Raw genomic sequence first — 56,315 nt, forward strand, 5'->3', positions numbered from 1 at the left:
CGTGCAAGAAGAGGAGCACGGGCGCATCGCGCGGGCCCGTGTCGACCGTGTCGAGTTCGATGCCGTTGGCGAGGCGGATGCGCGTTTGCTCCATCATTCGGCCTGCATCTTCTCCATATAGCCCTTGGCGACCATGCCCGCGACCTGGTCTAGCAGCTGGTCGGGCGTGCGGCGCAGTTCGCCCATGGCTTCCTCCATGCCCTCGGCCACGATGATTTCGCGCTGGTTCAGTTCAATGGCTTCGACAATGCGCTTGGCCGCGTCATCGGGAGCGATGCCGTTGTCGATGGCCTTGTCGCTCTTGCCGCGCACGCTTCCGTCGCCGTTGAGCGCATTGCGGCTGACATCGGTGGCGACCGAGCCGGGGCAGATGACATGCACGTCAACACCGCTCTGCGACAATTCGCCGCGCAAGGCGTCGGCATAGCCGATGAGGCCATGCTTGGCCGCGCAATAGGCGGTGCGCATCGGCACTCCGACCTTGCCCGCTATGGAGGAAATGAAAGCGAGCTTGCCACTCCCGCGTCCGGTCATGTGGGGTAGGAGCGCCTGGCTGGCGGCAATCTGTGAGGTCAAGTCGATGTCGATAATGTCGCGATAGACCTGCATGTCGGTATCGACCGCAGGACTGCGCTGTGAAATGCCGGCATTGGCTACGAAGATGTCGACGGCTCCTTTCCAGCCGATAGCTTTCTCGGTAGCCTCGCGCATCGCATCCTCGTCGCGCACGTCGAAGGGGAGGGTGAGCGTCTCGGTATCGAGGCCGCCCGCAACTTCGCCCAGCCGCGCCTCGTCGCGTCCCGAGAGGATGATATTGGCGCCGCGCCCGGCCCATTCGCGCGCCAATGCAGCGCCGATGCCCGAGGATGCGCCGGTAATCCAGACGGTCTGGCCTTCGAAACTCATGGGTTCTCCTTAGTCAGGGGTAAGTGACGGTTTTGGGCTGGCCGTCGGGCAGTGGGATGCGCTCTTCGCTATCGCCGGGGACTTGCGCGAAGCGGCGATTGCGCCAATCCTCTTTTGCCTGCTGGATGCGCTCGCGGCTGGAGCTGACGAAGTTCCACCATGCATGGCGTTCGGTCTGGAACGCCTCGCCGCCCAGCAGCATGACCCGCGCGCCGGTCTTGCTCTCCAGCGTCATGTCGCGCCCCGGCTGGAGCACGGCGAGTTCGTAAAGCTTGAGCGGATGCCCATCGACGCTCGCTTCGCCGCCGACCAGCATGACGGCGCGTTCGTCGGCACCCTCTTCGAGCGGGATCGCGCCGCCTGCGCCCAGCACGATCTCGGCGTAGATGGTGTCGGCATAGGTAGTGACGGGTGCGCGCTCTCCCCAAAGCTCGCCCATGATGACGATGGCCTTGGCGCGTCCGTCCTCGACCACGGGGAGGTCGGACACCGCCTCGAAGGCCGGGTCGATTTCCTCCCTGCCGTCGGGCAGCGCGAGCCATGTCTGCATGCCGTAGAGCTTCGGTCCGGCCTTGCGCTCGGTCTCGGGCGAGCGCTCGGAATGCACGATACCCTTGCCGGCCGTCATCAAATTCACCTGCCCGGGCCGGATGGTCGAGAAGCTGCCAAGGCTGTCGCGGTGGTCGATGGCGCCTTCGAACAGCCAGGTGACGGTGGCGAGATTGATATGCGGATGCGGGCGCACATCCATGCCGGTACCGAGGTCGAGCTGCGCCGGGCCGAACTGGTCGACGAAGATGAAGGGCCCGACCATGGTCCGCTTCTTGCTGGGCAGCACCCGTCGGACCTCGAACTGGCCGAGGTCATGCGTCGTCGGCGTCAGCGTGAGGTCTATCTGGCTCATGGTATGCCCCTTCTTATGGTGTCGGTGCGGAAGCCTGGATGGCGAGGGCGTGGACACGCTCTCCGGGAATGTCGCCCAGCGCCTTGTTGACCATGCGTTGCCGGTCGAGCCGCGACTTGTCGGCAAAGGCGGGGGCTTCGATGATGACGGTAAAATGAGATTCCCCGCTGCCGTCGTCGCCCGAATGGCCTGCATGGCTGGCGCTATCATTGATAACTTCGAGGCGTGTGGGCTGGAAAGCCTGCGTGAGCAGTCGTTCCATTTCCTGTTGGACCGGTCCTGTCATTCGGCGAAATCTCCTCTTGCGGGGTTTGCATAGCGCAATTCGCTCACCATTCTAGAACGAATGCGCCAGTCAAAGTTTCACGGAAGATATGAAGACACCGGCAGGGTGTGCGACCACCCGGCCTGCAACGAGCCGGGCGAGTTCCGCGCGCCGGGTGGTTCAGGGCACGGTTTCGACGGGCCGGGAAGCTGGCGCTGGATGTGCCTCGAGCACGTGCGCGAGTTCAACGCGGGCTACGACTGGTTCGAGGGCATGAGCGCGGAAGAAATCTTCGACGCGCAAAGCCCCGCGAGCGGCTGGCGCACCGAAAGCCCGACCTTCCGGCCCACCGCAGGCGTCGATGGGATGCCGCGCTGGGCGGACTACGACGACCCGCTCGACGCGATTTCCGCGCGCGCCAGCGGCATCAAGAGCCGTGCGCGGCGCGAGGCCGAACTGGCGATGGACGGCCGCTTCAGCCGCGAAGAGGCCGAGGCGCTGGAAGTCATGGGGCTGGGCAGCGACATCGATCGGCGCAGGCTGCGGCGGCGTTATTCGGAACTCGTGCGCCGCTACCACCCCGATCGGAACGGCGGCGACCGGCAATACGAGACGCGGCTGAATCGCGTGGTGGAGGCCTACCAGACCCTCAGGCGTTGCAGGGCGATCTCCTAGCCGCCCAGCGCCGACATGGCTGCGGCTAGCTTTTCGCGGATGTCGCGGGCAGCCTCGTGCAGGTCGGGATTTTCTACCGCCTGCATCGATGCGACCGGATCGATTGCGGCCACCTCTACCAGCCCGTTGTGGACCTGCTGGACGATCACGTTGCACGGCAGCATCGTGCCGACCTTGTCCTCCAGCTGCAGCGCTTCGTGCGCGGCCTTCGGGTTGCAGGCGCCAAGGATCGTGTAAGGCCGGAAGTCCGCGCCGATCTTTTTCTTCAACGTTTCCTGCATGTCGATCCGGGTGACGATGCCGAACCCCTGTTCGGACAAGGCCTGTTCCACCATCGGGATCGCATCGTCGAAGCCTTTGTGAAGGTGGGTGGAAATATAATAGGACATGGTGCCTCCTCGCCTCATACAATCGAGCTTGGTCATGGCAGTTCCGATCCCGGCTGTGTGTTCGGCCGGCACGGCGACGGGATCGTACGGCCTACCCCTGTGCCTCCGCGATCAACTGCATGTCGATCGCCTTGGCTTCCCTGTAGGCCGGCCGTTCGCGAAGACGTTCCGCATAGTCCTCGAACACCTGCCGCTTGGGGATGGAGCCGAAATTCAGGCCCCAGTCGACCTGGCTGCCGACATAGACGTCGGCCATGGTGAAGCGCTCGCCGCAGACATAGTCGCTGTCGGCGATGAGCGTCTCGAAAGCCTCCATCGCCCGCTCGTAACTGCCGAAGCCGAGCATGCCCTGTTTCTGCGGGTCATCCACGCTCCAACCCATCGCGCGGCTCGTGGTGGCCTGTTCGACCGGACCTGCGGCGAAGAACAGCAGTCGGAAATAATCGGCCTTCTCGTGCGCTCCGGGCAGCAGGCCCGCATCGGGATTCATCTCGGCAAGGTAATGGCAAATGGCCGCACATTCGGTGACGACATGGATGTGGTCGCCATCGTGATGGACGAGGGTGGGGACCTTGCCGAGCGGATTGGCCTTGGTCAGCCCCTCGGGCTTGGCCTGCCAGTCGACCAGTTCGGTCTCGTAATCCGCGCCGACTTCGTGGAGCGCCCAGCGGACAATTTGCCCGCGGCTCATCGGATTGGTGAAAAAGGTGTATTCGGCCATCTCAGCTCTCCGCGCTGAAGATGGTTTCGAAGCCGCCGAAAATCATGCGCTTGCCGTCGAAAGGCATGTCGAGCTGCTGCCAGCGCTCGTCTGTTTCCATGGTGGCATAGCAGGCATCGGCGGTGGCCTTGTCGGGCCAGACTATCCAGCTGAAGACCGTGGTCTCGCCCTCTTCCAGAGCAACCGCACGGCGCAGGTCGGTCTGCTTGCCCTCGGGCACGTCATCACCCCAGTTTTCCATCATCGAGAGGGCGCCGTACTCCTTGAACAAGGGCCAGCCAGCCTTCGCCGAAGCGATATACGCTTCCTTGTTTGCATTTGGGACGGGCTGCACGAAGCCGCTGACATACATGGTCGTTCTCCTCTTCCTGCGAGCGGCCTACACGAGTCTTGCGGCAAGTATGATGGCAAATTCGTCGGAAGCCTCCGTACACGCGCTCGAATGAAGTTCGCCGACCCAGCCTGTCGTTTGCAGAGCGCAGGTCTTTGCAAGCAGCCCGATTGCGCTAGAGTGCCGCCAAGGACTCGGGGAGGGGATTTTCCATGAAGAATGTGCTGCGCTCGCTTGTGAGCGGTTTCGTCGTGATTGGTCTCGGCACTGCCGCGCTGGCGAAGGATGACGACAAGAAGGGCGACGACAGCGCGCTCTCGAGCAAGACGTTCGACGCCTTCAAGCTGCGCAATATCGGGCCTGCCTTCATGTCGGGCCGCATCGCCGACATCGTCATCGTGCCCGACGACCCCGCCACATGGTACGTCGCGGTCGGTTCGGGCGGTGTGTGGAAGACCGAGAATGCCGGCACCACGTGGAAGAGCATTTTCGACGGGCAGGGCGCCTATTCCATCGGCACCGTCGCGCTCGACCCTAATGACAATTCGCGAGTCTGGGTCGGCACGGGCGAGAACAACGGCGGACGCCACATCGGCTTTGGTGACGGCATCTACCTGTCCGAAAACGGCGGGCAGAGCTGGGAGAATATGGGGCTGAAGAAGTCCGAGCATATCTCGCGCGTCATCGTCCATCCCGAAGACCCGGACACCGTCTGGGTCGCCGCCCAAGGCCCGCTGTGGTCGCCCGGCGGCGAGCGCGGCGTCTTCAAGACGACCGACGGCGGCAAGACATGGGAAAACGTCCTCAAGTCCGGCCCCTATACCGGCGCGACCGACCTCCTCATCGACCCGCGCAATCCCGACCGGCTCTATGCCGCGCTGTGGCAGCGCCATCGCACGGTGGCTGCTTATAACGGCACGGGCAAGGAAAGCGGTCTCTGGCGCTCCGAGGACGGCGGCGAGACATGGACCGAGTTGAAAACGGGCCTGCCTTCGGGCGCGAAGGGCAAAACCGGTCTCGCCATTTCGCCCATGCAGCCCGACGTGGTCTATGCCGCCATCGAGCTCGACCTGCGCGAAGGCGGTGTCTGGCGTTCCGATGACCGCGGCTCGAGCTGGACCAAGATGTCCGATGCCGTGGGCGGCGGCACCGGCCCGCATTACTACCAGGAACTCTACGCCAGCCCGCATGTGTTCGACCGCATCTACATGGTCTCGAACACCAGCCAGATATCGAACGATGGCGGCAAGACCTGGTCCGACCTCAACAATTCGACCAAGCATGTCGACGACCACGCGGTCGCCTTCCGGCCCGACGACCCCGATTACATCATCTGGGGCAGCGACGGCGGCATTTACGAAAGCTACGACCACACCAAGACCTGGCGCTTCATCGACAACCTGCCGATTACCCAGTTCTACAAGGTCGCGGTCGACGATGCCGAGCCGTTCTACACCGTCTATGGCGGGACGCAGGACAACAACTCGCAAGGCGGCCCCTCGCGCACCGACAATTCCAACGGCATCCGCAACTCCGACTGGTTCGTCACCATGGGCGGCGACGGACACCAGTCGGCCGTCGAGCCGGGCAATCCCGACATCATGTATGCCCAGTGGCAGCAGGGTAACCTCAACCGCGTCGACCGCATCACCGGCGAGACGGTCTATATCCAGCCCAAGGCCCGCCCCGGCGAGCCTATCGAGCGGTGGAACTGGGACGCACCCATCCTCGTCAGCCAGCACCAGCCGACGCGGCTCTATTTCGCCTCGCAGCGCGTGTGGCGTTCGGACGACCGCGGCGACAGCTGGACGCCTATTTCCGGCGATTTGACCCGCGACGAAAACCGGCTCCAGCTGCCCATCCAGGGCCGCCAGTACAGCTGGGAAGCGGGTTGGGACCTGCTCGCCATGTCGCAGTACAACACGATTACCTCGCTCGGCGAATCCCCGCTCGACCCGGACATCCTCTATGCCGGGACCGACGACGGCCTCATCCAGGTGAGCAGCGATGGCGGGCAGAACTGGCGGCGGATGGAGGTCGGCTCGCTTCCCGGTGTGCCGAAGACCGCGTTCGTCAACGATATCCGCGCCGACTTGTTCGATGCCGATACGGTCTATGTCGCGCTCGATAACCACAAGTATGGCGACTACAAGCCGTACCTCCTCAAGAGCACCGACCGCGGTCGGACGTGGCGCAGCATCGTCGGCGACATTCCCGACCGCCACCTGATGTGGCGCATCGTGCAGGACCATGAGAACCCGAACCTGCTCTTCAGCGCGACCGAATTCGGCCTGTTCTTCACGCTCGACGGCGGGCGCGACTGGACCAAGCTGACGGGCGATGCGCCGACCATTAGCTTCCGCGATGTCACCATCCAGCGGCGCGAGGACGACCTCGTCGGCGCGAGTTTCGGGCGCGGTTTCTTCATCGTCGACGATATTTCGCCGCTGCGTCAGCTGACCGAGGCGAGCCTGCAGAACGAGGCGATGCTGTTCCCGGGCCGCGACGCGCTGTGGTACCTGCCCCAAAACCCGCTCGGCCGCGATGGAAAGGCCACGCAGGGCGATGGCTATTTCACCGCGCCCAACCCGCCGTTCGGGGCGAACTTCACCTATTACCTGAAAGACGATCTGCCGACCCGTGCAGGTGCTCGCAAGAAAGCGGAGGCCCCGCTCATCAAGGAAAGCGCGGATACGCCCATTCCTTCTTTCGAAAGCATGACCTCGGAACTGCAGGAACTGGAGCCGGGCATCTGGCTGACGGTTCGCGACACGGATGGCAATGTGGTCCGCCGCATCCAGGGGCCGGGCAAGAAGGGCTTCCACCGGGTCAATTGGGACCTGCGCTATCCCAACAATATCAGCCTGTCCTTCGGCAATCCGAGCGGCTTTCTCGCGCCTCCGGGCCAGTACACCGTCTCGCTGTCGAAGATGGTCGATGGCCGGACCACCGAACTGGTCGGGCCCAAGCCCTTCACGGTGAAACCGCTGCGCCAGCAGGGCGCGCTGCCCAACCAGCCCGACACGCAAGAGTTCTGGCAGGATATCTCCGAATTCTCGCGCCGGGTGATTGCTGCCGATGTCACCATCGACAATCTCGGCGAGCGGGTGGAGAAGCTGGGTACGGCCATGCGCAATGCGCGCGGCGGCGATATCCAGCAGCTCGAGAACGATTGGCTCGCCATCCGTAACGAGTATCTCGCGCTCGATGCGATGGTGCACGGCAACGCCGCACGCCGGAAAATCAACGAGCGTATGGTGCCGAGCTTCCTCGCGCGGCTGCAAATGGTCATGTTCGCCATGTCGAACAACACCTATGGCCCGACGGAGACGCAGCGTAACGAGGTCGCCTATGCCCGCGAGGAATTCGAGCAGTTCCGCGCCCGCGTTAAGGTGCTGGTCGAGCAGACCATCCCTGCCTTCGAGCGCAAGCTGGTGGCTGCCGATGCGCCCTGGGTGCCCGGTAGCGTGATACCCTGATACGAAAGACAGCCAGTATGAATCCGAGGAAATTCTTCCGCCAGGTTCATTACTGGCTGTCTCTTGCCGTCTTCGTGCCGGCAGGCATCATCATCGCCGCCGGCCTGTTCCTGATGCTGAAAAAAGAAGTGGACTGGATACAGCCGCCCACTGCGCGCGGGAGTGTGGAGGCGCAGATACCCGGTGCATCCTTCGATGAGATGGTCGAAGCTGCGCGCGCGCATCCCGAAGCCGGTATCGAGGACTGGTCGGACATCGACCGCATCGATTTGCGCGTCGACCGCGGCATCGCCAAGCTCCGCGCCAAATCGGGCTGGGAAGTGCAGGTCGACACCGCCACCGCCGAGGTACTGCAGGTCGCCTATCGCCGCTCCGACCTTATCGAGACCATTCATGACGGCTCGTTTTTCTCGGACGGGATGAAATACTGGATTTTCCTGCCGACAGGCGTGCTGCTGCTGGTGATGTGGGGGACGGGCATCTACCTCTTCCTCATCCCGCGCATGGCGAAGCGCAGGAAGGCGAAACGCTAGAAGGTCAGGTGCAGGCCTGCTGTGACATGGCGACCCGGCTCGTTATTGCCTGACCCATGTGGACGCCATGCTTCGTCGAGCAGGTTTTCGAGCGCGAGGTTCAGTTCCAGACCTTCCGCAATCTGTGTCCCGCCTCTCAGACCGAGCAGGACGTAGCCGGGCGTTCCTTCGGGAGGGATGCGCTCGCGGTCGAGCAAGTCGCCGCTGCTGAGTTCATCCGCCTTGTCGGCCCATTGCATATCCGCGCGTAGCCAGTGCTCGCCGCGCTCCCATGCCAGCGCGAGGTTCGCGGTCAGCGGCTGAATGCGGCTGATGGGTTCGCGGACAGGACCGTCGGCGGTCGGTGAAGTCAGCCGCCCGCGTAGCCAGCTGAGATTGCCTTCCAGCGAAAAGTTCGCGGCGAGTGCGGCACGTCCGAAAAGTTCGAGGCCCGAAATGCGGCCCGAGGCGGCGTTTTTCTTTGCCACCTCGACCAATCCCTCGCGCATACGGCCAGTCGGGACGGTCTCGATATAGTCGATTAGAGCGGTCGTATGAGCGCTCGCTCCCAGTTCCAACATTTCGGTTTCGTAGCGATAGGCTAATTCGAATGTGTCGAACTTCTCCGGTTCGAGGCCCAAGCTGGCGACTTCGATTTCGCTCGACCGGCTGGCCCCGAAGCGGCTTATGTCGGCGACATTGGGCGCGCGGAAGGAGCGGCTGTAGGCGGCCCATACGCGGTGCTCCCGTGCGGTGTATTGGCCGCGAAAGGAGCCGGAGAGGTCAGACCAGCTTCCGCTCAACGAGCGCGCCTCTCCGGTCACTGGTTCGGCGAATGTGCCGATATCGGTGGCGACGTGCGAGAAGCGCATTCCCGCCTCGATGAGGACCTGCTCGGAGAGCGAGAAGTCTGCGCGCACGAACGTCCCCACCTGCTCGTAATCGGCATCGTCACCCACCGGCCCCTGCAACCGTGTGCGGACTTCGCCGGTGGCCGGATTGAAATCCTCGCGCTCGCTGTCGATGGTCTCGTGGCTGGCATCCAGCCCGTAGGTCATCGAGACCGAGCCGAGGTCGGCCGTTGCAACACCGCTCAGCGCCCAGATGGCGGAATCGAAACCTTGCTCGATGGAGCGGCCATCGTTGCGGGTACGGTCCTCGATTTCCGATCGTCTCTGGAAGGACAGGGTGAGGTCAAGGGTATCGACCCATCTGCTGTCCGTCCCGCCGCGTAGCTTGGCGTAGGTGAGCGAGCGGCGGTGGTCCTTCTCGCGAACCAAGTCGTCGCCCACGACCGTGCCTTCGAACGGTACGGCGTACACAGTCGAATGGGTGCGCGGCACGTCGTCCTGCCACAGCGACTGGTGCGCGAGAGTGGCGGTCCAGCCGGGCGATAGCGCGATGTCGAAGCGGCCATCGAAGGCCTTTTCGGTGAAGCCGGTGTAGGGCAGGCGCCCGAGTTCAGCGGCGCGGATGTCGTTGTAGTCGCGCGCCGTGAAGCCGCCGCGAAAGCCCCATGTGCCGCCTTCGCCGAAGCCGAGACCCGTGCGCGAGGTGAGCGAGCCATCACCGCTCGACCAGCGCAGGAATTGCTCGCCTTCGAAGAAATCCCCGTCCTTCTCCAGCATCGCCGAGGGGCGGGTGGTCAGTACGATGGTCCCGCCCACGGCCTCGCTGCCGTAGAGCGCGCTGGCCGGGCCGGAGACCAGCTCTATCTGCGCCAGCGTGAACTGGTCGACCTGCGCGAAATACTCGTTCGCGCCGTCGCGATAGGTGGCGTTGTTGTAGCGGATGCCGTCTACGACCAGCAGCGTGCGATTGCCGGTAAAGCCGCGGATATAGGGCGAGCCGTGGCCCGAAGCGGTCTTCTGCACCAGCACGCCGGGAAGGCTGCGCAAGGCTTCTGGCACGGTGCGCGGCAGTTCGCGCTGGAGGTCCTCAAGCGTGACGACCTCGACCGGATAGGGCTCTTCATCGAGCGACCGATCGGCGCGCGTGCCGGTGATGATGATGGTCTTTTCATCATCCTGCTCGTCCATGGCGAACGCCACCTGCGGAATGCCGCAAGCCGCTGCCGCCAAGGGCAGGAACCCAAACCTTCCAACCGTCCTCATCGCGACCCTGAGCCTTGGCTCAGCCTCCGGTAGGCCAGTCGGGCACACCGCTGCCCGGCGTATAGGGCGCACCCTGCGCCTGCAGCCGGTCCTCCAGCGCGGTGATGGCCGCCTCGGTCTGGCGCAGCTGGCCGAGCAATTGCTGGAACTCGCGCTCGGCAATTTCGAGCGCCGCCTTTTCCGACCCGGTGACCGGTGACTGGTGCGACCAGCTTCCGAAGCGGATGGAATAGAGGCGGTTCATGATGGAGAACGGCACCGCTTCGTTGCGGCTGCTGACCGTGCTGTCGCCGAAAAGTTCCTGCGCCGCCTTGTCGAGCTGCGTCTCGATGCGCTGGATTTCGGCGCGCTCGGCCGCATTGGGTGCATCGAGCGTGTCGACCGCGACCTTGAGGTGCGAGAGCCGGTTGCGCATTTCGCCCAGCGCATTCGCCGTGCCCGCGGCCACGCGCACTACATCTGCCGTGCGCTGCTGGAAGGCGAGAACGCCGGCGCGGTCCTCGGCTGCTTCGGGTGAGCGTTCGAGCGGTTTCAGCGTGAAGCTTTGCGGACCGGCAAGCTCGGTGTCCACGCCATTGATACGCTTCGACAAGGTGACGGTGTAGGTGCCGGGCAGGGCCAGCGGTCCGGTCGCGGGAGAGGAGAAGGGACCAGAAGCACTGCCGCCCAGCGACACCGGCTCGGGTGCGGTGAGACGCATGTCCCACGCCACGCGGTGCAGGCCCTTGCCGCTGGGGCCGGTCATCCGGCGTACGATGGCGCCCGCGCTGTCGCGGATGGTGAAGACGATGGCCGGCGCGTCCTCGCGGTCCTCGGCGCGCAGTTCTTCCCAGCTGGGATAGGGCGTGTCGCCGCCGGTCTTGGCGATGGTCGCTTCCGCCTCGCGCCGCGCATCGGCGAGCGATTTCAGCCCGTCGCGCAAATGGTAGGTGAAGACCGCGCCATAGGGCGGGTTCTCGGCATACCAGAAATCGGCCCCGTTGAAGGCCTGCGGTCCGCCGTAGCCGCCCCAGAGGTCGCCTTCGATGTAAAGCCAAGGGTCGCGCACGGGGAACAGCGTCGCTTCGTTCTCGCGCACGGTGGCAGGGGAAGTGCGCAGCGGGGTGTAGTCGTCGAGAATGAAGACCCCGCGCCCAAAGGTGCCGACGACGAGGTCGTTCTCGCGCCTCTGGATTTCGAGGTCGCGCACCGCGATGACGGGGAAATTGCCCTTCATCTGGTGCCAGCTTCCGCCCCGGTCCTGTGAGTAGAACAGGCCGAACTCGGTGCCGACGAAGAGCAGGTTGGGGTCGCGGTGGTCTTCGGCGATGGTGTGCGCCGTGCCGCGCCCGGGCAGGTTGCCGGTGATGGAGGTCCACGTCCGCCCGCGGTCGGCAGTGCGGTAGACATAGGGCTTGTGGTCGCCCTTCTTGTGGTTGTCGAACACGGCATAGGCGACATCGCTGTCGTGGTTGGAAGCGATGATGTCCTCCACCAGCGCCATGTCGGGCACGCCCTTGAACTTTGTCATGTTGCGCCAGTTCGCGCCGTCATCCTCGGTGACCGAAATCTGCCCGTCGTCGGTTCCGACATAGATGAGGCCGCGTGTCACCGGACTTTCGGACAGCGCGATGGCCGCGCCATACATCGAGGTGGAATTGTTTTTGGCAATCGTGTCGACACCCCAGACGCGGCCCATGACCTTGAGCGTGTTGCGGTCGATTTGCCGGGTGAGGTCGGGGCTCATCTTGCGCCAGTTGTTGCCGCGGTCGTCCGAGACGAAGAGGTATTCGGCGGCGTAATAAATGCGGTCCGGATTGTGCGGGCTGATGAGGACCGGCGTGTTCCAGTTCCACTTATAGGCCGGTTCGCCCGGTTCGGGCTGCGGGGTCAGCGGCACGCGCTCCTGCGTGCGCTTGTCGTAGCGGGTGAGGCCGCCATACTGGTATTGCGCATAGACGATATTCGGGTCGCGCGGGTCGATTTGCGGCTTGTAGCCATCGCCGCCCAGCACGATGTGCCAGTCCGAATTGGTGATGCCATGCTTGTTCGTGGTGCGTGAGGGTCCGCAGAGCGAGTTGTTGTCCTGCGTGCCGCCGCAGACATTGTAGAAGGGCGCGGCATTGTCGGGCTGGATGCGGTAGAACTGGACGATGGGGAGGTTGTCGACATGGCTCCACAGCGTGCCGCCGTCCCATGTTTCATAAATGCCGCCGTCACCGCCGATGACCATGTGCTTGGTATTCTCGGGGTCGATCCACAGCGCGTGGTCGTCGACATGGCGGTGGTCTGCGGACAGGTCGGTGAAGGTCTTGCCGCCGTCACTCGAGCGCTTGGTGAAAGTCTCCAGCGAATAGAGCGTGTTCTCGTCCTTCGGGTCGACCACCAGCTCCTGGTAATATTGCGGGCTGCTGGATTCGTGGTTCGAGCGCTTTTCCCAGCTCTGGCCGAAGTCGCTCGAACGGTAGAGGCCCTGGTCCTTGTCCGAGCCTTCGACGATGGCATAGACCGTGCCGGGATTGCTCGGCGCATTGGCGATGCCGATACGGCCCAGCTCGCCGCCGGGGATGCCGGCCGAGACCTTGTTCCAGCTTTCCCCGCCATCGGTGGTGCGGTGGATGCCCGAGGACGGCCCGCCGTTGATGAGCACCCAGACATGCCGCCTGCGCTGGTAAGATGATGCGACGATGAGGTCGTGATTGTCGGGATGGACGACGAATTCGTTGATGCCGGTGTTCTCGTCGATTTCGAGGATGCGCTTCCAGCTCTTGCCGCCATCGGTGGTCTTGTAGAGCCCGCGGTCGCCGCCCGGGCTCCACAGCGGGCCCTGCGCCGCGACGAGGACGGTGTCGGCATCCTCGGGATCGATCCAGATTTGGCTGATGTGGCCTGAATCCTTCAGCCCCATATTGGTCCAGCTCTTGCCGCCATCGGTCGATTTGTAGACCCCGTCGCCGAAGCCGACCGAGCGCTGGGCATTGTTCTCGCCCGTGCCGACCCAGATGGTGTTCGAATTGGAAGGCGCGACTTCGACGACGCCGAGGGCGTAGGAGCCTTCGCGGTCGAAAATCGGCTTCCAGGTGGTGCCGCCGTTTTCGGTCAGCCACAGCCCGCCCGATGCGGTGGCGACGAGATAGTGATGGTCCCCGGTCAGGAAAGCGAAGTCCGAGATGCGCCCGCTAGGGTAGGAGGGGCCGATTCCACGCAATGGGAGCGAGGCAAGCGGGTTGGCTTCCGCCTTGTCCTTGTCCTGCGCTCCGGCCGATGCAGGCAGGGCTAGGCACAGCGCCATGGCCGTGCAGGCGTTGAGCAAATTCCCGGCGTGACGGCGTGCAATCATGGTTCCGATACCTCCCCTGTCCGAACCCTCGGGCGAAAGGTTTAATCGAGTGGTACCACTGCGCAAGGGGCTTCGCATCGTTAAGAAGGGGTAATCTGAACCCCCAAAATCCACGAAAAATCCAGAACTCTCCACGAGTGGTTTATCGCGCGGTAAGTCTATGCCGTCTAGGAAGGGATGACTGGACGAAGGCTCGCACCACGGGATCGCTATGGTGCCGGGCCTCTGGGGTCGCAAGATTGCAAAGCGTGCATTGTCGCGCGTCGTCGCTTCGCGTCGGCTGCAGGCTGATTCCGCCTCACGTCCTGTAAGAATTCTGATCTACGGGACCTATTACACCGGCACGATCACCTACTACCTGTCGGATGACGAGACGGTGCTCGACGCCTACGACAATCCGACCGTCGGCGGGTGGGCGTCCACCAACTCCGATGTCATGTTCCGGCAGGCGCTTTCGGAATGGAGTGCGGTCGCAAACCTGACCTTCGAGGAGGTAACCGCCCCCGAGGCCGATGCGACCTGGACCGAATATATCGTCAGCGGCGAGAATTACGGCTACGGCGCCTATCACTACACGCCCAACAATTCCGGTCTTGGCGGGGCTTACAACGCCTTCTACGTGAATGCGGAAACCAATGTCGAAGGCGGCTACGGGCTCTACACCTTCCTCCACGAAATCGGCCACGCGCTGGGCCTGAACCACACCTTCGAGACGACAGGGGATGGACCGTTTCCCGGCGTCACGGGCCAGAACGACCCGGGCGACAACAATCTTTCGACCGGCCTTTACTCGGTCATGGCCTATGTCTTCCAGCATCCCGATTTCGACAGCGGCTATTCGAATATCGGCTATGCCGCCACGCCGATGGCCTTCGACATCGCGGCCATCAAGGCCATCTACGGCGCCAACATGTCGCCCGCTACCGGCGACGATATCTACTACATGCCCGGCACCGGCGATACGCAGGCTTGGCGCTGCATCTGGGACGCCGGCGGCACCGACACCATCAGCGCCGAACTGTGCGATGGCGGCGTGACGCTCGACCTGCGCGAGGCGACCCTGCAGAACGAAGCCGGCGGTGGCGGTTATGCCTCTTACCAGGACGGCAGCAGCGGCGCTGGCATGGTTTATGGCGGCTACACCATCGCAAACGGTGCCGAAATCGAGAACGCGACCGGCAGCACCTATGCCGACACGATCACTGGCAATGCGCTGGCCAACGAGATCGCGGGCGGCGACGGTGATGACGTGTTGGTCGGAGGCGACGGCGACGACACGCTCAACGGGGGTCTCGGCGCGGACAGCATGACCGGTGGCCTGGGCGACGATACCTATTACGTCGACGACGCTGGCGATAGCGTTGTCGAACGCGATGGCGAGGGCACCGACCGCGTCATCACCACGCTCTCTGCCTACACGCTGACCGATTATGTCGAGGACCTTGAAGGGTTCAACTCGACCGTACTCAACGGCAATCTCGGCGATAACGTCATCACGGTCACGCTGGACGACGATGGCGGCGATGCCGTCTCGCTCGAAGTCTATGCGAACAGCGGCAGCGACACCTTGAGCGTCGTGGATGGCGGTAGCGCCAGCACGGTCGACGTGCTGCTCAACGGCAATCGCGGTGCGGATAGCATTACCGGCCTCTCGAATGACGGCACGCATACCACCGTCACCAACACCCTCAATGGCGGCAATGGCAGCGACGTCATCACGGGCGGCAGCGGGGCCGGCGTCACGAACTACATCAGCGGCGGCAATTCGAGCGATAGCCTCTACGAAGGCCTCGACGGCGCAATCAATATCATGGATGGCGGCGACGGCGAGGACATCTTTTATGTGACCCAGGCCAGCACGGTCATTCTCCAGGGTACGAACCTGTTCGACGACACGGTCGATCTGAGCGGGCTCGATAGTTACACCTTGCCGGACCTCATCAAGAACTTCCTCATCACCTATGATGGCGATTGGGGCGAGTTCACCGCCAACGCCGAAGATAACGCGATCACGCTGACGCTGAACGCCACCGCGAATTACGGGTATGCCGATCTCTACGGCGGTGCCGGCAACGACACCATCACGGTCGTCAACGCGACGACGCTCGACGAGAACTATGTCTATGTCGACGGCGGCGAGGGCGGCGATGTCGTAAACGGCATGGATGTCCTTGCAGACCAGTTCTATGTCGAGAATGTCATCGACGGCGGCGATGGCAATGACACGCTTCACGGCGGTTCCGGCGCAGCAACCGGCGATTTCGATACCATGGGTAATTTGCTGTGGGGCGGCGCGGACGACGACGCACTGCACGGCGGCGACTACGCCACCAATGTGCTCGACGGCGCAACCGGCACCGATATTCTCTATGGCGGCGACAACGCGGAAAACTTCTACGTTCTGGAAGATGATGCGTCCGACACTATCGTATTCGGCGTGGATTCCGCCGAGAACCTGCGGGTCGGCCTGAGCAGCTACACTCTGGACAATGATTTCGACTGGGTTCGTCTCGATGGAACGAACCAGACCATTACCGGCAACGCGGCAGACACCCTGTTCACCGGCATCGACAGCGGCGACACGGTCCATGGCGGGGCGGGCGACGACAGCTACGAAATCAAAGATACCGATGTCAGCATCGTCGAGCTCGAAGGCGAAGGCATCGACAGCGCTATCTGGCAAATCTTCAACGGCGACATCAACCTGTTCGATAATGTCGAAATCAACGAAATCTGGAATCTCTATACCGGAGACATCTTCGGGACCGACGGCGACGACACGGTAACTGCTTATAGCGGCGCGACTGTCCGCGGCGGCCTCGGCAACGACACCTATTACGACACCGGTGCCAGCTTTGTCGAAAATGCCGGTGAGGGCACAGACACCATCATCACCGGGGAGACGGCCTATACGCTGGCCGCCAATTTCGAAAACCTTTCGTGGGATGGCACCTCGCAGGCCTATAACTTCATCGGTAACTCCAGCGACAATGTGATTACTGCCGGTGACCAGGCGGATTCGCTGGACGGTTTCGAGGGCGACGACACGCTTGACGGCGGGGACAATTACGACCTTGCGTCCTACAGCCTCGCTGCGGCGGGCGTGACCGTGGACCTCAATTTGCAGGGCGCGGCGCAGGATACCGGCGGCGGCGGTTTCGACACGCTTGTCGGCATCGAGGCCATCGAGGGATCGATCTTCGCCGATACGCTCATCGGAGATGACGAAACGACGTACATCTACGCCGGTGACAGCGCTGATGCCCTTTACGGCAATGGCGGAACGGACACGCTCAACGGCGAAGGCGGCAACGACATCATCGAAGGCGGCGCCGGTAATGATGACCTCTTGGGCGAGGCCGGCTGGGACACTCTCGACGGCGGCGAAGGTGACGACACCATCGACGGCGGCAACGGCACCGATACGGCCAGCTACGCCTCGGCAGCGGCTGGCGTGACTGTCAGCCTCGCACTTGCAGGTGGCGCGCAAGACACCGTGGGGGCTGGCAGCGACACGCTCGTTTCGATCGAGAACCTTGCCGGCTCGTCCTTCGCCGATACGCTGACGGGGGACGAGAACAGCAACACCCTGTCCGGCGGCGCGGATATCGACACGCTTTACGGCGAAGGCAGCGGTGACGCGCTCGATGGCGGCGAAGGCAACGATATCCTCTTCGGCGGCGCTGGCTGGGACAACATGCTCGGCGGCGCAGGCGATGATACGCTCTGGGGCGGCAATGGCGGCGACCTGATGAAGGGCAGCGCCGGGACCGACACCTTCCATGGCGAGGCAGGCTACGACCGTATCTACGGCGGCAATGATGCCGACCTAGCCTATGGCGGCGAGGACACCGACGACATCTTCGGCCAGGCCGGTGATGACGAGCTCTACGGCGATGCGGGCGATGACCGCCTGCTCGGCTCGAACGGCCGCGACACGCTCGACGGCGGGGACGACAATGACACGCTCGATGGCGGTGCGCAGAGCGATATCCTCATCGGCGGCGCGGGCGACGATGTCCTCACCGGCAGCTGGGCGCGCGACGAACTCACCGGCGGCACGGGTATGGACACCTTCGTGTTCGACGACGGCCATTCGGGCAAGTGGAAGGGCAATGCCGATGTCCTGACCGACTTCAGCCAAGCCGAGGGCGATATCATCGACCTCAGGGCCATCGATGCCATCACCGGCGGCGATGACGATGCCTTTGCCTTCATCGGTGAGGCCGAGTTCACCGGCACGGCGGGCGAGCTACGCTTCTATGTCGATGGCGAGGACACTTTCGTCGCGGGCGATGTCGATGGCGACGGCGTGGCCGACTTCCAGATCAGGCTGGAAGGCGTGCACGATTTCACCATGGGTGATTTCGTGCTTTAGCGGACGAAAGACCCGCTCGGTTGTCAAACCCCTGAACATGTGTTTGAAGTTCGCGCAATGGGGCCGACAATCGAACAATTGGGGCAGCGATGCAGGGATGCTGCAGTGGGCGTGTACCAATGGGACGCGCTGCTGCAGGACCTTGCCGAATGGGTCGGTGGATCCAAGGCGATGCTGCTAGGGGCGGAGGAGGCCGGGCCATACCGCCATTCCGCCACCTGGAATCTCGCGCCAGAGCCGCTCGCCAGCTACAATAACTATTACAACCGGTTCGACCCTCGCAGAAAATTCGCCCTTTTCACGCCTGTCCACCATTGCCAGCTTGGACAGCAATATGTTGCGAACGACACGATTGAGGGCACCGAGTATTTCGACGCCATCAATGTCAGGGGCGACGTCAAGGATTCGGTCCACGGTGTCATCGCCAGCGACCGCGAAATCGGGCGCCGCACGATAAGCATCCAGCGCGGTTTTCGCGAGGAATTCTTCGGTCAGGCAGAAGCTGCGCGGCTTGCTGCCGTCCTGCCGATGCTCGAAGCGGCGATGCGCGATTCCATCCGTTTCTCGCGCAGCCTCGCGGGGCAGATGAGCGGCGAGGGCTATTGCTATCTCGTGGTGGACCCTGCCCGCCGCGTGGTTTTCAGCGACGCGGACGAGGGCGGCCAGCTATCGGCGGGTAACTCCCTTTCACTGTTAGGAGGTCAGCTCACCAGCGGTGATGAGCGTATAGACATGGCCATCGAGCGGGCTATCCGGTCGGCCATCGGCGGGACCGCGCTGCATCTCGACATCGCTGGGCTCGAACTTTCGTTTTCTCGCGTACCCGGCTCGCTTGGATGGCTGGCAGACGATGACCATTGCTTCCTCGCCATCGTCCCCAAGCCTGACCTTACGCAAACGCGCACCGACCTGTTCGCGATCGCCCACGGTTTTTCCGCGCGCGAGAAGGAAATCCTGTCCGTCCTCCTTGGCGAAGATGATCTGCGCAATGCGGCGGAAAAGGCGGGGCTCACATACGAAACCCTGCGCTGGCATGTGAAGAACATGCAGCAGAAAAGCGGTATCCAGCGACGCGATGCCATGCTGGCCGCCGCGCGCGAGGGCAAGCTGGATTAGCCTCGGCAGAATTCAGGGCAAGACCCACCCAATTGGGTGGTCCAGGAAATTCAACAATAGTTTACCGCTGTAACGGGGCATCGGGGTCGCACCAGCGCGAAATACTTTCGCCGGACGATGCCACCTAGCCCCCGGAATTGCAGCTTCGCGAGAGGCTGAAGGCAGCCGTCCTTTGGTGGATGGATGTATCACAAGGGATATTGGGGGTCGAAATTATGGGCGGTTTTGTCGGTACGGACGGGGACGACGTTATCGAAGGGTCGGAGGACGACTTCGACAACATCGAAGGCGGAGCCGGGAACGACACGCTCAACGGCAACGGTGGCTTCGATTATATCTACGGCGGCGATGGCGACGACACCATCGATGGCGGCGACGGCAACGACAGGCTTGTCGGCGACAATGGCAATGATTCCCTGAGCGGCGGGGAAGGCGACGACGAGTTGTGGAGTCTTTCCTACGCTGGCTCCAACGACACGCTTCTCGATGGCGGCGCGGGGATCGACACCGCCATCATTTCGCGCGTCGACACAACCAGCGCGCTTACGCTCGACATCTCCGACCCATCTGCCGCGTGGAACCTCGGCGGCACTACCGTCGTGAATGTGGAGCGCATCGAATATTGGGGCGGCACCAATGTCGATACCGTCACGGGCGGTGCTCTCGATGATGTCATAACGGGCCGTGAAGGAAACGACATCCTGGCGGGCGGTGCCGGTAATGACGAACTCTTCGGGGAAACTGGCAACGACACGTTGCGTGGGGGCGCTGGGGATGACCAGGTATCGGGCGGTGAGGGGAACGACCTCGTCGAGGGCGGCGAGGGCAATGACACAATTTCCGGCTGGACTGGCGCCGACACCATGCGTGGAGGGGCGGGGGATGACCTCGTAATGGTCTATGTGGAAGCGTCGGGGTCCGCCGATACGCTCGCCGAGGGAGGCGAGGGGCGTGATCGATTGGGAATCGACGCAACCGACTATGCCACTGCCATCACGATAGACCTTAGCGCCGGGGGCGAATTCACCCTCTTCGGCACGAACGTCAGCGGGTTCGAAGACTACACCATCAATGCAGGTTCCGGCTCGGACACGCTGACGGGCGCTGCGATGGATGACGAGCTGCTGGGCTTCGCCGGCGACGATGAACTCAATGGCCTTGCAGGGAACGACATTCTGTACGGCGGCGATGGCGACGACATCATTCGCGGCGGTGACGGAGAGGACAGCCTGAGCGGCGATGGCGGTGCGGATGTGGTCGACGCCGGTTCCGGCAACGACCGCGTCTGGAGCACCTACGAGGTCGGCGTAACTGCCGATGCGAGCCTCGAGGGGGGCGATGGCATCGACTATCTCATTCTCGACGTGTCGCAAAGCACTCTGGCGCAGGTCATCGATATCTCGGCAGCGACCACGCAAACGGCACATGGCACCGCGATTTCCGGCTTCGAGCAGCTCACCTTCACCGGCGGTTCGGCCGACGACGTCGTCACCGGCGACGCTTATGGTGACTGGATGCAAGGCCTCGACGGCGACGACACGCTGACCGGCAATGGCGGCGACGACGAGTTGCACGGCGGGCTTGGCGCGGACACGCTCGCCGGCGGAGTGGGTGCAGACACCCTCTTCGGCGACGAGGGAGCGGACAGCATGTTGGGCGGCGAGGGAGACGATTTCCTTTACGCCCAGCTGGTCGATGGAACGGCCGACACCCTGATCGATGGCGGCGCCGGTCTCGACTTTGCTCTCTTCGACAAGACGTCCAGCACGGCATCCCTCGTCTACTCGCTGCTGGAGACGGGCGACCAGTCGGTCGACGGAACGACTGTGCGCGGCATCGAGTGGATGCACTTCTACGCAGGCTCGGGAGACGATGCGATCACGGGCGGCGCCTATGCCGACGAAATTTACGGCAATGGCGGGAACGACACGCTTTCCGGCGGGGCGGGCGACGACGAGCTATATGGCTCGACGGGCGACGACGTGCTCGATGCGGGCGCTGGCAATGATATTGTCGATGGCGGCGATGGTTCGGACACTCTGGTGCTGTCCGGCAACCGTGCCGACTACCGGTTCAATGCGGAGAACCAGACAGTTACCGTCACCGACCTCAGGGAAGGTGCCCCGGACGGCGTAAAATCGGCCATTTCGGTAGAGAACGTGCGGTTTGCGGACGGCACCTTCGCGATGTCCGCGGTAGCCGGCGTGGAAGTTTTCGGAACCGAATGGAACAACAACATATTCGGCACTTCGGCGATCGAAATCATCTATGGCCTCTCCGGAGATGATTTCATTCGCACTGGAGGCGGGGCCGATACTTCATTCGGTGGCGACGGCGATGATACCATCGATGTCGAGAATATGGGCACGTCTTCGGCCGACCTTCTTGCAGATGGAGGCGATGGCCTCGACCTTCTTCGTGGGGCGATTGGAAGGAGCAGCGAGGGAGTCACTGCAGACTTTACGACCGGAAACGAATGGGACCTAAACGGCACGATTGTCCGAAATTTCGAGCAGTTCGAACTCTACCTCTCGTCCGGCGACGATTAGATCATCGGCGGTGCCTATAACGACCGCTTCATCAACAGCGGTGGTGCCGACCACATCGACGGCGGCGGCGGCGATGATCACATCGTCAGTAGAAGCGGCGGCGGCTCCCTTTATGGTGGCGACGGCGACGACTTCATCGAAACCTACATCCTCGGACACCTTGTCGATGGCGGTGACGGCCACGATACCTTGCGTCTCATCGTCAGCGATTTCGCAGCCGCAATCGACGGCGCAGAGCAGGTGTTTGGGAGCCTTACAATACGAAATATCGAGTCGTACGAGCTATTGGGCGATCAGTACGCGAACAACCTGACGGGCGGTAGCCATGCTGACCGTTTGCTGGGCCGCGATGGTGATGACGTGCTCGGCGGTCTGGAGGGTGGCGACTATCTCAACGGCGAAGCAGGAGCGGATGTAGTAGATGGCGGCGCTGGGGCGGACGAAGTTCACGGCTGGACCGGCAATGACGTGATCTATGGCGGTTCGGGTAATGACATGCTCGACGGAGGTCGCGATGTGGACCAGGTTTATGGCGGTGATGGCGACGACCACATTTTCAGCACCAACGAATATTATGTCTGGGACGACTGGACCGTCGATGAGGCGTATTGGGTTTACCAGACCACTTTCGACCAGGTCCTGGACGGCGGCGCCGGCATCGACACGGCGGAAATCGAGCGGCTGGGGGTCACTTTCGATATCACGATATCCATCGCCGACCCGGACGCCTCTTTCACCGCGAACGGGACCACGTTTACCGGTATCGAGCGGATCCTCTACACCGGCGGCGACAACCGCGACATCATCACGGGCGGCGCTTATGACGATGTCATCACAACCGCCGGGGGTAACGACAGCCTGACCGGCGGGGCCGGGAATGACGAGCTTTACGGCGGAGACGGCAACGATACGATCTCGGGCGGTGCCGACGACGATCTCATTATCAGCGATGCCGGTGACGATACGGCCTATGGCGGGTCGGGCGAAGATCTCATCGACGGTGGCGTCGGAAACGACAACCTCTACGGCGATGACGGCAACGACCGGCTTGTCGCAGGGCGCGGTACGGACAATCTATATGGCGGCTCTGGCGACGATGTGCTCGTCACCTCGCGCCATTATTACGACAACGGCTGGCAGGCAGATATTTCGACTGCGGGCCGGATGGATGGCGGCGAAGGAATCGATACGCTTGAACTCGATGTCAGTGGTTCGACGCAGGGCTACAACTTCGACATTTCCGACCCGACACGTTTCAGCAGTTCCAACGGGCTGGGTATCCGGAACATCGAGCGGCTGGTGTTCGATGGCGGCGATGCCGATGACTTCATCGTTGCCGGAGAATATGACGACCGCCTCCTCGGCGCGGCGGGCAATGACCTGCTGGTCGGGGCATCGGGCGACGATTACATCGATGGCGGCGATGGCTTCGACGAAATTTACGGCGATGCCGGAAACGATACCATCCATGGCGGACTGGGCAGCGACTACCTGTCCGGCGGCGATGGCGACGACACCATCTCGGCCTTGTCGGATGATTACATTGCTGAAGGTGGCGCGGGAACCGATGTGCTCAATCTGCGGGTGAGCAATGTCACCGGACAAATCACTATCGACCTGACCAGCTCTGCCACCCAGACGGCAGGTAGCCTGTCGTTCTCGGGTTTCGAGCAAATCAACTATCACGAGTATAATCTCTATACGACTGTCGATGCCCAGCTGACCCTGACGGGCGGAGACCTTGCCGACAGCGTCATTTCAGGCTCCAGCGACGACACCATCGATGGCGGCGCGGGAGACGATTTCATCCAGTCAGGTTCGGGAGCAGATATCCTGACGGGCGGCCTGGGGGACGACGTGCTCGATGGCCAGGGAGGTGACGACACGCTCTTCGGTGGCCTTGGCAATGACCAGCTGTCAGGTGGTAGCGGCATGAATACCATCCATGGCGGCAATGGCTGGGATATTATTTTCGCTGGTTGGGGCCGCGAAACCTTCGATGGCGGTAATGGAATCGATACGGTCGATTATTCGAAGAACAACCCTTACGACCTGACGGTCGACCTCGCTCTTGTTGGAGAGCAGAAGACTTCTGAATACGGTTACTATGGCACCTTCATCTCTATCGAGAACCTCGTCGGTTCGAGATACGACGATTCCCTTGCCGGTAACGACGTCGCCAACACCATACTCGGCGGCAGCGGTAATGACCTCATATATGGTGCCGGAGCAGGCGACGTTCTCGACGGCGAGGGTGGCAACGACACGCTTCATGGCGGGGCGGGCTGGGACAGCATGCTCGGCGGAGACGGCGACGATACGCTTTGGGGCGGTAATGGCGGGGACCTGATGAAGGGCAATGCCGGAGCCGATACCCTGCACGGCGAGGACGGCGTCGACCGCATTTACGGCGGCAATGATGCCGATACTGCATGGGGTGGTGCCGAAATGGATCGCATCTTCGGGCAGGCGGGTGACGATGTGCTCCATGGCGAGGCTGGCGACGATATGTTGCTGGGTTCCAACGGCCGCGACACGATTGACGGTGGTGATGACAATGACTGGCTGCATGGCGGGGCGCAGAACGACACGCTCCTCGGCGGCGCTGGCGACGACGTTCTTACCGGCAGCTGGGGGCGTGACCGTCTGACCGGCGGCACGGGTGCCGACACCTTCCTTTTCGAAGAGGGCCACAGCGGCAAATGGAAGGGCAATGCCGACATCATCATCGATTTCTCGCAGGCAGAAGGCGATATCATCGACCTGTCGGCAATTGATGCCGTGTCCGGCGAGACCGACGATGCATTTACATTCATCGCTAGCGCCCGTTTCAGCGGCACTGCCGGGGAATTGCGCGCCTACGTACTTGGCGAGAACACCTATCTTGCTGGCGATACCGATGGCGATGGCGCGGCCGACTTCACAATCATGCTCAAAGGTATCCATGACCTGACTGTGGGAGACTTCGTCCTCTAAGATTGGCACGGGGCCGCGCACGGTGGCGGCCCTTGCTTGCCATGTCAGCTCTGGCGAAAGGCCCAGCGCAGCGTCTTGGCCGCACCCCATGCAGCGGCGCGGGCAGGGATGGCTCCGAGGCCCGGGCGCTCCAGCCCCAGCATCGAGCGGGCGAAGGGCGGCAGCAGCGCGATGCTCTCGGCGACGATGGCCTTCTGCAGTGCGGGCGGCGCGCCTTCGGGTTTGATGCTCACCACGAATTCCGCGACCTCGCGCGCCTGCGGGCTGGTGGACAAATCCTCGCGCAGTTCGCGGAAGATCAGTTCCGCCTCTCGCCGGTTGGTGGGAATGGGGTCCGCCCCCAGCACCGCCGCGACGACGGCAAACTGGCGGTAATATTCGTCCTGCTCGTGGCCCGGCATATCGGGTCTCGTCACGCGCATGTAGCCTGCGAGGAAGCTGGTCGCCTCGGCCACGTGGACCCAGGCCAGCGTGCGAGGGTCGGTGGCGGAATAGGGCGAGCCGTCGGGCAGCACGCCTTTTACACTGCGATGGATGCGGTTGACCCGCTCAATCGATTCCATCGCGATGTCGCGGTGGGCGAAGGTCGTGTCGGTGATGAAGTGGGCGGTGCGCGACAGGCGCCCATGCATGTCGCTGCGGAAGTTCGAAAAATCGAGCACACCCTGCAGCGCATGCGGGTGGAGCATCTGGAGGAACAACCCGCGAATACCGCCGACCATCATGCCCACGATATCGGCGTGGACCATGCGGATGGGCGTATCCTTTTCGAACAATGCCTCGTCCGACACGCCGCGCGGCTGTGCGTTCGCATCGCCCTCGTTGAAGGTGGCTCTCACCGTGCCGACTATGCGTTGGCGAAGAAATTCGAGAGGGTCGGGGCGACTCACAAGGGCCAATATAGGCTTGGCGTTCACGAGATAAATGCCTAGGTCGCGCATGCGATGAACGAAATGACCGACAAGACCTTCGAACCTTCCGCCAAGACCGTCCTTCCCGCGCCCGACATCGAAGTCGATGTGCGTGAGACTTTCGGTATCGATATCGACTGGAAGGTGCCCGCTTTTTCCAAGCCGGACCCGCGCACGCCCGACCTCGACGAGGCCTATGTGTTCGATGCGGACACCACGCTCGCCATCCTCGCCGGCTTCGCGCATGACCGCCGCGTGATGGTGCAGGGCTATCACGGCACGGGTAAGTCGACCCACATCGAACAGGTCGCAGCGCGCCTCAACTGGCCGTGTATCCGCATCAACCTCGACGCGCATATCAGCCGTATCGACCTCGTCGGGCGCGATGCCATCGTGCTGCGCGACGGCCTGCAGGTCACCGAATTCCGCGAAGGCCTGCTGCCCTGGGCGCTCCAGCACCCGGTCGCGCTGGTGTTTGACGAATATGATGCGGGCCGCCCCGACGTGATGTTCGTCATCCAGCGCGTGCTCGAACAGCAGGGCAAGCTGACGCTGCTCGACCAGAACCGCGTGATCCGGCCCGATCCGCATTTCCGCCTCTTCGCCACAGCCAACACTGTCGGCCTCGGCGATACTTCCGGGCTTTATCACGGCACGCAGGCCATCAACCAGGGCCAGATGGACCGCTGGAACATCGTCACTGCGCTGAACTACCTGCCTGCCGAGACCGAGCAGCAGATCGTCGAGGCGAAGAACCCCGATACCGACCCGAAGATCCTTGCCGACATGATCAAGGTCGCCGACCTGTCCCGGCAGGGCTTCATCAATGGCGATATCTCGACCGTGATGAGCCCGCGTACGGTCATCACCTGGGCGCAGAACTACGCCATCTTCAAGGATGTGGGCTTTGCCTTCCGCCTCTCCTTCCTCAACAAGTGCGACGAGGAAGAGCGCATGCTCGTGGCAGAGTACTACCAGCGCGTCTTCGGTGAAGACCTGCCCGAAAGCGTGGTCGGGAAGAGTTAAGGTTGGAAGGCCTATGCATGACTGTGTTATTCGTGTAGCACAGTAGGTCCATGGGCGTTCTCGATTCCATCTTCCGCCGCAACCGTCCCGAGCCCGAACCTTCGGGCCATCGCGGCTATTATTCGCTCGCCGACGACTGGGACGACGATGATAGCTGGGACGACCGGCTCGACGAAATCGACCATGCGGTGCGCGCAGAAGAACGCCGCCGCCAGAAATGGTGGCAGAAGGAACACTGGTTCGGTCGCCGCAAGCGCTGGTGGGTGGTCCGCATCATTGCGGCCATGATCGCGCTGTTCATCGTGCTGGTTGCGTGGCTGGCGATCACCGCGCCGCTCAACAAGTCGCTTGAACCTATTGCACCGCCGCAAATCACCCTTCTGGCATCGGATGGCACTCCGATTGCGCGCAACGGGGCGGTGGTGGACGAGCCGGTCGATATCGACACGCTTCCGCCGCATGTGGTCGAGGCTTTCCTCGCCATCGAGGACCGGCGCTTCTACGACCATTGGGGCGTCGACCCGCGCGGTATCGCGCGCGCTGCCTTCACGGGAACCGGTGGTGGTTCGACCATCACCCAGCAGCTGGCGAAATTCACCTTCCTCACGCCCGAGCGGACCATGACCCGCAAGGCGCGCGAGGCGCTGATAGCCTTCTGGCTGGAAGCGTGGCTGACCAAGGACGAAATCCTCGAGCGCTATCTCTCGAACGCCTATTTCGGCGACAATGTGTACGGCCTTCGCGCGGCGAGTCTGCACTACTTCTACCGCAAGCCGGAGAACCTGCTGCCCAACCAGGCGGCGATGCTGGCGGGCCTGTTGCAGGCACCTTCACGCTATGCGCCGACGCGCCATTACGACCGCGCGGAAAAGCGCATGCAGTTGGTGGTCCAGTCGATGGTGGCTGCAGGCTATATCACCGAGGCTGAGGCAAAGGCGATGCGCGCGCCGGCGCTCGATGTGCGGCTGAAGAGCGACCTTCCCACCGGCACCTATTTCGCCGACTGGGCGCTGCCCAATGCGCGCCAGATGTCGGAAACGGGCTATGCGCGCCAGACGCTTACCACGACGCTTGACGCGCGCTTGCAGAATATCGCGCGCCGCGTGACCAGCCGCGCACCGCTGGGAGAGGCTCAGGTGGCGCTCGTCGCCATGCGCACCAATGGCGAGGTCGTCGCCATGATTGGCGGCAAGGATTATGAGAAATCACCCTTCAACCGCGCCACCATGGCCAAGCGCCAGCCGGGCTCGACCTTCAAGCTCTTCGTCTACCTTGCCGCGATGCGCGACGGGTGGAGCCCCGACGACCGCATCAGCAATGCGAAGATCGAGCAGGGCGGGTATCGCCCCGAAAACTCGGGTGGGCGCTATTCGGACAGCCTGACGCTGGAACAGGCCTTCGCCCAGTCGAGCAATGTTGCTGCCGTGCGCCTGTTCGGCGAAGTCGGCAGCGAGAAAGTTATCGATGCCGCGCGCGACCTCGGCGTCACCTCGCCGCTGACCAAGGGCGACCCGAGCATGGCGCTCGGCACCTCGACCATGAGCCTGCTCGAACTGACCGCAGCCTATGCCGGGGTGGCGGGCAATGCCTATCCGGTCGAGCCGCGTGCGTTTGCGACACCCGAACGTGGCTGGTTCGAGAGCCTGGTCGATGGCCCTTCGAGCTTTTCTGGCTCGACCAGCCGCAAGATGGACCGGCTTCTGGCAGGTGTCATCGATGGGGGTACTGGCCGCAGTGCCAAGCTTTCCATGCCCGCCTTCGGCAAGACCGGCACGACGCAGGACAATCGCGACGCGCTATTCGTGGGCTATGCTGGGGACCTCGTGGTCGGCGTGTGGATTGGCAATGATGACAATTCACCGCTGAAAGGGATTTCCGGAGGCGGCCTCCCTGCGCGCATCTGGCGCGATTTCATGAGCCAGGCGCTGGGTGCGCAGGCTGCTCCCAAAGCTCCTGCGCCAACCGACATTCCCGACCCGGGCGGTCCGGTCGAACCGCTCGACGTCCCCGACCTGGGCGACATTCCCATCGGCGACGGCAATTCGCGCATCCGCATCCGTGATGGCGAGGCTGTCTTCAGCACTGAAATCGACGGTATTCCGGTCGAAATCCGGCTCGGCGAGGACGGCATCGGCGTGGACGAAGCGGCCATCGAGGAAGCGCGTCGCCGAGCCGAAGAACGCCGCGAGGAAGCGGAAGAGCGGCGGTACGAGGAAATCCGCCGCCAGCTCGAACGCGAGGGACGGACTGGTCCGGGTTAGTCTTCGGGCTCGCCCATGAACACGTTCATCACTGCGGTCGCTATCGGACGCGTGCGGTCGTCCTGCCACGCTTCGACGGTGAGGTTGGCGCTGCGGCGGCCCAGCTTGGTCACGCGGCCCTTGGCAAAGCTCGCCTGCGACTTGCCCGCCGAAAGGTATTGCACGGTGATGTTGATCGGCTTGAGCACCGCATCACGCCCGCGCTCCGCCAGCTCGGCGCGCAGCGCGGCATAGCCTGCGGTCTCCAGCAATCCGCCCGTCGCCCCGCCGTGGAAATGCTCAGGGCGCCCTTCGACCGCCTCGACGAATTCGACCCGCATGACAGGCACGCCGTCTTCCCATTCGCTCAGTTCGATGCCGAGCGAGCGGGCATAGGGGGTGAGGAGGACGATGTCGGGATGCTCAGCCACCGGGCAGCTCCCGCTTCGGACCGCCGCCGATTTTCATGAAGACCGCCTGGATATGCGCGACCGGGTCGTCGACATCGCCATCATGTGCAAGGCCGCGGACAAAAGCGGCGCTGCGGGTGAGCCGGTAGCATTGCGAGCGGCCGAAGACGGCGGCGCCTTCACGCGCTGGGCGGACGTAATCGACGCGCAGGTCGAGCGTGGCAATCGCCTGGAACTTGTCCATCGCTTTCCAGATGGCGAGGCCGCTGGCCATGTCCATCAGGCTGAGGATGGGGCCGGATGCAAGCACGTGCTGCCCCTCGTCGCCAATCAGGTCCTCGCGCCACGGCAACTCCAGTTCCACCCAGTCGTTGCCATGGTCGGAATAGCGCATGCCGAGGAAACCGGGGTGCCCGCGGCTCGTTAGGAACGGCGTGGCCGTCTTCGGGTCGAATGCTGCTTGTTCGCTCATGGTCGAGAGCGCCGATAGCGCCCGGTTCCCTGCCATTACAATCTTTTAATTCGATTGCCCGCCCGCAGCTTGGCAGCAAGCGCGCCGGGGAGCGTGGCACGGGGTCGCACTCCCTCCAAATAAGGGAGAAAACATATGGATCTGCCAAAGATCGACCTTGCCAGCCTGCCCGGCCTCGACATTGCCACCGGCCTGTTCGGGTCGCTGTCCGCAGAGGGCGGCCCGACCGTGGACGACCGCATCGTGGTCATCATGGTCTACCTCTACGAAATCGCGCCCACCGAGACGCTTTTCTAGGGGACGAGCGGGACGATGCGTATCGATCCGCAATTGGCCACGCTGCGGGGCGACCCCGCCTCGCAGCGTGCTGTCCAGCTGAGGCTGGAAGGCATTCGCGACGAGTGGCTGGCTGGGGAGGCCGCGCCGGTCCGGGCTGCGCTGGCCGAATATGGTCGGGGCGCGAAGTTCGCCGAACTCGAGGCCTTGCGCAATCTCGTGGAGCAGCAAGGCGAGGCGCATTCGTTCGTCGATGCGATGATGAGGCCGATGACGGCGGCGCTCGCCGAAGCGCCGCTCGGGCAGATCCCCTTCCGTCACCAGAAGTCCGGCCATTTCTCGACGCTCGAACTGATGCGTTCGGGGCGCGCGGGGCTGACGCTGATCACCTATGAAGAGTTCGACCAGCCCTCGGCCTCCGCCGGATTTGCAAGCGGTGACTTGCACGAGGTGGTGCTCGCCGGTGCGGCGGATGTGAGGCACCTTGAACTGCTCGAAGAAAATGCCACCCATGCGGCTATCGACTGCACCACACGGCGCGTGGTGGCCTCAGATACGCTGCGTTGCACCGGCCCTGGCGAGACGCGGCTGGTCGAGCGCGTCCATGGCCGCCTCGTCATGCTGCGCATCGCCAGGACAGACGAGAACCCGAAAGAGACGCGGCAATATGCACTCGATGACGGCCGTCTCATCCACCGCGCGAGCGGCAGCCGCGAGGAGAGCCGCCGGGAGATGGCGATGGCGCTGCTCGGGCGCATGGGTCGAAAAGACGCCGCCCCCGTGCTTGCCGAACTCGCGGGCGAGGGCAGCGCGCATATCCGCTGGCAGAGCCTTCGCGAATGCCTCGCGCTCGACAGCGGCGCAGGTTTCGATGCCTTGTGCCGCGTGGCTGCCGGCCCGGCTGACCCGCTCGCCGTACCTGCCGGAGCGCTGCGGGCGCAGCTGGCCGAGGCCTATCCCCAATTGCTCGAAAGGAGCGCCGAAGCATGCCCCGCCTGATAGAAAGCGAAGAAACACACGCCCATGGTATCGGCGACTGCCTTGCCATGCTCGACGAGACGCCTTTCGACCCGGCCTGCGTGGATGCACTTGCATGCGGTGCAGTCGCCTTGAAGCGGCTGGCCAACAACCGCGATTTCCTCGGCGATTTGCTCATCGAACAATTGAAGTCCCGCTTTCGCGAAAGCACGCTCGACAGCGGGTATGGCCCGCAATCCATCGTCCTCTCGCGCATGCGGGGCAACAGCTTCCTGCGCGCCAATATCTGGCCGAGCGAGGACGAGAGCAGCTATGCTGCGAGCGGCGCGGACGCCTTCGTTTACGGTATCCCGCACGACCACAATTTCGCTTTCCTGACCGCGGGCTATTTCGGCCCAGGCTACGGCAGCGACTATTTCGAATATGACTATGAGGAGGTCGCGGGCTGGCGCGGAGAGATTGCGGACCTTCGCTTCGTCGAGCGCAGCAACCTCTCCGAAGGCAAGCTCATGCTCTACCGCGCGCACCGCGACGTGCATTCGCAGCTGCCGCCGTCCTCCATGTCGGTTTCGTTGAATATCATGCACATAGACCCCGCGCAGGGGTGGTACGACCAGTACGGCTTCGACCTCGACAGCAATGCCGTGACCGGCGTGCTCAACCCGACCTCAACCGAGTGTTTCCTGCGCTGCGCGGTGGGATTGGGCGGCGCGGAAGCGTTGGACTTCGCAACATGGGCAGGGCGTGCCCACCCGAGTGACAGGTTGCGGCTTGCGAGTTTCGAGGCGCGTAGCGGGCTGGTCTCGGGCGAGCAGCGCGACGCGCTTTGGCGCGAGGCCGAGCTGTCGGGAAGCCTGATGGTTGCGAAGGAAGCCGCAGCGAGGCGCGCGGCGCTGGAAGCGGCCTAGAACAGGACCGCAATCGTCATTACGAGCAGCAGGGCGACCAGCGTCACGCCGAGCAATTGCCCGGCAAGCGCTTTCATTCCTGCGCGACGGCGGCCGGATATCGCATCCGTGCGGTTTTCCATATCGAGCATTGTGGCGACCCTCTCCTCAAAATCCGCCTCCCGCCAGCGCGTCTATGGCGCCTTGCAGGATGATTGCAGCCGCGTGGCTGTCTATCTTTTCGGCCCGCTTTGCGCGGCTCATGTCCTGGCCGATCATCGCTGCATCGGCAGACGATGTCGACCACCTTTCGTCCCATAGAAGTATCGGCAGTTCAAGCGCTTGGGAAAGATTCCTGGCGTATGCACGGCTCGCCTGGGCGCGCGGGCCCTCGGTTCCGTCCATATTCCGGGGAAGGCCGATGACCACGCCTGCGACTGAGCGGGCGGTGACGATTTCGCGCAATTTCCCGCAATCCTTGGTAAACTTGCTGCGCTCTATGGTCTTGCCAGCAGTGGCATAGCGCCAGCCCGCATCGCAGGTGGCCACACCGATGGTCTTGGTGCCGAGGTCGAGCCCGAGCAACACGCCGCCCTCGGGCAGCGCATCGCCATATTCGAGCGCGTTGTCGGTGATCAGGCGGCTGTGCTCGTCCATGCATTCACGCGCTTGAGGACGTCTTCCTGCAGGTTCTTCCAGAACAGCGGGATGTCGTAGACATGGTAATTGCCGCCGGGCAGCACGCCCTCGCCCAATTGCGGCGGGTCGCCGATAAGGAGGAGGCCATCTTCGTTGCAACGGGCCGGGATCGCTCCTGGCACAAGTTCGCCCGAGGCGAGGTCGGCGCTTGGCTTCAACGTGCCGAGATTGGCCGAAGCCGGGGCCGAACCGCCGGTGCTGCCTGTCAGGGGATTGACGCAAAGGATCGGGCCATCGCCACGCGGGGCTCCGTCCAGCCCGGGCGTGGCTTCGTAACGGCGCTTGATGAATTCGGGGTCGCCGCCATCGCTGAAGGCTGAATAGGCGATAATGCAACCGGCCTGCTGCGCCGAGGCGCAGGCAGGCAGGGGCAGGGCAGGCAGGTCGTGTTCGACCGAAATGGGCCAGCCGATCGCGTAGACCGCCACGATGCGCTCGGTAATGCCGGCAGCTTCGGCCCGGTCCATCAGCAGGCGCAGAACGTGATTGGCGCCCTGGCTGTGTCCGGCAAGCACGATGGGTTTGCCCTCGTCGACGCTCTCGAGGAAGTAGTCGAAGGCCTGGAGCACATCCGCATATGCGGCATCGATCGCCCGCTGCGCTTCGGGCTTGTCGGTAAGGAAGGCACCGGCGGCCGCCTGGCGGTATTTCGGCGCCCAGATCTCATCGGCCCGGTTGAAGGGGCTGGCCAGCCCGCGCAGGAAGGTGCGCGCGCGGCTGTTGGTAGCGGCATCGTCCAGCGCGGCGTTCCACTCTGTGCCGCCTGCCTTGAGGAAGCTCGTCGGCGGCACGAAAAAGACGGCGAAACCGGGTGTCGCCTGCGCATCGGCCATCTCGCCTGCTATCGAGCCTTTGGTATCCATCATCCCCGGTTCGTCGAGGCTTTGCTCGGCCGCGGGGCTGTCGGGCGAGGGGGCCTGATCTGCCGGGTCCGAGGCGGGCTGCGCGATGGCAGGCTGGTAGCGCGAGGGGTCGTTCGTGCCGAGGCCGGGGCGCGAATACCACATGTCAGGGTCTTCATAGGCGTTGGCGGCAAGCGCTTCCTGCTCGACGAATTCGCCGCGCGGGACGAAGGCGATCTCGGTCGCTTCGCGTGACCAGATGCTCAAGGCGATCATGCCGATGATTACGAGGACGATGACCACCGCCACGAGGTAAAGGAACTTGCGGGCCATGTCAGGCGGGCTCCGGAGCTTGTGCGGGTTCGACCTCGCCCTTCACCCTTGCGCTCCGCCGTTCCAGCGCGACCTTGATCATCGCCAGCAGCGGATCGGCCAGCGCGAGGCCGAGGAGGCCGAACAGGACGCCGAAGATGAGCTGTGCCGAAAGGACGAGTGCCGGCGCAAGGTCGACAGTCTTCTTGGCGATCAGCGGCACGAGCACATAGCCGTCGAAGTTCTGGACGAGGAAATAAACGAAAATCGTATAGAGGCCCATGTCGGTTCCGCCGGAGAAGCCGACCAGCACCATCAGCACGCCCGAGATAATCGCGCCGATATTGGGGATGAAGGCAAGCAGGCCGGTAAGAAGGCCGAGAAGCGCGGCCATGGGTACTGGCTCAAGTCCGATAAGCATGCCGCCGAAGGCCAGCATGACCCAGGTGAAAAAGCCCTCGAACGCCATGCCCACGAGGCGCCCAGCCATCAGCCGGCGCAGCGTGTAGGCCTGGTGGCTCAGCGTGTCGTAGAAAGCGCCGCGCTTCTTGCCCGGGATCATCCAGGCCACCCCGCGCTCGTAGAGGCGCGGATCGATGGCGAGATAGATGCCGATGATGACGATGAGCAGCAGCGTGGTCAGCCCGCCGAAGATGCCGCCGATGGCCTTGGTGACGGTGCCGACCCCGCTCGCCATGCTGCCCGCGAAGCGCTCGATATCGGCAGTGTTGATCGCAAAGCCCTTGTCCTGGAGAGTGGCAATCGCGCGGCCGAGTTGCTCGTTGATGATGGACGGGAATTCGGCGGCCTGCTGCGAAATCTGGGAGCCGGCAAAATAGCCCAGCCAGATAAAGAAGGCGGTGACGAGGACCAGCACGATGGCCACCCGGAAGCTGCGAGCGATGGGCAGAGCCTTGCCAAGCAGGCGCGCGCCGCCATCGACCATGCAGGCAAACACCATCGCACCGAAGATGACGAGCAGCGACTGCGAGATGTGGACCGTCAGCCAGACAAGACCGATGACCAGCGCCCAGACGAGCGCGCGGCCGGCTTCGAACCGCAGCTCGGGATTGCCGATATATGTCGGGCTGGCACCAGGATCGTCGTGATAGGCGAGGTCGTCATTGCTGACCGGGTCGCTCTTGTTTCCCGACGATGTCTCGCTCATTCGGCCTCGTTCCCTTCCGCTATTGCGGGACGCAGCGTGGTCCAGGCGCGGTCTTCGCGCAAGCTGGTAAACCAAGAAACCGGATTGAGCGTGGTGGTTCCATCGAGCGAGAAGGTGATGAACTCCGCGCGTCCGCCGATATTCTCCAGCGGGACCGGGCCCATCAGTCCGCGCGAGAAGTCGTCGCGGCTGTCGGCGGAGTGGTCGCGGTTGTCGCCCATGACGAAGACATGACCAGCCGGAATGACCGTCTCGGGATAGTCGTCGAGCGGCTGGTTCATGTGGTCGATGACGAGATAGTTTGCGCCATTGGGCATGGTTTCGCGATAGACCGGAACGCGGCAGACCTGCGTGCCGTCGTCATCGGTGACGAGGAAACTCGGGTCCCCGAAGCCGAAGCAGCGCGAGTTCTCGTCCACCGGCAGGTCGAGCGGCGGCTCGGCTTCCTGCGGCACGGGCTGGCCGTTGAGGATGATCTGGCCGTCGCGGACCGCGATCCGGTCACCCGGGCGGGCGACCACGCGCTTGATATAGTCCTCGTCGCGTTCGGGATGCACGGGGATGACGATATCGCCATATTCGGGCGTCGCTCCGGCAATCCGCCAGTCGCCGCGCGGGGCGAGGTGGAAGCTGACCGAGGACCAGTTCCAGCCATAGGGGTACTTGCTCACCACCAGACGGTCGCCGACCAGCATGTTGGGCAGCATCGATTCCGACGGGATGTAAAACGGCTTGGCGATGAAGCTGTGGAAGGCGAAGACGGCCAGCAGCATCAGCGAAAGGCCGCGGATTTCCGCCAGCCAGTCCACCTTTTCGTCTTTCTTCTTCTTTTCGATATGGTCGGTCACGTCGGCAGTGTCTGCGCTCATTGCGGGAAGGCCTCGATAATCACGAATGCCTGCGCCCATGGATGGTCGTCGGTGAGGGTGAGATGAATGCGCGCCTCATGGCCATGCGGCATCATTTCGGCAAGCCTTAGTGCAGCACCGCCGGTGAGTTGAAGCGTCGGCGCGCCGGAACGCGCGTTTACCACGCCGATGTCCTTGTGGAAGACGCCGCGCGAGAAACCCGTGCCGACGGCCTTGGCGAAGGCTTCTTTCGCTGCCCAGCGCTTGGCGAAGGTGCCGACGCGGGTGAAGGGGCGCTTGTCGGCCTTGGCGCGCTCGATATCGGTGAAGCAACGTCGCTCGAATTTCTCGCCCCACCGCTCCAGCGAGTTGGCGATGCGGTCCATATTGGTGAGGTCGTTGCCCATTCCGATAATCACAGGACCCTCGCTGCGATGCCGATAAGGATGGCGATCATCGTCCAGTGAAGGATGACCTGTGTCTTGACCAGCGGATGGTCGACCTGGCCGGCCGCGCGCTTGAGCGACCCCCAGTAGCCGAAAACCTGGATTATCGGCCAGCCGATGGCGAAGGGCACGAGCACTTGGCGCGACAGGGCGAAACCGAGGAGGAGGATGGACAAGAGGAAGGGAATTGCCCCCGCCAGCGCCCAGAGCTTGGCAGAGCGGGTAAGTTCTTCGCTCACCGCGCGTCGTCCATCAGTTCGCGCATGTGGCGCACCGCCTGCTCCAGCCCGACGAAGACCGCCTCGCCGACGAGGTAGTGGCCGATGTTGAGCTCGGCCAACTGCGGGATGGCGGCAATGGGCTGAACGTTCTCGTAAGTGAGCCCGTGGCCGGCATGCGGCTCGATACCGTTCTTGGCGGCCAGCGCGGACATGTCGGCAATTCGCTTCAGTTCGCGCGACAGGCGTTCGCTGTCACCCTCGAGATGGGCGTGGGCGTATTCGCCGGTGTGGAATTCGACCACCGGTACGCCCAGCCGCAGCGCAGCGTCCAATTGCCGTTCGTCCGCCTCAATGAAGAGCGAGACGCGAATGCCGTTGTCGCGCAGCTTCCATACGATGGGCGCGAGCGTGTTGTGCTGGCCCGCCGCGTCGAGCCCGCCCTCGGTCGTGCGCTCCTCGCGCTTCTCGGGGACGATGCAGGCGGCATGCGGCATATGCTTGAGCGCTATCTCGAGCATTTCCTCGGTCGCCGCCATCTCGAGGTTGAGCGGCAGGTCGGTCGCTTCCTGGATGCGCTTCAGGTCCGCATCGCGGATGTGGCGGCGGTCTTCGCGCAGGTGCGCGGTGATCCCGTCGCCTCCGACACTCGCCACGAGTTCGGCTGCACGCACCGGGTCCGGATGGTCGCCGCCGCGCGCATTGCGAATGGTGGCGACGTGGTCGATGTTGACGCCCAATCTGAGCGGGTTGGGACGCAGCGGGGGGGTCAAGCCTTGCGGCTCCCGGGCTTGGTAATTTCGATGGCCGCCAGATCAGCGGGGACCTCGTCATCGGCATAGGTCGGGAAGTTGATGTCGATCAGCGGGAAGAAGGGCACACCCAGATCCGCCTCGCCATTGCTGCGATCGACCAGCGCGACCTCGGCGATGACCTCGCCGCCTTCGCGTGCCACGGCGGCAATCGCCTCGCGGCTGGAGAGGCCGGTGGTGACCACGTCCTCCACCATCAGCACCTTTGCACCCGGTTCGAGCCGGAAGCCGCGGCGCAGGTGGAATTCACCTTCGGGCCGTTCGAGGAACATCGCGTCCTTGCCCAGCGCGCGGCCCATTTCCTGCCCGATGATGATGCCGCCCATCGCGGGGCTCACCACCACGTCGATCTGGCTCCGGATGTCGCGCGGCAGCTTCTGGGCGAGGGCAAGCGCGAGCCGTCCGGCGCGTTCCGGATTCATCAGCACGCGTGCGCATTGCAGATAATGTCCGCTGTGGCGCCCGCTGGAGAGCAGGAAATGGCCTTCGAGCAGGGCTTCGCTGGCGCGGAATTCGGAGAGGATTTCTTCTTGTGTCATGGTGCCAATGTCCAAAGCGCCTTGCGCGCGATTGCGCAAGGGGCAAAGCCATCGCTCACATTTTTATCCCGTACCGCTTGAGGCTGGCGGAAACCCTGCCTATAGGGCGCATCGCAATCGGGCCTCGCTTGAGGGGCGGATTCACGCGTGTTCGCTGGATTCGCATGAGCTGACGGCGCGACAGACGACATGACACGAAAGAGTTCCAACGTAATGAAAACTCTCGGATTTCACCGGATCGTAGCCAGCCTGGCGCTGGCCTTCTCGCTGGTTATCGGCACGCCTGCCGCCATGGCTCAGGATGCCGCAGCGACCGAGCAACTCGAATCCGCCGATCCGGCAGATGTTGCCGATGTGGCAGACCCGGAGGCGGTTTCGGCCGGCAGCGATGCCTATACGCCGATGGCCCCGACCGAAGGCAAGGGCATGCCGGTTGCCGGTGGCTGGGACATCCAGCCGCAATATTCCGAGGACGGCGAGTTCGCCTACGGCCTCCATTACGGTCTGATCTGGGTGATGGCGGGTATCAGCATCTTCGTGCTCGCCTTGCTGCTTTACGTGATTTTCCGCTTCCGCAAGGGTGCCAACCCCGTGCCTTCGAAGACCAGCCACAACACGCTGATCGAAGTCATCTGGACGGTTGTTCCCGCGCTGATCCTGCTGGCCATCGCGATTCCCTCGATCACGCTGATCGCCCGCCAGTACGAAACCCCGCCCAAGGACGCCATCACCATCAAGGCGATCGGTTACCAGTGGTACTGGGGCTATGCCTATCCCGACAATGGCGACTTCGAGATCGTCTCGAACATGCTGAAGGAAGAAGATGACCCGACCCGCGGCGATGCGCGCGCGCGCACCGATACCGATGGTCCGGAGCAGCTGGCCGTCGACAACCGCATGGTCGTGCCCGCGGGCGTTCCCATCCGCCTCCAGGTGACCGCCGCCGACGTCATTCACTCGTTCGCCGTGCCGAGCCTCTGGTTCAAGATGGACGGTGTCCCGGGCCGCCTGAACGAGCGTATCTTCCAGGTCGACGAGCCGGGCGTCTATTACGGCCAGTGCTCCGAGCTGTGCGGCGCGCGACATGGCTTCATGCCGATTGTCGTCGAGGCGCTGCCGATGGACCAGTACAATGCCTGGGTGCTCGCGCAGGGTGGCACCATCGCCGGAGCGGATGAGGAAGGTATCGAAGCCGACCCCTCCCTGCCGCCGACGCAGGAGCCTGAAAGCGCCGTCGAAGGCGCGCCGGGCGCAGGCGCCGCACCGGTTGCCTGACACAACGCAACCTGACAATTAGCTTTTTCTAATATACGAAGCCGAGAGACCGACCGATGGCTACCACCGCAGACAACTTCCAGGCCCATGCGGACCACGCTCACGATGATCATGCCGACCACAAGCCCGGCTTCTTCGCGCGCTGGTTCATGTCCACCAACCACAAGGACATCGGTACGCTCTACCTGATCTTCGCGATCTTCGCCGGCATCATCGGTGGCGGTATCTCGGGCATCATGCGTGCCGAGCTCGCCGAACCGGGTATCCAGTACCTGCAGTTCTGGGCCGAATTCATGGGCGGCACGCCCGATTTCGACACGGCACTGCACATGTGGAACGTGTTCATCACCGCCCACGGCCTGATCATGGTCTTCTTCATGGTCATGCCCGCGATGATCGGCGGCTTCGGCAACTGGTTCGTGCCGCTGATGATCGGCGCGCCCGACATGGCGTTCCCGCGCATGAACAACATCTCGTTCTGGCTGACGGTCGCCGGTTTCGTCTCGCTGCTGTTCTCGCTCTTCGTGCCCGGCGGCACGGGTCCGGGCGCAGGCACGGGCTGGACGGTCTACGCACCGCTCTCGACCTCGGGCTCTTCGGGTCCGGCAGTCGACTTCGCCATCTTCTCGCTGCACCTTGCCGGTGCCGGTTCGATCCTTGGCGCGACCAACTTCATCACCACCATCTTCAACATGCGTGCGCCGGGCATGACCCTGCACAAGATGCCGCTGTTCGTATGGTCGGTGCTGGTTACCGCCTTCCTGCTGCTGCTCGCACTGCCGGTGCTGGCCGCGGCCATCACCATGCTGCTGACCGACCGTAACTTCGGCACGACCTTCTTCGATCCGAGCGGCGGCGGCGACCCGATCCTTTACCAGCACCTGTTCTGGTTCTTCGGCCACCCCGAAGTCTACATCATGATCCTGCCGGGCTTCGGCATGATCAGCCAGATCGTCGCGACCTTCAGCCGCAAGCCGGTCTTCGGTTACCTCGGCATGGCCTATGCCATGGTCGCCATCGGCGTGGTCGGCTTCATCGTCTGGGCGCACCACATGTACACCGTGGGCCTCGACGTGAACACGAAGATGTACTTCACCGCGGCCACCATGGTCATCGCGGTTCCGACCGGCGTGAAGATCTTCAGCTGGATCGCCACGATGTGGGGCGGCTCGATCGAGTTCAAGAGCCCGATGGTCTGGGCGCTTGGCTTCATCTTCCTCTTTACCGTCGGCGGCGTGACCGGCGTCTACCTCGCCAATGGCGGCGTGGACGACGTGGTGCACGACACCTACTTCGTGGTTGCCCACTTCCACTACGTGCTGTCGATGGGTGCCGTCTTCTCGATGTTCGCAGGGTTCTACTACTGGTTCCCGAAGATGTGCGGCAAGATGCACTCCGAACTGCTCAGCCATATCCACTTCTGGCTGTTCTTTATCGGCGTGAACGTGATCTTCTTCCCGCAGCACTTCCTCGGGTGGCAGGGCATGCCGCGTCGCTATCCCGATTACACGGAAGCCTATACCTTCTGGAACGAAATCAGCTCCTACGGCTATCACATCATGGCGTTCTCGATGATCTTCTTCTTCGTCAACGTGTTCTACACGCTGTTCGCAGGCAAGAAGGTCGGTGCGAACTACTGGGGCGAAGGCGCAACGACGCTCGAATGGAGCCTGTCGAGCCCGCCGCCGTTTCACCAGTTCAGCGAACTGCCGGTGATCGAGGACCACCACGATTACCACGACCATATCGGTGACGCGAAGCCGGCTCACTGAGCGGCAAGCGTACTGGACAAAGACAAGCGGCCGGTCCCATGAGGGGCCGGCCGTTTTGTTTTGGGCCGGAAGGATTTGCGATGCGCGAGATGCGGACAATCGACGTGGGCGAGCTGAGCCTGCGCTGCGCGATCGAGGGTGACGGTCCGCTCGTCATCATGGTCCACGGTTTCCCGGAAAGCTGGTACAGCTGGCGCCACCAACTAACCCCGCTCGCAGAGGCGGGCTTCACCGTCTGCGCCATCGATGTGCGCGGCTATGGCGGCTCGGACAAGCCGCACGAGATTGCGGCCTATGCGATGGAGCGTATCGTCGGCGACCTCGTCGGGCTGAAGATGGCGCTCCAGCCCGACCAGCCCGCCATCCTCGTCGGCCACGACTGGGGCGCGCCCATCGTGTGGAACACCGCTCTCACCCACCCCGAACACTTCCGCGCCGTCGCGGGCCTGTCGGTCCCCTTTGCAGGCGTGCCAAGCCGCCCCTTCACCGAGGTGTTCGATGAACACTTCACGAGCCAGGGCAAGTTCTTTTACCAGGAATACTTCCAGGAGCCGGGTGTCGCCGAGGCCGAGGCCGAGAAGGACCCGCGCGACTGGGTGGCGCGCATGATGTATTCGATCAGCGGCGACGTCCCGCCGGGCGACTATTGGTCCAAGCCCTATGGCGCGACCTTCCTCGAAGGCCTGCCCGACCCTGCGCCGGTCCGCTGGCTGACCGAGGACGACCTCGATTTCTACGAGGCGGAATTCAAGCAATCAGGCTTTCGCGGGCCCCTCAACCGCTATCGCAACCATGTGGCCGATTACGAGTGGCTGCAGGGATGGCAGGGCAAGCGTATCGAACAGCCCGCGCTGTTCATCGGCGGCACCCGCGATCCGGCGACTTATCTTTTCGGCGCAGTGACCGATCCGGTCGCCCTGATGAAGATGTTCGCGCCCACGGTCGAAGGCCATATCCTCGACGGCGTGGGCCACTGGACCCAGCAGGAGCGCCCTGATGAGGTGAACCGTATCCTCATTGACTGGATTAAGCGGGTCTGACCTTCTATAGGGCGCGGCAGAAACGAATCCACATGACCGAAGCTGCCCCCACCACCACCCAGCTCCCCGCGGACTGGCGCGACTTTTTCGCGCTGACCAAGCCGCGCGTGATGAGCCTTGTCATCTTCACCGGCCTGTGCGGCCTGCTGGCCGCTCCGGGCAGCATCCACCCGGTCATCGGTTTCACTGCCATCCTCTGCATCGCGCTGGGCGCGGGCGGGGCGGCGGCGCTCAACCAGTGGTGGGAAGCCGACATCGATGCGGGCATGAAGCGCACCTCCAAGCGTCCGCTTCCCGCTGGCCGGATGAACCGCACCGACGCGCGCGATTTCGGCATCCTGATCTCGGCCGCCTCGGTGGTCATCATGGGGCTGGGCGTGAACTGGCTTGCGGCAGCCATCCTGCTGCTGAGCATCATCTATTACGCCGTGGTCTACACCATCTGGCTCAAACCCCGCACGCCGCAGAATATCGTTATCGGGGGCGGGGCAGGGGCCTTCCCGCCGATGATCGGCTGGATAGCGGTGACGGGCGACGTCACGCTGATGCCGATCCTGCTCTTCGCCATCATCTTCTTCTGGACCCCGCCGCATTTCTGGGCGCTCGCGCTGTTCGTGCAGAGCGATTACGCCAAGGTCGGTATCCCGATGATGCCGCTGGTGAAGGGCGAACGCTCGACCCGCCGCCAGATCCTTGCCTATTCCATCCTTCTCGTGCCCATTGCTGCGGCGCCGTGGTTCATCGGCGGGACCGGGGCCTTCTACGGGGTGACTGCCATCCTGCTCTCGCTGGTCTTCCTGCTGATGAGCATCCCCGTGGCCCTGCGCTCCGCAGGCGAGGGCGACAAGATGAGCCTCGAGAAACGCCTCTTCGCTTTCAGCATTTTTTACCTGTTCGCGCTGTTCGCCGCGCTGGTCGTCGACCGCGTGGCTGCTTACAACGGAGTCTTCGCATGACGCCCGAAGAAGAAAAAGAATACCGCCGCCGCCAGAAGAGCCGCAACCTTGTCGTGGGCGGAGTGCTGCTGTTCATGGCCGGACTGTTCTATGCCATCACCATCGTAAGGATGTGAGGCTGCGATAATGACCACTGCCACCCTCGAATCGCGTAACCTCAGGACCGGCATGCTCGCGCTGCTCGGCGCGGCGGCGATGTTGGGTCTGGGTTATGCGGCAGTCCCGCTTTACGAACTTTTCTGCCAGGTCACCGGTTTCGGCGGCACAACGCAGCGCGCCAGCGAAAGCGAAGCCGCGATAGCGGAGCGTCTCGCCTCGGCAGCGGGCGGGCAGCAGATTTCTATCCGCTTCGACGGTAATGCAGCGCCGGGCCTCGGCTGGGATTTCCGGCCCGAGCAGGTAACCGACACCGTCACCATCGGCCAGCGCGACATGGCGATTTACCTCGCCAAGAACAATTCGGACCGCCCGATAACGGGCACGGCGACCTTCAATGTCGAGCCTGAACAGGCCGGGGCCTATTTCAACAAGATCCAGTGCTTCTGCTTCACCGAGCAGACGCTGCAGCCGGGGCAGGAAGTGCGCATGCCCGTGCTTTATTTCGTCGACCCCAAGGCGCTGGACGACCCGAACATGGAAGGGGTGGAGCAGATCACGCTCTCCTATACATTCCACGAGGCGAAGGGCGCAAACTAGGGTCCACATCACCGTTCGTGTCGAGCGAAGTCGAGACACACCCGCACCAACGGTTCTCGACTACGCTCGAACCAAACGGAAATCGGGGATTGCCCCCTAGACCCGCGCCCAATCGCGCATTAAGGGCAGCCGCAAAGCGAAACCCAGGATACAGGTACAATGGCTGGTAACGTCAATCACGAATATCACATCCTCGAGCCCGACATTTGGCCCTTCATCGGCTCGCTGTCGGCACTGACCTTTACCAGCGGCATGGTGCTGTTCATGCACGACATGCCTTCGGCGCACCTCGTGCTGGGCCTCGGCATCGCCGGCCTTATCGCCACCTTCTTCAGCTGGTTCTCGAATATCGTGAAGGAAGCCGAGCGCGGCGACCACACGCCGATCGTCCAGCTGCACATGCGCTACGGCATGATCCTGTTCATCGCTTCGGAAGTGATGTTCTTCGTCGGCTGGTTCTGGAGCTGGTTCGACTTCTCGCTCTTCCCTAGCGAAATCTCCGAGGTGGTCGGCGGGACCTTCCCGCCCGCGGCTATCGAGGCGGTTATCGATCCCTTCGGCCTTCCCCTCCTGAATACGCTCATCCTGCTGTGCTCGGGTACGACGGTGACCTGGGCGCACCATTCGCTCATCCATGGCGACCGTGACGGGCTCAAGAAGGGCCTGTGGCTGACCATCATCCTCGGCGCCGTCTTCACGATGATCCAGGCCTATGAATATGCGCATGCGCCCTTCGCTTTCGGTGGCAACACCTACAGCTCGGCCTTCTACATGGCGACCGGCTTCCACGGCTTCCACGTTCTGGTCGGCACGATCTTCCTGATCGTTTGCCTCGTGCGCGCCTACAAGGGCCACTTCACCCCGCGCCAGCATTTCGGTTTCGAAGCCGCTGCATGGTACTGGCACTTCGTCGACGTGGTGTGGCTGTTCCTCTTCGCCGTCGTCTATGTCTGGGGCGGCTGGGGCGCTGCAACGCACTGATGCCGAGCAGCATTCGCTGACACGAGAAATGGGGCAGCCCGGTTCGCCGCGGCTGCCCCTTTCGCTTATGGGGCCGACATGACCACACGCATTCCGATTATCCCGACCGTCATCGTCGCCGGCGCGATTGCCGTGATGATTGCGCTCGGCTTCTGGCAGCTCTCGCGCATGGGCGAGAAGGAAGCGCTGATCGCGCAGGCGGAACAGAATCTGCGTATGTCATCCGAGGCCCGCTATCCGCTGGACGGGACCGGGGTGGATGCAGTCCTCTACCGTCGCACGACCATCGATTGCGCCGAAGTCCTGTCCGTCACACCGCGTGCCGGAACGAACGATAGGGGCGGAAAGGGCTGGGCCCAGCGCGCCTCGTGCAAGTTAGGCGGGAGCGATGCCGTAATCGATGTAGACATTGGTTGGTCGCTGCGCCCTGAGCCCGCCGAATGGCAGGGCGGCGAGGTGCGCGGCACTATCGCTCCGGGCGGCCGGGTGGTCTCCGCCAGCGGGCTTGCAGGCCTCGAACCGCTCGCCAGCCCCGACCCGCGCGCCCTCCCGAACAACCACCTCGCCTATGCCGGGCAGTGGTTCTTTTTCGCGCTGACGGCGCTGGCCATCTACATCCTCGCGCTGCGGCGCCGGGCGGGCGCGGGCGGCACTCGCGCTAAAGAGGACTAAACACCCGCTTGCTTGCCCGCATGGGCCAGCGCGGCTAACCGCATGCCCGCAATGAAATACGTCTCCACCCGAGGTGAGGCCCCGAGCCTCGATTTCGCCGAAGTCACCCTGGCGGGTCTCGCCAGCGATGGTGGGCTCTACGTGCCCGAAAGCTGGCCGCAGTTCTCGGCCGCAGAAATCGCTGCCATGCGCGGCCTGCCCTATGCCGAACTTGCCGCGCGGGTGATGGAGCCTTTCGTCGGCGATTGCCTGACGCCTCAGCGCCTGCGCGAACTCACCGCCAAGGCCTATGGCCGCTTCGCCCACAAGGCGGTGACGCCGCTGGTGCAGCTGGACGAGCAGCACTGGGTGCTCGAACTTTTCCACGGCCCCACGCTCGCCTTCAAGGACGTGGCGCTGCAGATGCTCGGACTGCTGTTCGAGGAATTCCTCGGCCGCGAAGAGGGCAGCTTGACCATCGTCGGCGCGACCAGCGGGGACACGGGCAGCGCAGCCATCGATGCGGTGGCCGGTCTCGACAATGTCGAGATTTTCATGCTCCACCCCAAGGGCCGGGTGAGCGACGTCCAGCGCCGCCAGATGACCACGGTGCGCGCGCCCAATGTCCACAACATCGCTATCGACGGCAGCTTCGACGATGCGCAAGCGATGGTGAAGCGAATCTTCGCCGACAAGGACGTGACCGCGAAACACCGCATCGGCGCGGTCAATTCCATCAACTGGGCGCGGCTGATGGCGCAGGTGGTCTATTACTTCGCCGCCTCGCTCCAGCTTGGCGGCCCGGAGCGAAGCCTTGCCTTCAGCGTGCCCACCGGCAATTTCGGCGATGTCTTTGCAGGCCATGTGGCCGCGCGCATGGGCCTGCCCATCGAGCAGCTCATCGTCGCGACCAACGTCAACGACATCCTCCACCGCGCGCTCAGCGAAGGCGATTATTCCGCTGGCTCGGTCACGCCCACCAGCGCGCCGAGCATGGATATCCAGGTCAGCTCCAATTTCGAGCGCCTGCTGTTCGATGTCGGCGGACGCGACGGCTTGGCTCTGGCCGAACAGATGCGCGGCTTCGACACGGCCAAGGCCATGCGCCTCACCAACGCCCAGACCAAAGGTGCGGCGCTCTTCACCAGTGCCCGCGCGGACGAGGGCGACACCTCGCAGGCAATGCGCTGGGCCTATGAGCAATGCGGCGAGATGCTCGATCCGCACACCGCCATCGGCCTCCACGCCGCGCGCGCTGCCGGTATCGACCCGGCCATCCCGGTGGTGACGCTTGCCACAGCGCATCCGGCTAAATTCCCCGATGCGGTCGAACGCGCGACCGGCATCCGCCCGGGGCTTCCGGCGCGCGTCGGCGACCTCTTCGCGCGCGAGGAAAGCTTCGTCGAACTGCCCGGCACTTACGAGGCCGTGCGCGACCACATCGTTGGACACGCAACCTGATGGCCGAGCTTACACGCAATCCGGTGCTGATGGTGGGCGAGGGCTGGGACGGCTACCGCCTGCTCGACAGCGGTCATGGTCGCAAGTTCGAAGCCTATGGCGACTACCGCTTCATTCGCCCCGAACCGCAGGCCATGTGGTCGCCCAGGCTCGACCATTGGGACGCGCATGGTGAATTCGTCCCCGGCAGCGACGAGGACGGCGGCGGTCGCTGGCAGTTCTCGAAAGACGTACCCGAACATGGCTGGCCGCTAGGCTGGGGCGAGGAGGTTCGCTTCACCGCGCAGTGCACACCCTTCCGCCACCTCGGTTTCTTTCCCGACATGGCGCCCGTGTGGACATGGATGGGCGAGCAGCTCGAAGGGCGCACCGATGCCGAGACGATGAACCTCTTCGGCTATACCGGCGTCGGCACGCAGGCACTGAGCAAATACGGCCGCGTCACCCATGTCGATGCGAGCAAGAAGTCGGTCGCACAGGCGCGCGAGAACGCCGCGCTGGCAGGCCTCGACGACCGCCCCGTGCGCTGGCTGGTCGAGGACGCGATGAAATACACCGCGCGCGAAGTGCGTCGCGGTAGGCGTTACGACGGTATCATCCTCGACCCGCCCAAGTTCGGCCGCGGGCCCGATGGCGAGGTATGGCGGCTTGAACAGGGATTGCCCGACCTCGTTTCCGACTGCCGCCAGCTTCTGGACAAGGACAGCAGCTTCCTCTTCCTCACCGTCTACGCCGTGCGGATGAGCAGCCTTGCGCTTGGCGGCCTGCTCGAAGAGGTCTTCGCCGACCTCCCCGGCAAGGTCGAACATGGCGATCTAGCCGTGCAGGAGGAGGGCGGGCGCCTACTGCCCACGGCAATCTTCGCGCGCTGGTCCAATCCGCGCGCTTGATTACGCATCCCCCGATCCGAAAACCGGTGCCCACTTTTCGGAGTGATGCGCTAGGGACTTTCCCATGAACGATTCGCTTATCCTCGAAGTCGCCGATTTCGAACATGACGTGCTCACCGGCATCTACTCCGAAGAGACCGGCAAGCCGCAGCCGCTGCGCTTTACCATCCAGGTGCGGATGAAGCCGCTGAGGCATTACGATGCCGACACGCCGCTCGACGATTCGAAGAATTACATGGATTTGAAGCACGCGGCATCCGAGGCGCTGCCCGAGGGCGTGCATTTCAAGCTCATCGAGGCGGTGGCCGATCATGTCTGCGAGACGCTGTTCCTGCAGGACAAGCGCGTCGAGGCGGTGACGGTGAAAATCGTAAAGCTGGCGATTGCGGAGGCGGATGAGAAAATCGGCATCACGCTCCACCGCGAGCGGCGCGAATGAAGCGTATCGAGGTCGAAGGCCTGCCGGAGGAGCCGCTGGCGGCGGCAGGGCTATTCCACCAGAACTGGCTCGACCCTATCGAAAGGGCGCTGGATGCGGGGCAGGACGTGCTCGTGGCACTGGAGAGCGCCGACCACACCCATGGCGAATGGCGCAAGGCCGCCGCGGCCATGCTCGCGCGAAAGCACAGCCCAGGCCGTGTGAACCTCGTGGCGGGCGAAGGCGAGGCGCTTGCTGCCATCGAGACCTATCTCGCCGCGGCGCCGGGAGTGACCGGCCAGTACCTGGAAGCCGCCTCGTGAGCGTGACGCTGCTCTTCCTCGGTCCGTTGCGCGATTTGGCGGGCGAGCAAGAGCGCGAAGTCGCATCGCCGCTCGACTGGGCAGGCCTCATCGAGCAGGTCGGTCCTAAAATTGCCGCCCAACTGGAAGATGACCGGGTCAATATCGCCTGCAAGGGAAAGGTGCTCGCCGACAAGAGGGCGCTCATTGCCGAGGATGGCGACGAAGTGGCGCTGTTGCCGCCGGTCAGCGGTGGCTAGGCTCGTGCTCGCGACGCCGCTCGATGTTCGGCTGCTCGAGAAGGGCATGTCGATCGGTGAGGCGTTGGCTGCGTTCAACGCTGCGCACGAAGAGGCAGGCGGCGTTGTCAGCTTTCTCGGCAAGGTTCGGCCAGACGGCGATGTGCGGGCTCTCGAACTCACCCATTACGAACCGCTGACGCTGCCGGGAATGGAGGAGCTTGCAGCCAATGCAAGGACCCGTTTCGACCTCGACGGCGCTCTCGTCTGGCATCGAATCGGGGTGATGAACCCGGGCGAGGCCATCGTCCTCGTCGCTACCGCCGCGCGCCATCGCCGCAATGCCTTCGAGGCAGCGGACCATCTGATGGATCATCTCAAGTCCGCCGCATGGTTCTGGAAGCGCGAGCGCAGGGACGACGGCTGGCACTGGATCGAGCCCCGCGATGCCGACCGCGCGGATCTTGCGCGGTGGAATTCTCCCCGCACTTGATCTCGATCAAGGAAAGCCCGGTAGGGGCGCGGCACAAGGTCTCCAACAAAGGAGATCGTAAATGTCGAAGCACCTTACCCGCGATATCATTGCCGAACAGGCCGCCATCGTTGCGGCTCCCCGGCATCGTCACGAGGTCGACCGTACCTTCGAGCTTCCCAAGGCGCTCTACGGCGCGACCGTGGCGCTCTATCTCGGCTTCATCGCGGTGATGGCAGCGGGACTTTCGTCGCCCGGCCTCGCCATTCCGATGACGATCTTCGCTTTCTTCGTCATCGCCGGTTTCGGTGTTCCGGCGATCTGGACGCGGCTGGCTCCGCACTCGGCCTCGAAGCCGATGACCTGGGCACGGCTGCGCCGAGATGGTGTCGGTACGGCTACCGGCAGGGTGGGCGCCGGAGGAGCCGCCGTGCAAATGCTCGTCCTGCCGGTCCTGATTTTCTGCTGGGGCGTGGCCATGGTGACCGTAGCCGCGCTGGTGCGCTAGGAAAGCGCTAGGAGAGAGGGAGGAGCGCGGGGTCGATCAGTTCGATCCCGCGCTTTCCTGTCCGCCGGATCGCGCCTTCCCGTTCGAACCTGGTGAGCATCCGGCTGACCGTCTCGATAGTAAGACCCAGCATGTCGGCCAGTTCGCCGCGCGACAGCGGCAGGTCGAACCGGGTCGCAAGATGACAAGGCGAATCGCTTGCTGCCCGCGCGAAGGAGACCAGCGCACCTGCGACACGCGTTTCGGCCGATGCATTGCCGGTCAGCGCCAGCAATTCGCGGCTGGCGAAAAGGTCTTCCTGCGTGCGCCGCAGGAGCGCCTGCCCGAGCCGGGGATAACGCTCGATCGCCCGCTGGAAGTCGGGGCCGGAGAACACGCACAGTTCCGCATCGCCCAGCGCAACCACGTCATGCCGCATGTAGGGGCCGAACATCTCCCCGATGAACCCGCTCGGGTGCACCAGCGACAGGATTCGCTCGCGCCCGTCGATATCGGTCGAGGTTATCTTGAGGGCACCCTTCTTGAGCGTGGCACAGGCCGCCAGGCTCTCGCCGGCCGTGAAAAGCGTTTCGCCCTTGGACAAGGTCCGTGTGCGGCCGGCCTTGGCCAATTCGTCTCGCTGGTCTTCTTCGAGAACGGCACAGGCCGCGCGATCGCGGACGGGGCAGGTGTCACAGGCTAAACTCATGCGGAATACCTTAGCGGATCCGGGCGCGCAGGTCTTCCAGCGCGGCGTCTTCTTCGCCAACGAGCGCGATGACGCGGTTCCGGGCCGCCTCGATGTCTGAAGTGTCCTGTGCCGCCACGCGCGTGGCGGTGTAGATCATGTCGAGGTCGCCAAGCGGAATCGCGGCTCGGCTGCGCGCCGAATCGAGTTCTGCCAGCGCGACCTGTGCGGCAGCCCAGCTGTCGCTCCCCCTATCGCCCGCCGCTGCCACGAGCCGTGCAGCGCGCGGCTCGACGGAAACGAACTCGGCATGGGCTTCCTCGGCTGCCGTCACCAGCGCAGCGAGTCGTGCCGAGAGCCCTCCCGCCAGATCGACGTCTACGGGCGGCACGTCGAGGCGCGCAGGCTCGCCCGTATAGAACTGGCCCTGCGCCCGCTCGGCATCGCGCACGGCAAGGGAAGGGTACTCCTCGCTCGTGCTCGCGCAGGCCCCCACGAGAGCGGCAAGGGACAAGGCTAGCATAGTTCTTGCAATTGCAGGCATGGCTGCCACATAGCATGGCAGAGTGCGCGTGCCAGCGCGAAAGGCAAAAAAGGAACCGCTTCTGCGTTGACTTGGGAAAGCCTTTCGCCTAACGGCACGCTTCTTTCCGGGCCCGTACACCAACGGGTCGACGGGCGCGCCGTAGATTCGCAAGGATGCGGCACAGCAATTTGTAACGAGAGATACGACCATGTTCGCAGTAGTGCGCACGGGCGGCAAGCAATACCGGGTTGCCGCCGGAGACAAGATCGCGGTTGAGAAGCTGGCTGGCGAAGCCGGTGACACCATTACGCTGGGCGACGTCCTGCTCGCCGGCGAAGGCGACAAGATCGAAGACGCCGCCAAGGTGACGGTTTCGGCCGAAATCATCGCACAGGCGAAGAGCGAGAAGGTCGTCGTCTTCAAGAAGCGTCGTCGTCACAACTATCGCCGCAAGAACGGTCATCGCCAGATGATGACCCTGCTGCGCATCACCGACGTCGGCACCGGCAGCGCCAAGAAGGCTGCTCCGAAGAAGGCCGAAGAAAAGAAGGCTGCTCCGAAGAAGGATACTTCGGAAGAGAAGGCTTCGCCCAAGGCCAAGAAGGCTGCGCCCGCGAAGGCAGCGGCTACCAAGAAGGCTCCTGCCAAGAAGGCAGCAGCCAAGAAGACCGAATCCAAGAAGTAAGGATCTGAACCATGGCACATAAAAAAGCAGGCGGTTCATCGCGTAACGGTCGCGACTCAGCCGGTCGTCGTCTTGGTGTAAAGAAGTTCGGCAGCGAAAACGTCGTCGCCGGCAACATTATCGTGCGCCAGCGCGGCACGAAGTTCTACCCGGCCGTCAACGTCGGCATGGGCAAGGACCACACGCTGTTCGCGCTTACCGATGGCGTCGTCCGATTCCACTCGGGCAAGCTCGGCCGCAAATACGTATCGGTCGACCAGATGGCTGAAGCTGCCGAATAAACGGACGCTCCGATAACGGGATCGTCCAGACGAGACGGTCCCAGCCGGGCTAACGACCCGGCAGACGAAGAGGGAGATGGGGCCGACCCGTCTCCCTCTTGTCGTTTCTCCCTCTTCGAAAATCGCATGGGCGGAAATTCCTTTCGCCATCACGCAATTGTCACGTGTCCGGCCTAGGAGCCCGGAGCGTGGTCCTACGGGGAGAATACCAATGTTCCATGTCACCGAAAGGCTGCTGTTGCGGCCTGCCTGGCCCGAAGATGCAGAAGCACTGTTTGGCGGAATCGCCGACAAGGGTGTCGTCCGCAATCTTGCCAGTGCGCCCTGGCCGTATCTCCCCGAACATGCCCGCCAATTCGTCATGCGCGAGGCGGAACCGCTCTATCCGAAATTCCTCATTACCCGTCCGGGCGCGAAGGGGTCCGAACTGATCGGCTGTATCGGCATCGATCCGGGTGAAGGCGGGACCGAACTGGGATACTGGATTGCGCGGCCCGCGTGGGGGCAGGGCTTTGCCACCGAGGCCGGTCGCGGCATCCTCGAGGTGGCCCGGCTGCTCGGCCACACGCGCCTGCGTGCCGGCCACTTCACCGACAACCCGGCCTCCGGAAAGGTCCTCAGGAAGCTCGGCTTCGTGCCCACCGGCAAGAGCGCGATGCGCCATAGCTGCGGCAGGGGCGAGGAAGCGGAATGCGTGATGTTTCGCCTCGAACTCGAAGCGGAAACCGGGCCCAGCCTGCAAGCCGCCTGATAAAAAAGGCCCCGCGAGCGATCTCGCGGGGCCTTTCGTTTGCGACCCGATAGCTCGGGGTTATTCGGCCGGCATCAGCGCGGCTTCGAATTCGCCTTCGTGCTTGCCGATGAGCGCGCGGTCATCGTGGTCCCACGGGTGGAAGCCGGGCTTGAAATAGGCCAGCCACGCGGGGAAGATGCGGCGCACCACGCCGGGCTTGACGGTGAGGTACTTCAGCAGGCCCCACTTGGCTTTCCAGCCGGTGATGCCATCCTGCTCGAGCAATTCGAGCGTGTCTTCCCAGCGGTGTTTGAAGAAGCGCGCGGTGACCAGCAGCATCATGATGTTGCGCACCTTGTAGCGGCGCCACTTGGACCAGTCCCTGGTCGCGTGGTTCCAGGTATCGAAGGCCACGCCCTTGTGCTCGATTTCCTCGACCGAATGCCATTCCCACATGGCGCGGACCTCGGGGTCGGCATCCTTGAAATGGGCCGGATTGCCGAGGAATTCGGCGGCCATCATCGCGGTGTAATGTTCCAGCGCCATGGTCGAGGCGAGGTTGAGGTATTCCGGGCGGCCCTTGAACATAGCCAGCATCTCGGCAACGCGGCCATCGATAGCCTTGATATTGTAGCCATGGTCTTCGGCAAGGCGGTTGAAGGCGATGTGCTCGCGCGTGTGGTTGATTTCTTGGCGCACGAAGGCGCGGATTTCTTCCGCCAGCTTCGGGTCTGCACCCTCGCGGTGGGCCTTCACCGCCTCGATAAAGAACGCCTCGCCGCGCGGGAACGTGGCGGAAAGCGCGTTGTGCCAGGCGGTGCCGAAGGGCTCGCCCGCCCACCAGCGCCGCGGGGTGGTGCCGCGGTTGAAGCGCTCGTCGCGCACGGTGATGGTGAGGTCTGCAGGTGCCGGTGAATTGGCGGTGTCGGTGTCGATCGTGACGGGGGCGTTCATGGAAGGCTCCGGGAGTTAACTTACATTGTTGTAAGTAGTGCTTACTGACATAGATGTCAATAAGCTTGCCCATGCCGCTTTCCGAAACGCGCCCGATGGGTTAACGCGTTTCCGACATGGCTACTCGCAAGCGTTTATCTCCCGAAGAATCGCGCCTCGCAGCGCTTGAAGCCGCGCGCGGCCTGCTTATCGAAACAGGTCCGCAATCGGTGACGCTGAAGGCGGTGGCGAGCCGTATCGGGCGCACGCATGCGAATTTGCTGCACCATTTCGGATCGGCGGCAGGACTGCAGAAGGCGCTTGCCGGTCATCTCGCGCAGGCCGTGTGCGCGACCATCGCCGATGCAGTCCGCGCGAGCAGGGCGGGGTTGGGAAGTCCGCGCGAGGTGGTCGACCTCGCCTTCGATGCTTTCGACAAGGAAGGTGCTGGCGCGCTCGCCAGCTGGATGATCCTGACCGGCAACGAGGATGCTCTCACTCCCATCGTCGAGACAATCCATCGGCTGGTCGACGAGATTGCACCCGAAGAGGCCGCCCATTCGGGCAATGCCACGCAGGTCCACGAAGAGACCCTGGCGCTCGTACTGATGGCGATGGGTGATGCGCTGATCGGCGGGGCGCTGTCTCGTTCGCTCGGCCTTCCCGAAACCGCCGCGCGTGACCGTGCGGAGCGGATGCTGGTGCGTTCGCTGGAGGCTACACTTCCGAAGGCGTAAGCCCTGAGCGCATCCATTCGGGCGCGCTCTCGATGTCGATATCGCTCACCCGCAGATGATCGACGGCAAGGCCGAGATCCTCGTAAGCTACCTTGCGGCGCTTCTCGTCGGACTTGTCGAGCGGGACCACCACCAGCCGCCGGTTGACCTTGCTGCGCCAGTTCATGCGCGCGGTGTTTTCCTGGCCGATGTAGCAACCCTTGTCGAAGGCCACCCCGTGCAGTTCGACCGCATTGGTTTCGAGCCACAATATGTCGCCCAGTTCGGAGCGGCCCTCGGGCACGCCCATCGCGACGCGGTGGGCTATGTAGTCTTCGTCGGCAGCCTCGTCGGTTTCCAGGGCTGGTGCCAGCCAGCGCTGACCCAGCGCGGCGAGCCGCGGATCGGCGGCGCCGCCATCCCCGCCGTGCTTTTCCCAATGGACTGCAACGCTCTCGTCCACTGCGATGTCGATCTTCCGGCGCAGGCGGTAGAGCGAGAGGCGTTTCGCAAGCTCCCCGGCAAATTCGGCCTCGCAGTCGAGCAGCAATCCGCCATCTCCCGCTGGCCAGACCAGCATGTCGAACAGCGCCTTGCCCTGCGGGGTCAGCAGGCCTGTATAGACGGGCAGGGGCTTCTTCACGTCGTTGGTGAGCAGACCCTGCAGGAAGTCGGTGACGCTCTCGCAGTCGTCTGTCGGGGTCACGCGAACAACGGCGCGGTTCATCAGGCGGGTGGCTGTCATGCGTGACAGATAGGCCGCCCGCCGCCATAGGCAACCGTCATGAGCACGCCCACCGAATCGCTGACCATCCGCCGCCCCGACGACTGGCACCTCCATTTCCGCGACGGTGCGACCATGCGCGCGGTCGTTCCGCACACCGCGCGCCAGTTCGCGCGCGCCATCGTGATGCCGAACCTCGCGCCGCCGGTGACCACCAGCGCGCTGGCTGCCGCCTACCGCGACCGGATTCTCGAGGCCGTGCCCGAGGGTATCGAATTCACGCCGCTGATGACCGCCTATCTCACCGACGAGACCGATGCCGACGACCTTGCGACCGGTTTCGCGGACGGCGTGCTGACGGCGGCCAAGCTCTATCCCGCCGGTGCGACGACCAATTCCGCGCACGGCGTGACCGATGTCGCCAATATCGAAGGCGTGCTGGCAAAGATGGCCGAGGTCGGCATGCCGCTCTGCGTCCATGGCGAAGTTACCCATGCCGATATCGACATCTTCGACCGCGAGGCGGTGTTCATCGACCGCATCCTCGCACCGCTGGTCGAGCGGATGCCGGAACTCAAGGTCATTTTCGAACACATCACGACGAAGCAGGCGGCCGAATTCGTGGACGCCACCGGATCGAATGTCGGCGCAACCATCACGCCGCAGCATTTGCACATCAACCGGAACGCCATCCTTGTCGGCGGAATTCGCCCGCACATGTTCTGCCTCCCTGTCGCCAAGCGCGAAGAGCACCGGCTGGCGCTACGCAAGGCTGCGACTTCGGGGTCGGCCAAATATTTCCTCGGCACCGACAGCGCGCCGCACCACCGCCACGCAAAGGAAAGTGATTGCGGCTGTGCGGGCATATTCAACGCGCCCTTCGCGCTCGAAAGCTATGTCACCGTGTTCGACGAGGAAAATGCGCTCGAACATTTCGAGGCCTTCGCCAGCCTCAACGGTCCGGCGTTCTACGGCTTGCCGGTCAACGAGGGCACGGTGACACTGGAGAAGGCACCGGTGGAGGTGCCCGCAGAGGTCGATGGCGGCGGGGCCGAAATCGTGCCCTTCCACGCGGGCGAAACGCTCAAGTGGCGGCTGGCTTCCTAGAGCGCGACCACAAGTCCCACACGAATATGGCCGCTGCCGCCCAGATGCAGGCGAAGCAGGCGGCTTGCACCGGCTTCAGGTCTTCGCCGAAGACGGTCAGGCCCAGCACGAAGACGATGCTGGGCGCGAGAAACTGGATGAAGCCCAGCGTCGAATAGGGCAGTCGCCGTGCGGCAATAGCGAACATCAGCAGCGGGATAGCCGTCAGCGCGCCGCCCAGCATAATGGCGAGGCTGAGGCCTGTATCTTGCGTGAAGGATGAGCCTGCGGGAAGCCCGGCATAATAAAAGGTGACTGCCGCCGAAGGGATGAGCAGCAGCATGGATTCGATAGTCAGGCCGGGGAGCGCGCCAACATCGACCTGCTTGCGGATGAGGCCATAGGTGCCGAAGCTCAGCGCCAGTGTCAGGCTTATCCAGAGCGTCGTCAACGCCCCGCCGAGCAGCAGCGACACGCCCACCGCCGCCAGCGCGACCGCCGCCCATTGCGGGCGCGACAATTGCTCCTTCAAAAGCAGCGTACCGAGAAGCACATTGACCAGCGGGTTGATGTAATAGCCGAGGC

At 63.5% G+C, this 56,315-nt stretch carries 58 protein-coding genes (2 of these 58 running past the window's edge); 31 read left to right on the top strand and 27 right to left on the bottom strand.

Annotation, left to right across the window (positions count from 1 at the left end; all coding sequences use genetic code 11):
- The 4 genes in view from K3152_RS00785 to K3152_RS00800 are tightly spaced (at most 13 nt apart) and all read right to left on the bottom strand, a layout consistent with a single transcriptional unit that may run on beyond the window.
- Window positions 1-97, bottom strand: partial view of an alpha/beta fold hydrolase gene (locus K3152_RS00785; protein WP_221572207.1) — the 5' portion only. It extends 803 nt beyond the left edge of the window; only the first 97 of its 900 coding nucleotides appear in the window; it begins with the start codon at window positions 95-97; its stop codon lies off the left edge, out of view.
- Window positions 94-906: an SDR family NAD(P)-dependent oxidoreductase gene (locus K3152_RS00790; protein ID WP_221572208.1), complete on the bottom strand. Its 813-nt coding sequence runs from the start codon at window positions 904-906 to the stop codon at window positions 94-96. Before K3152_RS00790 ends, K3152_RS00785 begins: the two co-directional genes overlap by 4 nt.
- 13 nt (window positions 907-919) lie before the next feature.
- Window positions 920-1,810 (bottom strand): pirin family protein, encoded by an 891-nt coding sequence (locus K3152_RS00795; RefSeq protein WP_221572209.1) that lies wholly within the window; start codon window positions 1,808-1,810, stop codon window positions 920-922.
- Between the two features lie 13 nt (window positions 1,811-1,823).
- A complete protein-coding gene (locus K3152_RS00800) occupies window positions 1,824-2,096 on the bottom strand; it encodes a BolA family protein (RefSeq protein WP_221572210.1) in 273 nt (90 codons plus the stop codon).
- A gap of 60 nt (window positions 2,097-2,156) precedes the next feature.
- Between K3152_RS00800 and K3152_RS00805 the strand changes: the two genes are divergently transcribed.
- Window positions 2,157-2,750 carry a J domain-containing protein gene (locus K3152_RS00805; RefSeq protein ID WP_221572211.1) on the top strand — a complete coding sequence of 198 codons (594 nt, stop codon included), beginning with the start codon at window positions 2,157-2,159 and terminating at the stop codon, window positions 2,748-2,750.
- Here K3152_RS00805 and K3152_RS00810 read toward each other — a convergent pair.
- From K3152_RS00810 to K3152_RS00820, 3 genes are all read right to left on the bottom strand, one after another.
- Window positions 2,747-3,139 carry a DUF302 domain-containing protein gene (locus tag K3152_RS00810; RefSeq protein ID WP_221572212.1) on the bottom strand — a complete coding sequence of 131 codons (393 nt, stop codon included), beginning with the start codon at window positions 3,137-3,139 and terminating at the stop codon, window positions 2,747-2,749. The two genes, K3152_RS00805 and K3152_RS00810, sit on opposite strands and share 4 nt — an antisense overlap.
- 91 nt (window positions 3,140-3,230) lie before the next feature.
- Window positions 3,231-3,860, bottom strand: coding sequence for a glutathione S-transferase family protein (locus K3152_RS00815; RefSeq protein ID WP_221572213.1), 630 nt, complete (start codon window positions 3,858-3,860; stop codon window positions 3,231-3,233).
- 1 nt (window position 3,861) lies between these two features.
- Window positions 3,862-4,212 carry a DUF1428 domain-containing protein gene (locus K3152_RS00820; protein ID WP_221572214.1) on the bottom strand — a complete coding sequence of 117 codons (351 nt, stop codon included), beginning with the start codon at window positions 4,210-4,212 and terminating at the stop codon, window positions 3,862-3,864.
- Window positions 4,213-4,403: 191 nt separating this feature from the next.
- Between K3152_RS00820 and K3152_RS00825 the strand changes: the two genes are divergently transcribed.
- Complete coding sequence (locus tag K3152_RS00825) at window positions 4,404-7,670, top strand: VPS10 domain-containing protein (RefSeq protein WP_221572215.1); 3,267 nt, start codon at window positions 4,404-4,406, stop codon at window positions 7,668-7,670.
- 17 nt (window positions 7,671-7,687) lie between these two features.
- Entirely contained in the window at window positions 7,688-8,203 is a 516-nt protein-coding gene (locus K3152_RS00830) for a PepSY-associated TM helix domain-containing protein (RefSeq protein WP_221572216.1), read from the top strand.
- On the opposite strand, the gene K3152_RS00835 is transcribed toward K3152_RS00830, so the two are convergent.
- Both K3152_RS00835 and K3152_RS00840 read right to left on the bottom strand, forming a co-directional pair.
- Entirely contained in the window at window positions 8,200-10,263 is a 2,064-nt protein-coding gene (locus tag K3152_RS00835) for a TonB-dependent receptor plug domain-containing protein (protein WP_221572217.1), read from the bottom strand. The two genes, K3152_RS00830 and K3152_RS00835, sit on opposite strands and share 4 nt — an antisense overlap.
- A gap of 52 nt (window positions 10,264-10,315) precedes the next feature.
- Window positions 10,316-13,615 (bottom strand): VPS10 domain-containing protein, encoded by a 3,300-nt coding sequence (locus tag K3152_RS00840; RefSeq protein WP_221572218.1) that lies wholly within the window; start codon window positions 13,613-13,615, stop codon window positions 10,316-10,318.
- Window positions 13,616-13,826: 211 nt separating this feature from the next.
- Between K3152_RS00840 and K3152_RS00845 the strand changes: the two genes are divergently transcribed.
- The 3 genes from K3152_RS00845 to K3152_RS14230 all read left to right on the top strand — a co-directional run bounded on the left by K3152_RS00845 (window position 13,827) and on the right by K3152_RS14230 (window position 21,658).
- The gene (locus K3152_RS00845) at window positions 13,827-17,993 is read left to right on the top strand and encodes a M10 family metallopeptidase (RefSeq protein ID WP_221572219.1); all 4,167 of its coding nucleotides are present in this window, start codon (window positions 13,827-13,829) and stop codon (window positions 17,991-17,993) included.
- A 105-nt stretch (window positions 17,994-18,098) separates the two neighbouring features.
- Window positions 18,099-19,109 (top strand): helix-turn-helix transcriptional regulator, encoded by a 1,011-nt coding sequence (locus K3152_RS00850; RefSeq protein ID WP_221572220.1) that lies wholly within the window; start codon window positions 18,099-18,101, stop codon window positions 19,107-19,109.
- Window positions 19,110-19,324: 215 nt separating this feature from the next.
- Window positions 19,325-21,658 carry a calcium-binding protein gene (locus tag K3152_RS14230; protein WP_282098328.1) on the top strand — a complete coding sequence of 778 codons (2,334 nt, stop codon included), beginning with the start codon at window positions 19,325-19,327 and terminating at the stop codon, window positions 21,656-21,658.
- Here K3152_RS14230 and K3152_RS00860 read toward each other — a convergent pair.
- Window positions 21,593-21,841, bottom strand: coding sequence for a hypothetical protein (locus K3152_RS00860; protein WP_221572222.1), 249 nt, complete (start codon window positions 21,839-21,841; stop codon window positions 21,593-21,595). The genes K3152_RS14230 and K3152_RS00860 overlap by 66 nt on opposite strands.
- A 102-nt stretch (window positions 21,842-21,943) precedes the next feature.
- Here K3152_RS00860 and K3152_RS00865 point away from each other — a divergent pair, with 102 nt between their 5' ends.
- Window positions 21,944-24,634, top strand: coding sequence for a calcium-binding protein (locus K3152_RS00865; protein ID WP_221572223.1), 2,691 nt, complete (start codon window positions 21,944-21,946; stop codon window positions 24,632-24,634).
- A gap of 44 nt (window positions 24,635-24,678) precedes the next feature.
- Here the strand turns inward: K3152_RS00865 and K3152_RS00870 are convergent, their stop codons facing one another.
- Window positions 24,679-25,473, bottom strand: coding sequence for an oxygenase MpaB family protein (locus tag K3152_RS00870; RefSeq protein ID WP_345719745.1), 795 nt, complete (start codon window positions 25,471-25,473; stop codon window positions 24,679-24,681).
- A 105-nt stretch (window positions 25,474-25,578) separates the two neighbouring features.
- Here K3152_RS00870 and K3152_RS00875 point away from each other — a divergent pair, with 105 nt between their 5' ends.
- Both K3152_RS00875 and K3152_RS00880 read left to right on the top strand, forming a co-directional pair.
- Window positions 25,579-26,571, top strand: a complete 993-nt coding sequence (locus tag K3152_RS00875; protein ID WP_221572225.1) for an AAA family ATPase — start codon at window positions 25,579-25,581, stop codon at window positions 26,569-26,571.
- 50 nt (window positions 26,572-26,621) lie between these two features.
- Entirely contained in the window at window positions 26,622-28,832 is a 2,211-nt protein-coding gene (locus K3152_RS00880; protein WP_221572226.1) for a transglycosylase domain-containing protein, read from the top strand.
- Here the strand turns inward: K3152_RS00880 and K3152_RS00885 are convergent.
- Window positions 28,829-29,242: a PaaI family thioesterase gene (locus tag K3152_RS00885; protein ID WP_221572227.1), complete on the bottom strand. Its 414-nt coding sequence runs from the start codon at window positions 29,240-29,242 to the stop codon at window positions 28,829-28,831. The genes K3152_RS00880 and K3152_RS00885 overlap by 4 nt on opposite strands.
- A complete protein-coding gene (locus K3152_RS00890; protein ID WP_247713097.1) occupies window positions 29,235-29,729 on the bottom strand; it encodes a PaaI family thioesterase in 495 nt (164 codons plus the stop codon). The genes K3152_RS00885 and K3152_RS00890 overlap by 8 nt, the downstream gene beginning before the upstream one ends.
- Before the next feature lie 99 nt (window positions 29,730-29,828).
- Between K3152_RS00890 and K3152_RS00895 the strand changes: the two genes are divergently transcribed.
- Genes K3152_RS00895 through K3152_RS00905 form a run of 3 tightly spaced genes read left to right on the top strand, consistent with a single transcriptional unit; the run spans window position 29,829 to window position 31,855 of the window.
- Window positions 29,829-29,990 carry a hypothetical protein gene (locus K3152_RS00895; protein WP_221572228.1) on the top strand — a complete coding sequence of 54 codons (162 nt, stop codon included), beginning with the start codon at window positions 29,829-29,831 and terminating at the stop codon, window positions 29,988-29,990.
- A gap of 15 nt (window positions 29,991-30,005) precedes the next feature.
- Entirely contained in the window at window positions 30,006-30,968 is a 963-nt protein-coding gene (locus K3152_RS00900) for a hypothetical protein (RefSeq protein ID WP_221572229.1), read from the top strand.
- The gene (locus K3152_RS00905; protein ID WP_221572230.1) at window positions 30,956-31,855 is read left to right on the top strand and encodes a transposase; all 900 of its coding nucleotides are present in this window, start codon (window positions 30,956-30,958) and stop codon (window positions 31,853-31,855) included. The genes K3152_RS00900 and K3152_RS00905 overlap by 13 nt, the downstream gene beginning before the upstream one ends.
- Here the strand turns inward: K3152_RS00905 and K3152_RS14235 are convergent.
- From K3152_RS14235 to pyrE, 9 genes are read right to left on the bottom strand one after another with little or no spacing between them, the layout of a single operon-like run.
- Window positions 31,852-31,986, bottom strand: a complete 135-nt coding sequence (locus K3152_RS14235) for a hypothetical protein (RefSeq protein ID WP_282098329.1) — start codon at window positions 31,984-31,986, stop codon at window positions 31,852-31,854. The two genes, K3152_RS00905 and K3152_RS14235, sit on opposite strands and share 4 nt — an antisense overlap.
- A gap of 16 nt (window positions 31,987-32,002) precedes the next feature.
- Window positions 32,003-32,491, bottom strand: a complete 489-nt coding sequence (gene ruvX, locus K3152_RS00910) for a Holliday junction resolvase RuvX (protein WP_221572231.1) — start codon at window positions 32,489-32,491, stop codon at window positions 32,003-32,005.
- Complete coding sequence (locus K3152_RS00915) at window positions 32,470-33,708, bottom strand: DUF3089 domain-containing protein (protein WP_221572232.1); 1,239 nt, start codon at window positions 33,706-33,708, stop codon at window positions 32,470-32,472. Before K3152_RS00915 ends, ruvX begins: the two co-directional genes overlap by 22 nt.
- Window position 33,709: 1 nt before the next feature.
- Window positions 33,710-34,855: an AI-2E family transporter gene (locus tag K3152_RS00920; RefSeq protein ID WP_221572233.1), complete on the bottom strand. Its 1,146-nt coding sequence runs from the start codon at window positions 34,853-34,855 to the stop codon at window positions 33,710-33,712.
- The gene (gene lepB / locus K3152_RS00925; protein WP_221572234.1) at window positions 34,852-35,724 is read right to left on the bottom strand and encodes a signal peptidase I; all 873 of its coding nucleotides are present in this window, start codon (window positions 35,722-35,724) and stop codon (window positions 34,852-34,854) included. The genes K3152_RS00920 and lepB overlap by 4 nt, the downstream gene beginning before the upstream one ends.
- Window positions 35,721-36,122 (bottom strand): holo-ACP synthase, encoded by a 402-nt coding sequence (gene acpS / locus K3152_RS00930; RefSeq protein WP_221572235.1) that lies wholly within the window; start codon window positions 36,120-36,122, stop codon window positions 35,721-35,723. The genes lepB and acpS overlap by 4 nt, the downstream gene beginning before the upstream one ends.
- Window positions 36,119-36,388, bottom strand: a complete 270-nt coding sequence (locus tag K3152_RS00935) for a pyridoxal phosphate biosynthetic protein (protein WP_221572236.1) — start codon at window positions 36,386-36,388, stop codon at window positions 36,119-36,121. The genes acpS and K3152_RS00935 overlap by 4 nt, the downstream gene beginning before the upstream one ends.
- Window positions 36,385-37,140 (bottom strand): pyridoxine 5'-phosphate synthase, encoded by a 756-nt coding sequence (locus K3152_RS00940; protein ID WP_247713098.1) that lies wholly within the window; start codon window positions 37,138-37,140, stop codon window positions 36,385-36,387. The genes K3152_RS00935 and K3152_RS00940 overlap by 4 nt, the downstream gene beginning before the upstream one ends.
- The gene (gene pyrE, locus K3152_RS00945) at window positions 37,137-37,718 is read right to left on the bottom strand and encodes an orotate phosphoribosyltransferase (RefSeq protein WP_221572237.1); all 582 of its coding nucleotides are present in this window, start codon (window positions 37,716-37,718) and stop codon (window positions 37,137-37,139) included. Before pyrE ends, K3152_RS00940 begins: the two co-directional genes overlap by 4 nt.
- Before the next feature lie 213 nt (window positions 37,719-37,931).
- Between pyrE and coxB the strand changes: the two genes are divergently transcribed.
- The 14 genes from coxB to K3152_RS01015 all read left to right on the top strand — a co-directional run bounded on the left by coxB (window position 37,932) and on the right by K3152_RS01015 (window position 49,379).
- Window positions 37,932-38,993, top strand: coding sequence for a cytochrome c oxidase subunit II (gene coxB / locus K3152_RS00950; protein ID WP_425594661.1), 1,062 nt, complete (start codon window positions 37,932-37,934; stop codon window positions 38,991-38,993).
- A gap of 56 nt (window positions 38,994-39,049) precedes the next feature.
- Complete coding sequence (gene ctaD / locus K3152_RS00955; protein ID WP_221572238.1) at window positions 39,050-40,765, top strand: cytochrome c oxidase subunit I; 1,716 nt, start codon at window positions 39,050-39,052, stop codon at window positions 40,763-40,765.
- An 80-nt stretch (window positions 40,766-40,845) separates the two neighbouring features.
- Window positions 40,846-41,805, top strand: a complete 960-nt coding sequence (locus K3152_RS00960) for an alpha/beta fold hydrolase (RefSeq protein ID WP_247713099.1) — start codon at window positions 40,846-40,848, stop codon at window positions 41,803-41,805.
- A gap of 32 nt (window positions 41,806-41,837) precedes the next feature.
- Window positions 41,838-42,761, top strand: coding sequence for a heme o synthase (locus K3152_RS00965; protein WP_221572239.1), 924 nt, complete (start codon window positions 41,838-41,840; stop codon window positions 42,759-42,761).
- Between the two features lie 126 nt (window positions 42,762-42,887).
- Entirely contained in the window at window positions 42,888-43,457 is a 570-nt protein-coding gene (locus K3152_RS00970; protein ID WP_221572240.1) for a cytochrome c oxidase assembly protein, read from the top strand.
- A 159-nt stretch (window positions 43,458-43,616) separates the two neighbouring features.
- Complete coding sequence (locus K3152_RS00975) at window positions 43,617-44,438, top strand: cytochrome c oxidase subunit 3 (RefSeq protein ID WP_221572241.1); 822 nt, start codon at window positions 43,617-43,619, stop codon at window positions 44,436-44,438.
- Between the two features lie 78 nt (window positions 44,439-44,516).
- The gene (locus K3152_RS00980) at window positions 44,517-45,110 is read left to right on the top strand and encodes an SURF1 family protein (protein ID WP_221572242.1); all 594 of its coding nucleotides are present in this window, start codon (window positions 44,517-44,519) and stop codon (window positions 45,108-45,110) included.
- A 51-nt stretch (window positions 45,111-45,161) separates the two neighbouring features.
- Window positions 45,162-46,550, top strand: a complete 1,389-nt coding sequence (gene thrC / locus K3152_RS00985) for a threonine synthase (RefSeq protein WP_221573048.1) — start codon at window positions 45,162-45,164, stop codon at window positions 46,548-46,550.
- Window positions 46,550-47,440, top strand: a complete 891-nt coding sequence (locus K3152_RS00990; protein ID WP_221572243.1) for a class I SAM-dependent methyltransferase — start codon at window positions 46,550-46,552, stop codon at window positions 47,438-47,440. The genes thrC and K3152_RS00990 overlap by 1 nt, the downstream gene beginning before the upstream one ends.
- A gap of 64 nt (window positions 47,441-47,504) precedes the next feature.
- Window positions 47,505-47,879 (top strand): dihydroneopterin aldolase, encoded by a 375-nt coding sequence (locus tag K3152_RS00995; RefSeq protein WP_221572244.1) that lies wholly within the window; start codon window positions 47,505-47,507, stop codon window positions 47,877-47,879.
- Complete coding sequence (locus K3152_RS01000) at window positions 47,876-48,181, top strand: Rossmann fold domain-containing protein (protein ID WP_221572245.1); 306 nt, start codon at window positions 47,876-47,878, stop codon at window positions 48,179-48,181. Before K3152_RS00995 ends, K3152_RS01000 begins: the two co-directional genes overlap by 4 nt.
- Window positions 48,178-48,420, top strand: coding sequence for a MoaD/ThiS family protein (locus K3152_RS01005; protein WP_221572246.1), 243 nt, complete (start codon window positions 48,178-48,180; stop codon window positions 48,418-48,420). Before K3152_RS01000 ends, K3152_RS01005 begins: the two co-directional genes overlap by 4 nt.
- 46 nt (window positions 48,421-48,466) lie before the next feature.
- The gene (locus K3152_RS01010) at window positions 48,467-48,892 is read left to right on the top strand and encodes a molybdenum cofactor biosynthesis protein MoaE (protein ID WP_221573049.1); all 426 of its coding nucleotides are present in this window, start codon (window positions 48,467-48,469) and stop codon (window positions 48,890-48,892) included.
- 61 nt (window positions 48,893-48,953) lie between these two features.
- Entirely contained in the window at window positions 48,954-49,379 is a 426-nt protein-coding gene (locus K3152_RS01015) for a hypothetical protein (protein WP_221572247.1), read from the top strand.
- 7 nt (window positions 49,380-49,386) lie between these two features.
- On the opposite strand, the gene K3152_RS01020 is transcribed toward K3152_RS01015, so the two are convergent.
- A complete protein-coding gene (locus K3152_RS01020) occupies window positions 49,387-50,067 on the bottom strand; it encodes a Crp/Fnr family transcriptional regulator (protein WP_221572248.1) in 681 nt (226 codons plus the stop codon).
- A 10-nt stretch (window positions 50,068-50,077) separates the two neighbouring features.
- Window positions 50,078-50,560, bottom strand: coding sequence for a hypothetical protein (locus tag K3152_RS01025; RefSeq protein WP_221572249.1), 483 nt, complete (start codon window positions 50,558-50,560; stop codon window positions 50,078-50,080).
- Between the two features lie 220 nt (window positions 50,561-50,780).
- On the opposite strand from K3152_RS01025, the gene rplU reads away from it, so the two are divergent.
- From rplU to K3152_RS01040, 3 genes are all read left to right on the top strand, one after another.
- A complete protein-coding gene (gene rplU, locus K3152_RS01030; protein WP_221572250.1) occupies window positions 50,781-51,257 on the top strand; it encodes a 50S ribosomal protein L21 in 477 nt (158 codons plus the stop codon).
- An 11-nt stretch (window positions 51,258-51,268) separates the two neighbouring features.
- Window positions 51,269-51,538 (top strand): 50S ribosomal protein L27, encoded by a 270-nt coding sequence (gene rpmA / locus K3152_RS01035; protein WP_006833595.1) that lies wholly within the window; start codon window positions 51,269-51,271, stop codon window positions 51,536-51,538.
- A gap of 211 nt (window positions 51,539-51,749) precedes the next feature.
- Entirely contained in the window at window positions 51,750-52,289 is a 540-nt protein-coding gene (locus tag K3152_RS01040) for a GNAT family N-acetyltransferase (protein ID WP_221572251.1), read from the top strand.
- A 60-nt stretch (window positions 52,290-52,349) separates the two neighbouring features.
- Here K3152_RS01040 and K3152_RS01045 read toward each other — a convergent pair whose 3' ends face one another.
- Window positions 52,350-53,225: a metal-dependent hydrolase gene (locus K3152_RS01045; RefSeq protein ID WP_221572252.1), complete on the bottom strand. Its 876-nt coding sequence runs from the start codon at window positions 53,223-53,225 to the stop codon at window positions 52,350-52,352.
- A 116-nt stretch (window positions 53,226-53,341) separates the two neighbouring features.
- Between K3152_RS01045 and K3152_RS01050 the strand changes: the two genes are divergently transcribed.
- Window positions 53,342-53,941: a TetR/AcrR family transcriptional regulator gene (locus K3152_RS01050; RefSeq protein WP_040963333.1), complete on the top strand. Its 600-nt coding sequence runs from the start codon at window positions 53,342-53,344 to the stop codon at window positions 53,939-53,941.
- Here K3152_RS01050 and ygfZ read toward each other — a convergent pair.
- The gene (ygfZ, locus tag K3152_RS01055; RefSeq protein ID WP_221572253.1) at window positions 53,922-54,665 is read right to left on the bottom strand and encodes a CAF17-like 4Fe-4S cluster assembly/insertion protein YgfZ; all 744 of its coding nucleotides are present in this window, start codon (window positions 54,663-54,665) and stop codon (window positions 53,922-53,924) included. The two genes, K3152_RS01050 and ygfZ, sit on opposite strands and share 20 nt — an antisense overlap.
- Window positions 54,666-54,704: 39 nt before the next feature.
- Between ygfZ and pyrC the strand changes: the two genes are divergently transcribed.
- The gene (gene pyrC / locus K3152_RS01060) at window positions 54,705-55,751 is read left to right on the top strand and encodes a dihydroorotase (RefSeq protein WP_221572254.1); all 1,047 of its coding nucleotides are present in this window, start codon (window positions 54,705-54,707) and stop codon (window positions 55,749-55,751) included.
- Here pyrC and rarD read toward each other — a convergent pair.
- Window positions 55,729-56,315: the 3' portion of an EamA family transporter RarD gene (gene rarD, locus K3152_RS01065; protein ID WP_221572255.1), read on the bottom strand. 316 nt of this gene lie beyond the right edge of the window; only the last 587 of its 903 coding nucleotides appear in the window; its start codon lies off the right edge, out of view; it ends in the stop codon at window positions 55,729-55,731. The two genes, pyrC and rarD, sit on opposite strands and share 23 nt — an antisense overlap.

Source organism: Qipengyuania polymorpha, from assembly GCF_019711435.1.
Classification (GTDB): Bacteria; Pseudomonadota; Alphaproteobacteria; order Sphingomonadales; family Sphingomonadaceae; genus Qipengyuania; species Qipengyuania polymorpha.

Coding starts and splice junctions, on each gene's coding strand:
- K3152_RS00790 (WP_221572208.1), bottom strand. CDS start 906: ATGAGTTTCGAAGGCCAGACCGTCTGGATTACCGGCGCATCCTCGGGC.
- K3152_RS00795 (WP_221572209.1), bottom strand. CDS start 1,810: ATGAGCCAGATAGACCTCACGCTGACGCCGACGACGCATGACCTCGGC.
- K3152_RS00800 (WP_221572210.1), bottom strand. CDS start 2,096: ATGACAGGACCGGTCCAACAGGAAATGGAACGACTGCTCACGCAGGCT.
- K3152_RS00805 (WP_221572211.1), top strand. CDS start 2,157: ATGCGCCAGTCAAAGTTTCACGGAAGATATGAAGACACCGGCAGGGTG.
- K3152_RS00810 (WP_221572212.1), bottom strand. CDS start 3,139: ATGTCCTATTATATTTCCACCCACCTTCACAAAGGCTTCGACGATGCG.
- K3152_RS00815 (WP_221572213.1), bottom strand. CDS start 3,860: ATGGCCGAATACACCTTTTTCACCAATCCGATGAGCCGCGGGCAAATT.
- K3152_RS00820 (WP_221572214.1), bottom strand. CDS start 4,212: ATGTATGTCAGCGGCTTCGTGCAGCCCGTCCCAAATGCAAACAAGGAA.
- K3152_RS00825 (WP_221572215.1), top strand. CDS start 4,404: ATGAAGAATGTGCTGCGCTCGCTTGTGAGCGGTTTCGTCGTGATTGGT.
- K3152_RS00830 (WP_221572216.1), top strand. CDS start 7,688: ATGAATCCGAGGAAATTCTTCCGCCAGGTTCATTACTGGCTGTCTCTT.
- K3152_RS00840 (WP_221572218.1), bottom strand. CDS start 13,615: ATGATTGCACGCCGTCACGCCGGGAATTTGCTCAACGCCTGCACGGCC.
- K3152_RS00845 (WP_221572219.1), top strand. CDS start 13,827: ATGGTGCCGGGCCTCTGGGGTCGCAAGATTGCAAAGCGTGCATTGTCG.
- K3152_RS14230 (WP_282098328.1), top strand. CDS start 19,325: ATGGGCGGTTTTGTCGGTACGGACGGGGACGACGTTATCGAAGGGTCG.
- K3152_RS00875 (WP_221572225.1), top strand. CDS start 25,579: ATGAACGAAATGACCGACAAGACCTTCGAACCTTCCGCCAAGACCGTC.
- K3152_RS00880 (WP_221572226.1), top strand. CDS start 26,622: ATGGGCGTTCTCGATTCCATCTTCCGCCGCAACCGTCCCGAGCCCGAA.
- K3152_RS00890 (WP_247713097.1), bottom strand. CDS start 29,729: ATGGCAGGGAACCGGGCGCTATCGGCGCTCTCGACCATGAGCGAACAA.
- K3152_RS00895 (WP_221572228.1), top strand. CDS start 29,829: ATGGATCTGCCAAAGATCGACCTTGCCAGCCTGCCCGGCCTCGACATT.
- K3152_RS00900 (WP_221572229.1), top strand. CDS start 30,006: ATGCGTATCGATCCGCAATTGGCCACGCTGCGGGGCGACCCCGCCTCG.
- K3152_RS00905 (WP_221572230.1), top strand. CDS start 30,956: ATGCCCCGCCTGATAGAAAGCGAAGAAACACACGCCCATGGTATCGGC.
- K3152_RS14235 (WP_282098329.1), bottom strand. CDS start 31,986: ATGCTCGATATGGAAAACCGCACGGATGCGATATCCGGCCGCCGTCGC.
- ruvX (WP_221572231.1), bottom strand. CDS start 32,491: ATGGACGAGCACAGCCGCCTGATCACCGACAACGCGCTCGAATATGGC.
- K3152_RS00915 (WP_221572232.1), bottom strand. CDS start 33,708: ATGGCCCGCAAGTTCCTTTACCTCGTGGCGGTGGTCATCGTCCTCGTA.
- K3152_RS00920 (WP_221572233.1), bottom strand. CDS start 34,855: ATGAGCGAGACATCGTCGGGAAACAAGAGCGACCCGGTCAGCAATGAC.
- lepB (WP_221572234.1), bottom strand. CDS start 35,724: ATGAGCGCAGACACTGCCGACGTGACCGACCATATCGAAAAGAAGAAG.
- pyrE (WP_221572237.1), bottom strand. CDS start 37,718: ATGACACAAGAAGAAATCCTCTCCGAATTCCGCGCCAGCGAAGCCCTG.
- coxB (WP_425594661.1), top strand. CDS start 37,932: ATGAAAACTCTCGGATTTCACCGGATCGTAGCCAGCCTGGCGCTGGCC.
- ctaD (WP_221572238.1), top strand. CDS start 39,050: ATGGCTACCACCGCAGACAACTTCCAGGCCCATGCGGACCACGCTCAC.
- K3152_RS00960 (WP_247713099.1), top strand. CDS start 40,846: ATGCGCGAGATGCGGACAATCGACGTGGGCGAGCTGAGCCTGCGCTGC.
- K3152_RS00965 (WP_221572239.1), top strand. CDS start 41,838: ATGACCGAAGCTGCCCCCACCACCACCCAGCTCCCCGCGGACTGGCGC.
- K3152_RS00970 (WP_221572240.1), top strand. CDS start 42,888: ATGACCACTGCCACCCTCGAATCGCGTAACCTCAGGACCGGCATGCTC.
- K3152_RS00975 (WP_221572241.1), top strand. CDS start 43,617: ATGGCTGGTAACGTCAATCACGAATATCACATCCTCGAGCCCGACATT.
- K3152_RS00980 (WP_221572242.1), top strand. CDS start 44,517: ATGACCACACGCATTCCGATTATCCCGACCGTCATCGTCGCCGGCGCG.
- thrC (WP_221573048.1), top strand. CDS start 45,162: ATGAAATACGTCTCCACCCGAGGTGAGGCCCCGAGCCTCGATTTCGCC.
- K3152_RS00990 (WP_221572243.1), top strand. CDS start 46,550: ATGGCCGAGCTTACACGCAATCCGGTGCTGATGGTGGGCGAGGGCTGG.
- K3152_RS00995 (WP_221572244.1), top strand. CDS start 47,505: ATGAACGATTCGCTTATCCTCGAAGTCGCCGATTTCGAACATGACGTG.
- K3152_RS01000 (WP_221572245.1), top strand. CDS start 47,876: ATGAAGCGTATCGAGGTCGAAGGCCTGCCGGAGGAGCCGCTGGCGGCG.
- K3152_RS01010 (WP_221573049.1), top strand. CDS start 48,467: ATGTCGATCGGTGAGGCGTTGGCTGCGTTCAACGCTGCGCACGAAGAG.
- K3152_RS01015 (WP_221572247.1), top strand. CDS start 48,954: ATGTCGAAGCACCTTACCCGCGATATCATTGCCGAACAGGCCGCCATC.
- K3152_RS01020 (WP_221572248.1), bottom strand. CDS start 50,067: ATGAGTTTAGCCTGTGACACCTGCCCCGTCCGCGATCGCGCGGCCTGT.
- rplU (WP_221572250.1), top strand. CDS start 50,781: ATGTTCGCAGTAGTGCGCACGGGCGGCAAGCAATACCGGGTTGCCGCC.
- rpmA (WP_006833595.1), top strand. CDS start 51,269: ATGGCACATAAAAAAGCAGGCGGTTCATCGCGTAACGGTCGCGACTCA.
- K3152_RS01040 (WP_221572251.1), top strand. CDS start 51,750: ATGTTCCATGTCACCGAAAGGCTGCTGTTGCGGCCTGCCTGGCCCGAA.
- K3152_RS01045 (WP_221572252.1), bottom strand. CDS start 53,225: ATGAACGCCCCCGTCACGATCGACACCGACACCGCCAATTCACCGGCA.
- K3152_RS01050 (WP_040963333.1), top strand. CDS start 53,342: ATGGCTACTCGCAAGCGTTTATCTCCCGAAGAATCGCGCCTCGCAGCG.
- ygfZ (WP_221572253.1), bottom strand. CDS start 54,665: ATGACAGCCACCCGCCTGATGAACCGCGCCGTTGTTCGCGTGACCCCG.
- pyrC (WP_221572254.1), top strand. CDS start 54,705: ATGAGCACGCCCACCGAATCGCTGACCATCCGCCGCCCCGACGACTGG.